Origin of the sequence: Mesorhizobium dulcispinae (assembly GCF_033977345.1) — a bacterium.
In the GTDB taxonomy this organism is placed as follows: domain Bacteria; phylum Pseudomonadota; class Alphaproteobacteria; order Rhizobiales; family Rhizobiaceae; genus Mesorhizobium; species Mesorhizobium dulcispinae.
The window spans coordinates 1-57671 of sequence record NZ_JAVIIY010000021.1 but is presented as its reverse complement, the minus strand read 5'-3'; the positions used below and the strand labels follow the sequence as shown (position 1 = coordinate 57671).

Below are 57671 nucleotides of genomic sequence, written 5' to 3'. Positions count from 1 at the left end.
GAATGTGCTCTCCGACCTGCGCCGCGCCATGTTCGGTCATCTGCAGCGGGTCTCGCTGAGCTTCATGGACAAGACCGAGGTCGGCCGGCTGATGTCGCGCCTGCAGGGTGACGTCAATTCGATGCAGGAATTCCTCGAAACATCGGTCATGTCTGTCGGCGACATCGTGCTTTTGTTCGGCATCGTGAGCGTGCTCTTGTGGCTCGATTTCCGGCTCGGGCTGCTGACGCTCTCGACCATGCCGATGCTGTTCATCGTTCGCCTGTTCTGGCTGCCGCGCGCCAAGGTCGCCTTCATGGCCGCGCATGAGACCAACTCGATCGCCAACGGGGCTTTAGCCGAAGGCATTCACGGCGTGCGCACCGTGCAAAGCCTGGAGCGCCAGCACGTCAATTTCGAGCTCTATGACGAGAAGGTGCTGGCCAATCTCAATGCGCATCTGAGGTCCGCCAAATACGCGCAGGTGATGGTGCCGATCGTCGACACGCTGACCGGTATCGCCATGGCCACAGTCATCGTCGTCGGCGGTTCGATGGTGCTGTCGCACGGCCTCGATGTCGGCGTCATGGTGGCATTCCTGTTCTACATCCAGCGCTTCTTCGACCCCATCCGCTCGCTCACCATGCAGTACAGCGTCATGCAGCGCGCCATGGCTTCGGGCCAGCGTATCTCCGAAGTGCTCGACGTGCCGGTGGACGTCGCCGACAGGCAAGGCGCGGTGGCGCTGTCGCGCGACATGGATGGCTCGGTCGAGTTCAGGAACGTCACCTTCGGCTACCGGCGGAACCAGCCGGTGCTGAAGAATGTCAGCTTCCGCGTCAATCCAGGCGAAACGGTAGCGCTTGTCGGTCCGACCGGCTCGGGCAAGTCGAGCTCCATGGCGCTGGCGCATCGCTTCTACGACGTGTGGTCGGGTCAGGTGCTGGTCGGCGGACACGACGTGCGCGACCTGACGCAGGATTCGCTCGGCGAACAGATGGCGATGGTCCTGCAGGAACCGTTTCTGTTTTCCGGAACGGTGCTGGAGAACATCCGCTACCACAAGACCGGCGCAACCCGCGAGGAGGTGGTCCGCGCAGCTAAGGCCGTCGGCGCGCACGACTTCATAGAGCAGTTACCTGACGGCTACGACACCGAGCTCGAGCAGCGCGGCGGCAATCTCTCGCTCGGCCAGCGGCAGTTGATCAGCTTCGCGCGGGCGCTGGTTGCCGACGCCAAGATCCTTGTGCTCGACGAAGCCACGGCCAGCATCGATTCCTACACCGAGATGCTGATCCAGAAGGCGCTGGTAAAACTGCTGGAAGGCCGCACCGGCCTCGTCATCGCCCACCGGCTGGCCACCATCCGCGGCGCCGACCGCATCGTCGTGCTGCAGAACGGCGAGATCGTCGAAAGCGGCAACCACGGGCAACTGATGGAACGAAAGGGCCTCTACGCCCGCCTCTACAACATGAACTACGCCTCGTTCGACGACATTTCCGAGGAGGAGATGGGAATGGACGCAGTGGCCGGCAAAGCGACGTGACGTCGGAAATAGGTGGTACCGTTGGCTGGGCTCGAACCAGCGACCCCCAGATCCACAATCTGGTGCTCTAACCAACTGAGCTACAACGGCACATCCGCCTGAGCGCAATCCGAGGAGAAATCATTCTCCGCGTCCGCTCCGTCATCGGCGATGCGTCCAATACGGGCTATCGGAGTCTAATTCAAGGCCTTTGATTAGGCAAAGATCTGATGAAGAAACCCGCCCGGTCCTGAATGGACAAAAGAAAAGGCCGGCGGGAGGAGGTGCCGGCCTTTTCCTGTTCCGAGCCAGCGGGAGGAGGAGCTGGCTGGTCACCCCGGAGAGCAAAGGGAGGAGGTTTCACCCCCCGGGTATTCATCTGCTCAACTATCGCATTTCTATTTGTCTGACAAAATGCGACGTTTTGATGCAGCATCGTGATTGCGCCTATCAGGCAGCCTTGATGTCCTTGAACGCCTTTTCGAAAGCGGTCTTCGCCGGCTTCGAGACGTCCTCGACAGCCTTGGAAGCAACGGCCTGAAAGTCCTTGGCCTGCTCGACGGCCATCTCGGCGCGCTTGCGCAGGAAAGCGGTCTGCAGCTCGACGACCTCGGAGAGCGTCTTGGCGCCGACCAGGGCTTCGAGATGCGAGAAGCTTGCCTCGGCATTGGCGCGCAGGATGGAGATGGTCTTGAGCGACAGGTCGCCGGAAACGGTCTTGGCGGTCTCGTAGGTCGACTCCAGAACCTTCTGGGTCTCCTCGGCGCCGTTCTTCAGCTTGGCATAGGCCTCTTTCGACTGCTCAACGCCCTTCTCGGCGAAGGCGCGGATCTGGTCGGTGGCCTTGGAAGCGTCGAAGCTCGGGAATTCAACGTTCTCGATGGTCTCAGCGGTCTTCGTGGTCGTCTTGGACATTTTTTCCAACCTTTCAGGGGCAGCGGCTTTGACAGAAAGCCGTCTCGTTCATGTATGATGGCAATATAAAGGCAAATTTTGTGCATTGCAACATCTTTGTTGCAGCGCACCATAAAATCACCCGACCGTTAACCACGAGCCCAGAGATTTCGGCCGATGCACGGCATGGCTTGTGGACCTTCGCCCCGTACGCTTTTATTAACAAAGCGTTAACCGAAAGGCCCGCTTCCGAAGGGTTCGCCAGCGCATGCCGCCTGAAAACTACTCCTTCCTCGACGTTGCCGTGCTCGACGCGGTGCGCCAGCGCTTCGCCGCCGGCGACGCGCTTGCCATATTGTCGGCCGACCTCGAGCAGGTGATCTGGGCCAACGGGCCAGGTGCAGCGGTGTTCGGCTATCCGGATATCGAGACCATCATCGGCGCCTCGGCGCGGCTGCCGCTGATCGCCAGGCGGCAGATCATGGCGACCAGCGGCTTTCCGGATATCGGCAGCGACCGCGCCATCACCATCAGGCTGGCGACCGGCATGGTCAGCCGCGCCGTCGGCTTGCTCGCCAGCACGGTGACGATGCCGGACGGCGAAAAGGCGATCATGCTGGCGATGCCCGCGGCGCAGACCGGCTCGCGCAGCGCCGCCGAAATCGCCGGCCGCGCCATTGGCGGTTTCACCGAGGCCGGACATTTCATCGCCTTCGTCGATGCCCAAGGCCATGTCGAGGCGGCTTCGGAGGGCTTTGCGGCGCTCGGCATCAGGCCGGAGACCCTGGCTGCCCTGGTCGCGGATGTGGCAAGCGCGGGAGACCGCATCGTCAAGCGGCTTGTTCCCGGCGCCAGCACCACCTACCCGGCCGGCCTGGCACGGTTGACCGACACGCGCCATCTCCTGGTGGTGATCGACGAGGACCAACTCGACAGCCTGCAGGACGACCAACCTGACGGCGATCGAGCGGCAGCGGCGGAAAGCGCGCCCACCCAGCCCCCGGCCGCGGCGACGGGCGAAAAGGCGGACACGGTCCCGGCGGTGGCGGCGGATAGCGCCCAGCCAACGGAAAAGACCGTGGCCAAGGCCGACCATGCACCGGATACTGCCGCAGCAGGCAGGCAGGCTGCTGACGGCGGTTCCGCACAGCATGATCATTGGTATTTCAACGCTGGCGGCGACGATGGGAGAGGGCCGGAGGCGCCGGCACGGGTCGAACCGAGAGACGCCGCCGCCGGAAGCCGGCAGGACACCACCGAAACGGCGACGGCAGAGCCGCCCGCGGCCCGCAGCATAGACCGTTCGACGCCGCCGCTGCGTTTCGTCTGGCGCACCGACGCCGAAGGCAAGTTCAGCGCGCTCTCGCCGGAATTCGCCGACATTGTCGGCAAGCCGGCCGCCGATGTGATCGGCCGCCGCTTCAGGGACGTCGCCACGACTTTCGGTCTCGACGCATCGGGCGAGATCGCCGCGCTGCTCGAGCGGCGCGATACCTGGTCCGGGCGCTCGGTGCTTTGGCCGGTGGCCGGCACGGACCTGAAGATTCCCGTCGATCTTGCGGCGTTGCCGGTCTATGGCCGCAGCCGGGCCTTCGAAGGTTTTCGCGGCTTCGGCGTCGCGCGCGGCGCTGACGCCGTTATCGACCCGGAAGCGCTCGGCATGGCGCTTGTGCCGAATGGCACCGCGCCGGCCAGACCGGAGCCGACCGCCGAGCCTCCGAAGCCCGCCGACCCGTTCCAGGGCGAGGTGCCGGCGCTGACCATCGTGCCGAAACCGGAACGGCGCTATGCCGACAAGGTGATCCGGCTGGCCGAGCACAGGCAGCCGGCCAACGACAAGCATCCTGGAAATGACAGGCAGCCGGGAAGCGACAGGCCGGCGAGCGAGAAGGGTCTGTCGATCCTCGAGCGCAGCGCCTTTCGCGAGATCGGCGAGCGGCTGCGGAAGGACAGCGCCGGCCCGGCCGAGCCGCCGAGCGGCGAAACCGCAGGCGCTGAAAAGCAGCCTGATGCGACTTCAGCCGCCGACAAGGCCGGTCTCGCGGCCGAACAACCGAAGACGGGTGAGAGGAAGACCGACGAATCCGATCTGACAGCGCCGCGCGCGATCTTGCATGAGCCCGCCACGCAGGAGGATGACGAAGCCTTTGAAACGGCGGAGGCACAGACCGAGGCGGAAGATCAGAAGGACCTGGCTCGGCTCGACGGCACCGACGATGCTTCCGCGGCGGCCGCCGGAGAGGACGAAACGCCACCCGCCTCCGGTTCGCTGCTCAGCTATGCGGGGCCCGAGAAAGCCGACGAAGCGGGCCCCGAGGCTCGCCAAACCGCAGCGACCGAAAAGGGGGCCGAACCGAAGGCCGAACGGCCGGGCGAGGCGCCTGCCCCAGAGGCAGGCGCTGACGACGACAGCATGACCACCGACGATTTTCGCGACGCGGAAGACAGCGAGGACTGGGCCGGCTCTGACATGGAAGGCGCCCTGCCCCCGGCTGAACAACCTGGCGAAGCGAAAGCGGCGCTGCCGGAACGGCCGCGCCTCGCGGTGCCGCGGCTCAAGTTCGAGAGCTTCGTGCCGTCGGCTTTCTCCACCGGGGAGGAAGGCAGGGCTCCCGATACGTCCATCCTCGCCAGGCTGCCTGTGCCGCTGCTCATCCATTCCGGCGATGTGCTGCATTACGCCAACGAGGCGTTCCTCGAGCTCACCGGCTATGACGCGCTGGACGACCTTACCGATGCCGGCGGGCTCGGCGCGCTGTTTGCCGACCATTATGCCGACGATGGCGAGGCCGACGAAAGCGACCGTTCCTTGAAGCTCACGACCCGCCAGGGCCAGGAATTCCCGATCGACGCGCTCTTGCGCTCCGTGCCGTGGCGCGGCGGCAAGGCGCTGATGCTGGTGGTGCGCCGCTCGGGCGAGGACGAGGCGCCGGCGTCGCATCTCAGCGCGGCGAATGACGAGCCGAGCCAGCAGCCGGATGTTTCGGAACTGAAGTCCCGTATCGCCGAAATGCGCACCATCATCGACACCGCCACCGACGGCGTGGTGCTGATCGGCCGCGACGGCAACATCCGTTCGATCAGCCGGCCGGCGGAGGCGCTGTTCGGCTTCGACAGCGACGAGATCGCCGGCAAGCCCTTCGCCTCGCTGTTCGCCATCGAGAGCCAGCGCGCGGCGCGCGACTATCTCGCCGGCCTTTCCGAACCTGGCGTGGCGAGCGTCCTCAACGACGGGCGCGAGGTCATCGGTCGCGAGGCGCAGGGGCGTTTCATCCCGCTGTTCATGACCATCGGCAGCCTGCCCAACGACAGCGGCTTCTGTGCCGTGGTGCGCGACATCACGCAGTGGAAGCGGGCCGAGGAGGACCTCACCCAGGCGCGCGCCGTGGCCGAGCGTGCCTCCTCGCAGAAGACGGATTTCCTCGCCCGCATCAGCCACGAGATCCGCACGCCGCTCAACGCCATCATCGGCTTTTCCGAACTGATGGTGGACGAGAAGTTCGGTCCGGTCGCCAACGACCGCTACCGCGACTATCTGCGCGACATCAACCGTTCGGGCAATCACGTGCTCGACCTCGTCAACGACCTCTTGGATATCTCCAAGATCGAGGCCGGCCAGCAGGAGATGGCCTATGAGGCGGTGTCGCTCAACGACACGCTGGCCGAAACGGTGGCCATGATGCAGCCGCAAGCCAATCGCGAGCGCGTCATCATCCGCTCGAGCTTCGCCTCGCGGCTGCCGGAAGTGGTGGCGGACTTGAGAAGCGTGCGCCAGATCGCGCTCAACATCCTGTCCAATGCCATCCGCTACACGCAGGCAGGCGGACAGGTGATCGTGTCGACCGCCTACGAGGCCTCCGGCGATGTCGTCATGCGCGTGCGCGACACCGGCATCGGCATGACCGCAGCCGAAATCGAGCAGGCGCTGAAACCGTTCAAGCAGATCAATGCGCTGAAACGCGGCCGCGGCGACGGCACCGGCCTCGGGCTGCCGCTGACCAAGGCGATGGTGGAGGCCAACCGCGCCCGCTTCGCCATCACCTCGACGCCCGGCGAAGGCACACTGGTCGAGGTCGCCTTCCCCTCGACGCGCGTGCTGGCCGAATAACCGGGCAAAGGCTTCAGAAAAGAAAAAAGGCGTCCAATGGACGCCTTGAAAGATGGGATTGCTGTCACAACGGGGGCTTGAGCGAATCTGATCCTCAGGGGAAGAGGAACGGGATTTCTCCCTCAAGTTACACGCGACTATCGACGCCGTCCCTTAACAAGTCCTTACCGGCGGCCGAAAAAATTTACGAATGTGTACCACTCGTGAAATCTAGGTAAATTCGGCTGACACTATTCCTTAACCATACCAAGGAGACCTAATCGGCAAGCTGTGGCAGGTTCCTGAACAGCTCCAGAGCCTCCGGATTGGCCAGCGCCTCCTTGTTCTTGATGGCGCGGCCGTGCACCACATCGCGCACGGCAAGCTCGGTGATCTTGCCGGATTTGGTCCGTGGAATGTCGGTGACGGCGACGATCTTGGCCGGCACGTGGCGGGGGCTCGCGCCGCTTCTGATCCTGGCGCGGATGCGCTTTTCCAGGTCCTCGTCGAGGCTCACCCCGGCGGCCAGCCGCACGAACAAGACGACGCGCACGTCATTGTCGAAATCCTGACCGATGCAGAGCGCCTCCAGGATCTCCGGCATCTGCTCGACCTGGTTGTAGATCTCGGCCGTGCCGATCCTCACCCCGCCAGGATTGAGCGTGGCGTCGGAACGGCCATGGATGATCATGCCGCCATGGGCCGTCCATTCGGCGAAGTCGCCATGGCACCAGATATTGTCGAAACGCTCGAAATAGGCCGCGTGGTACTTCTTGCCGCCGGGATCGTTCCAGAAGCCGATCGGCATCGCCGGGAAGGCTTTGGTGCAGACGAGCTCGCCCTTTTCCTGCCGCACCGGCTTGCCGTCATCGTCCCAGACGTCGACGGCCAGGCCGAGACCGGCTCCCTGGATCTCGCCGGTCCAGACCGGCTCGATCGGAACCCCCAGCACGAAGCAGGAAACGATGTCGGTGCCGCCGGAGATCGAGGCCAGATGCACGTCCTTCTTGATGCCGTCATAGACAAAGCGGAAATCCTCCGGTGACAAGGGCGAACCGGTGGAAGAGATGGTGCGCACGCTTGCAAGGTCGTGGCTGCTGATCGGCCTCAGCCCTGCCTTGCGCACGGAATCGATGAATTTCGCCGAGGTGCCGAAATAGGTCATCTTCTCGGCATCGGCGAAATCGAACAGCGCGTTGCCGTCGGGATAGAAGGGCGAGCCGTCGTAAAGCAGAAGCGTCGCTCCCGAGGCGAGGCCCGAAACCAGCCAGTTCCACATCATCCAGCCGCAGGTGGTGAAATAGAAGAAGCGGTCGCCGTCGAGCAGGCCGGCATGCAGGCGCTGTTCCTTCACGTGCTGGATCAGCGTGCCGCCCGCCGAATGCACGATGCATTTCGGGATGCCGGTCGTGCCGGAGGAGAACAGGATGTAGAGCGGGTACGAAAACGGCAGCCGCTCGAAACTCAGCGCCTTGGCGGCGAAGGGCGAGAGCGCTTCTTCCAGCGCCGCTGCCTTGTCGATGGTGGCGGCGACGTCGGCGGACGTGCCGAGATAGTCGACGATCAGCACCTTGCGCACGGTCGCCAGCTTCTCGGCAACCGCCCGGACCTTGTCGGCGACCTCGATCGCCTTGCCGTTGTACCAATAGCCGTCGGGCGCGATGAAGACGACCGGCTCGATCTGGCCGAAACGGTCGAGCACGCCCTGCTCGCCGAAATCGGGCGAGCAGGAGGACCAGACCGCGCCGATCGAGCTTGCTGCCAGCATGGCGGCGACCGTCTCAGGCATATTGGGCATCATGGCGGCAATGCGGTCGCCCCGCTTGACGCCGAGCGACAGGAAGAGCTGCTGCAGCCGCGAGGTGAGCGCATGAAGCTCGTTCCAGGAGAGCCGGCGCTCGACCTTGTCCTCGCCGCGAAAGACGATGGCCAGGCCGCCGCCGGTCTTCTTCAGCAAGTTCTCGGCGAAATTGAGCTTTGCGTCGGGGAAGAAGGCCCCGCCCGGCATCTTCTCGCCATCGATCAGAGCCCGCTCACCCTTGTCGCCGACAAGCCCGCAAAAATCCCAGACCAGGCTCCAGAACGCCTCGCGGTCGTCGATCGACCAGCGATGCAATTCGCCATAGGTGGAGAGAGCTTCGCCTGACTTCGCTGCGGCAGCCTTCATGAAGGCGGTCATGGGCGCGGAGGCGATCCGGTCCTGCGTCGGCGTCCACAAGGGGGTGTCGGCGGCCATGATCGTTCCTCCCAAAGCGCGTGGCGATTGCGGCAGTTAAGCCTGATGTCGCCTGCGTCGTTGTCCCAAAACCGGCGTGGCGTTTGCGGGCCGGACGGGTTTATCGCTTATGCATACCGCAGCGCAGCAGAGCAAGATTTTGTTGGAATGGCCGGCCAGGACGCGGCGCAAATGCCATCGCAGGGCCATAAAGACTTGAAAAGCGTCGGCGCTCGGTTACACCCGTCGGGCGATTTGTCGGCAATGGAAGCATAACGGGGCGCAATGCCATCATCTTTGATCCGGCGCGGGGTATGGGTGATCGGCGTTGCGGTGCTGATCATCGCGCTCGCCGTCGCCGCCCTGCCGCTGATTGCCTCGACGCGCATCGTGCGCGATCGCATCGCATGGGAATTGAGCGCCTGGAGCGGTTTTCGCGTGACGATCGACGGCTCGCCGCGCATCGAGGTGTGGCCGAAGTTCCGGGCGATCCTCAGCGACGTGACGCTGTCGCAATGGACCGAAACCGACGCGCCGCCGGTGATCGAAGCCGAGCGTGTCGAAGTCGACCTCTCCGCCATGGCCGCCTTGCAGGGCGACGTCCAATTCTCGACCGCAAGGCTGGTGCGGCCGACCATCAGGGTCGAGCGCACCGCGAGCGGCCTCTATCTGCCGCCGCTGCCCAGCGGCGGACGCATCACGCGCTCGATCGACACGGCGCGCGGCGTGGTCACCGCGAACCCGCAGAAGCCTGACCTCGGCAGGCTGCCTTCCGATCCGTTCGGCACCGTCGAGTTCCGCGACGGCCGCGTCGTGACCTCGGCGGGCGGCAAGGACACCGAGATCCTGAGCAGCCTGAGCGGCCAGGTGAACTGGGCGGCGATGAACAGCGACGCCACGCTGACGGCGACCGGGATATGGCGCGGCGAGAGCGTCCAGATCGATTTTTCCTCGGCGAGGCCGCTGGTTCTGTTTGCCGGAGGGGTCGCGCCTGTCACGCTTGCCTTCAAGGCGGCGCCGGCCACGCTCTCCTTCGAGGGCGTCGCCTCGATGTCGGAGAACGCCTATCTGGACGGGCAGGCCAAATTCGCCGCCCCGTCGCTGCGGCGCCTGCTTGAATGGTCGCAGGCCGGCATCGCGCCAAGTGCTGCGATCGGCTCCGTCTCGGTCGCGAGCAAGGTAACGGCGTCTGCGGGACGAGCAAAATTCGAGAACACGACGGTGGCGCTGGACAACAATCCCGGCATGGGAGCGCTTGACCTTTCGTTCGGCGAGGCCCTGCCCGTCATTTCCGGCACGCTTGCCTTCGACACGCTTGATCTTCGATCGTTCCTGTCCGCTTTCACGCCGATCGCTCCTGTCGGCGAAGCCGGCCCCGGCGAGATCGACACCAGCTTTGCCGACAAGATCAACCTCGACCTCCGACTGTCGGCGGCGCGCGCCACCGCCGGCCCGATTCAGCTTGCCGACGTCGCCGCGACCGCGCAGGTCAAGAATGGGCTTGCCGTCTTCGACATCTCCGACGCGTCTGCCTTCAACGGCAACATCCAGAGCAGCCTGCGTTTCGACCGCAAGCCGGACGGCACTCAGGTCGAGATGCGGCTTTTGGCGTCGGACGTCGACACCGGCGCCTTCGCCACCGCTGCGGGGATGACGCGGCTTGTGCCGGCCGGTACGGGAACCGTCTCGGTCATCCTCAAGGGGCCGGGTAAGGCCTGGGACTCGATCTTCGAGAATGCCGACGGATCCTTCTCGGCGACTTTCGGGCCGGGCTCGCTCAACGGGCTCAACCTGCCCGCCTTCCTCAAGCGCAACGAACAGGGCGGCTTCTTTGCCCTCGACGACGTCGCCGACGGTTCGCTGCCGATCGACGGCGCCGAGATCAAGGCGAGCATCTCGAAAGGCGTGGCGCGGCTGGACAAGGCCGAGGTCAATGCACAGAAGTACAAGATCTGGCTTTCGGGCATCGCCTCCTATAGCGGGCGCGGGCTGGCGCTGTCAGGAGGCATCATCCCGAACGGGCAGCCTGCGCAACCACAGCCTGCACAGCAGCAGCCGGCGCAGCAACCAGCCGCTAGCGGTCAGGCGGCCGTGCAGGCACCACCGCCCCCAAAGCAGTCGCTGTTCTTCGTCGGCGGCAACTGGAGCACACCGTTCATCTCGCCGATCAGCCGGGGCGTTTCAGGCCAATAATTCTGGAAAGGCGCGAAAGCGAGCCAGGAAGGACAAGGCGCAAGTCGCGCCCGTCCCCTATTCCTCCTCAACCGCGCTGGGCAGCCTGCTCGTCGCGCTGGCGCTGGACCTCGCGGCGCTTGTTGGCGATCGAGGCTATGATGACGCCGACGGCCACGACGGCGATCAGGATGGTGCAGGCGGCGTTGATCTCCGGCGTAACGCCGAGGCGCACCTGGCTGTAGATCTTCATCGGCAGGGTCGTAGCGCCCGGGCCCGAGGTGAAGGAGGCGATCACCAAGTCGTCGAGCGAGAGCGTGAAGGCTAGCATCCAGCCCGAAATGATCGCCGGCAGGATGACCGGCAGCGTGATCTGGAAGAAGGTCTTCACCGGCGGCGCGCCAAGGTCCATGGCAGCCTCCTCGAGCGAGCGGTCGAAGGAGACCAGACGCGACTGCACGACGACGGCCACGAAGCACATGGTGAAGGTGATGTGGGCGAGCGTGACCGTGAAGAAGCCGCGGTCGAGCCCGACGGCAACGAAAAGCAGCAGCAGCGACAGGCCGGTGATGACTTCCGGCATGACCAGCGGCGCAAAGACCATGCCGGAAAACAGCACCCGCCCCTTGAAGCGTGTGTAACGGGTCAAGGTGATCGCCGCCAGCGTGCCGAGCACAGTCGCGACGGTCGCCGAGATAACGCCGACGCGCGCCGTCACCCAGGTGGCGTCCATCAGGCCCTGGTTGTGGAACAGCGACACGTACCACTTGGTCGAGAAGCCGCCCCAGACGGTGACGAGCTTCGATTCGTTGAAGGAAAAGACGATGAGAAGCACGATCGGCAGATAGAGGAAGGCAAAGCCGAGCACGATCGAGGTGATGTTGAAGCGGCTCCAGGTAGCGTTCATTTGCCTTGCTCCTGGGCTTTCGCCTGGGCCTGCTGGAAGAACATGATCGGAACGGTCAGTACCAGGAGCAGGATGACCGCCACCGCCGACGAGACCGGCCAGTCGCGGTTGGCGAAGAACTCGTTCCACAGCGTCTTGCCGATCATCAGCGTCTGCGAGCCGCCGAGAAGGTCTGGGATGACGAACTCGCCGACCGCCGGGATGAAGACCAGCAGGCAGCCGGCGATGACGCCGGGCAGCGACAGCGGGAAGGTGATCTTCCAGAAGGCGCCGATCGGCGGGCAGCCGAGGTCCTGCGCCGCCTCGATCAGCGAATAGTCCATCTTCTCCAGCGACGAATAGAGCGGCAGCACCATGAAGGGCAGATAGGAATAGACGATGCCTATGAAGATCGCGGTGTAGGTGTTGAGGATGACCAGCGGCTGGCTGATGAGATGCAGCGACAACAGCACCTGGTTGAGCAGCCCTTCCGGCTTGAGGATGCCGATCCAGGCATAGACGCGGATCAGGAACGAGGTCCAGAACGGCAGGATCACCAGCATCAGCAGGGTCGGCCGGATCGTCGCCGGCGCGCGCGCCATGCCATAGGCTATCGGATAGCCGACGATCAGCGTCAGCACCGTCGAGATGGCGGCGATGATCAGGCTGGTCACGTAGGCGTTGAAGTAGAGCGCGTCCTGGGTCAGCCAGGTGTAGTTGTCGAAGTTGAGCTCGCGGAAGCCTGCGAAGAAGCCGGAAATGCCGTCTGTGAAATCAAGCACGGGGGTGTAGGGCGGCATCGAGATCGCCGTCGCCGACAGCGATATCTTGAAGACGATAATGAACGGGACGAGGAAGAAGAACAGCAGCCAAAGATAGGGAATGATGATGACGAGGCGGTCGACGAAACCCTTCGCCAGTCGGGTCGGCAATGCAGCGGCTTCGGCTGATGGAGCAGCGGCGGCGGCGATGTTGGTCATGGCCCGCTCCTACCTGGTCAGCACGACGCCGGCGTCCGGCCGGAAGGAAACCCAGGCGCGGTCGTTCCAGGTCAGCGGGTCCTCGGTGACGCGCGCGGCGTTCAACGCGCTGGCCCGCACCATCTGACCGTCGTCGAGCCTGATGTGGTAGACGGTCATGTCGCCGAGATAGGCGACATCGTAGACCTCGCCCTCCAGCGCATTGACGGCGTCGACCGGCTTTTTCGACGAGACCCTGATCTTTTCCGGCCGGATCGCGAAGATGATATCCGCGCCATTAGCGGTTTCGGCGGCATTCTCGACGACGATCTGCGCACCGGTCGCGCCGGTGATGCGCGTCCTGTTCGCCGCCCGCTCGGCAACCTTGCCCTCGAACATGTTCACATTGCCGACGAAATGCGCCACGAAGCGCGAGGTCGGCGCCTCGTAGATTTCCGCCGGCGTCGCGACCTGCATCACCTCGCCCTTGTCCATGATGGCGATGCGGTCGGCCATGGTCATGGCCTCTTCCTGATCGTGGGTGACGACGACGAAGGTCAGGCCGAGTTCCTGCTGCAGGTCCATCAGCTCGAACTGCGTCTCCTCGCGCAGTTTCTTGTCGAGCGCGCCGAGCGGCTCGTCCAAAAGAAGGACCTTCGGCCGCTTGGCGACCGAGCGGGCAAGCGCCACACGCTGGCGCTGGCCGCCGGACAGCTGATGCGGCTTGCGCTTGGCGAACTGCTCAAGCTTGACCAGCCGCAGCATCTCGGCGACGCGTTTTTCGATATCGGCGGCAGGCATGCCTTCCTGCTTGAGGCCGAAGGCGATGTTCTTCTCCACCGTCATATGCGGGAACAGCGCGTAGGACTGGAACATCATGTTCACCGGTCGCTTGTAGGGCGGGATGCCGCGTAGGTCCTGGCCGTCGAGCAGAATGCGCCCCGCGGTCGGCTCCTCGAAGCCGGCGAGCATCCTGAGCAAGGTCGACTTGCCGCAGCCCGAGGCGCCAAGCAGCGCGAAGAACTCGCGTTCGAAGATGGCCAGCGACAGATTGTTGACGGCGGTGAAGTCGCCGAACCTCTTGGTCACCTTGTCGAACTGGATATATGGCTTGGCGCTCGGATCATTCCACGGCGCGAAATCCCTGCGGATGCTGCCAAGCGATTTCATAGTCCCCACTCCGTTCTGTTCTTGGTGCGGTTCGTCGTTTCAAGGAAACGCAGAACCGTTCTGTCTCTTTAGTTTTGACGCAATTCCGGACGGAAAACCGCTTCACACTTTTCCCGGAATTGCTCTGTCTCTCTGTTTTTACGCAATTCCGGACGGAAAACCGCTTCGCACTTTTCCTGGAATTGCTCCAAGAAAGCGACCCCGGCAGTGGCTGCCAGGGTCGCGTCTTAATGCTTATTGGCCGGTGACGATCTTGGTCCAGGTGCGCGTGATGACACGCTGTGTCTTGGGATCGTATGGCTGCACCGTGTAAAGCTTCTTGGTCGTCTCCTCGTCCGGATAGACCGAGGTGTCGTCCAGCAGGGCCTTGTCGACGAACTGCTGCGAAGCCTTGTTGCCGTTGGCGTAGAGCACGTAGTTAGACGACTTGGCGATGACTTCCGGCGTCATCATGTAGTTGATGAACTCAAGCGCCTCGGCGACATGCGGCGCATCGGCAGGGACAGCCATCTGATCGAACCACATCTGGGCGCCTTCCTTCGGCACCGAATAGCCGATCTCGACACCCTGCTTGGCCTCCTCGGCGCGGCTGCGCGCCTGGAACACGTCGCCCGACCAGCCGATCGCCAGGCAGATGTCGCCGTTGGCCAAAGCATTGATGTATTCCGACGAATGGAACTTGCGGATATAGGGCCGGACCTTGAGCAATGCTTCCTCGGCCTTGGCGATATCGTCGGGCGAGGTGCTGTTCGGGTCGAGGCCCAGATATTTCAACGCGGCCGGAATGATGTCTGCGGGCGAATCCAGCACGTAGACGCCGCAATCCTTGAGCTTGGCGAGGCTGTCCGGATTGAAGAACACGTCCCAGCTATCGATCTTGTCGGTGCCGAGTGCTGCCTGCACCTTCTTGACATTGTAGCCGAGGCCGACCGTGCCCCACATATAGTTGACCGAATACTCATTGCCCGGATCATACTTGGCGGTGCGATCCGCAATGACATCCCACATGTTGGAGATGTTGGGCAGCTTCGACTTGTCGAGCTTCTGGAACACGCCGGCCTGGATCTGGCGCGCCAGGAAGTTGGCGCTGGGCACGACAACGTCGTAGCCGCTGCCACCGGCCAAAAGCTTCGTCTCCAGGATCTCGTTGGAATCGAAGGTATCGTAGACGACCTTGATGCCGGTCTTCTTGGTGAAATCGTCGATGATCGAGCTGTCGATATAATCCGACCAGTTGTAGACGTTGACGACGCGATCGTCGGCATGGCCGCCTACGGTAAAGAGCGTCAGAAAGGCCGAGGTCGCCGAAAGCAAAAGCGCTTTGCGGATCATGATGTTCTCCTTTGGTGAGTGTTCCCGTGCCGTCCTGTCGCGGCGTGAACGCGGGGCGGCTTTTGGTTCAGATTGTTGAGCTTTCCGGAGGGCGATAAGCGCGACCCGCTGGGATCGCGCCGGATTGTTAAGTAGCGGTTGCGGCCCTTGCACCCCCTCCGGGAGGGTATCAGAGCGGCGTCAGCGGCGTTCGCCGCGGCGTAAGCAGAGATATAACGATGCGGTCCGGCCCCGATGAGGCCGGCGGAGTCACTTGGCAAGATACGCCTGTCTTGTTGTTGCCGTAATCGCAGCCTGCCCGCCCGGCAGCGGAGTTGTCAATGGGGAAGACTCTCGAGCGTCAATTAGGAGACGGCAGCCCGGTGATGCCCGGCCGCTCGGGCCGGGTCTGCCGCTTGAACTCGAATCCGATATGAACAAGCAACGCCGTGACCACGACCGCGCCGCCGATGATCGTGCGCACCGACGGCACCTCGGAATGAACGAGCCAGACCCAGATCGGACCGAGGATCGGCTCGAACGTGCCGAGCAGCGCCGCGATGGCCGCCGGCACCAGCCGCGCGCCCATGGCAAAAAAAGCAAGGCCGACGCCGAGATTGATGACGCCGAAGGCAAAGAGAAAGCCCATGTCGCGCGCCGAGACGGCAAACTCCGTGGCCTGCGAGGCGGCAAAAGCACCGGCAAGCAGCGCGCCGAGGCAAGTGGCCGGCACCATGCGCACATGGGCAAAGCGCCGGGTGATCACGGTCGCGAACGAAAACATCACCGCGATCAGCAGCGCCAACCCGTCGCCGATCGGCGAGACGGCTCCGCCTAACGACTCGGAGACCATGATGGCCACGCCGGTGATGACGGCGGCGATTGCCGCCCAGGTCCCCGGGCTCACACGTTCGCGAAACAACACCCAGGCGAGCAAGGCCGCCAGAAGCGGCACGCCGGCCTGCATCAACAAGATGTTCGCGACCGTCGTGTAGGCGAGCGCGACGATGAAGCTCGTCGAGGCGGTGGCGAAGCAGAGGGCTACGCCGAGCCCCGGCAAGCCCATGTCGCGGAACAGTTTCCAGGTGCCGCGCCAGCCGTCGCGCCAGGCCATGAAGGCGATGAGGAAGGCCACCGCCCAAAGCGAGCGCCAGAACACTACGGTCCAGCTGTCGCCGACATGGATGAAGCGGGCGATGGTGCCGCCAAAACTCCACATCAGCGCCGACAGGAAGACCAGCAGCATGCCGATCCGCTCCTCGCGCGGCGAGACGGCAGGCAATGCGACGCGATGCGAGGCGGTATCGGTCATGGACGGGACTGTCAGCGATTTGCGAGCGGCACGATCCACCACGGACGACCAGACTGTATCTTATTCGCGTAGCGCAAATGCCGGAGCAAGGCGTGATCCAGCATCCGCTGAAATGTAGGACAAGCCGGCTTACGCTCCCTCGAGATTGCCGCAAGATTTGGCGGCAAGCACTATCCCTGGAAGTCGAAGGCGCTGAGGCCCGTCACCATCTCGTCGAGGCCGAGCGGCCGCGTCACCGGCGGCTCGGCGCGCGCCAGGCAGCCGACGCGCTCGCAGAGCCTGCAGGCCGGGCCGACCGGGGTTGCGAATGCCGTGCCTTGCGCGGCCTTGCCGGCGGACGGTCCGGGCAGCGCCGCACCGTAGACAACCTCGTCGCGAAAGCCGATATCGCAGCCAAGCAGAAGCGCCGTGCGCCGCGGCCGCTCGGAGAAGGCGCCTTGCGGCCCTTCGAGCGTGCGGGCGATGCAGAGAAACTCGGCACCGTCCGGCATTTCCACCGCCTCGACCAGAATCCGGCCCGGCTGGGAAAAGGCCGCATGGACGGGAAGCTTCGGGCAGGCGCCGCCGAAACGACTTTGCGGATAGCCGAGGCTGCCCGCCTTGCGGAAGCGGTTGCCGGCATTGTCGACCTCCAGCATGAAGAACGGCACGCCCGCCGCGCCGGGCCGCTGCAGCATGGTCAGGCGATTCGCCGCCTGCTCGAAGGACACGCCGAAACGGGAACGCAGGACGTCGATATCGTAGCGGGCGCGGATCGCTGCCGCATGAAAGGCCTGATAGGGCATCATCAACGCATGCGCGGCATAGCGGCCGAGCTCGAAGCGGGCGAGCCGGCGCGCCTCGTCGGTGCCGAGCTTCAACGCCCGGATCTCGCTCGCCACGGCCACCGTCATGCGCATCAGGCTCGCCTCCATGGCGACCTCGCGCAGCTGATCGAAAGGGGACAGCCGCTCGGACAGGAACAGGCGTTGCGAATGGCGATCGTAGCGCCTGCGCCAGTTCGGCATGGTGGCGACCGGCAGCACCTTGACCACTATGCCATGCTCTCGCCTCAGCCACGCCTTCAGCGCGCCGAACAGATCGTCTCCGGGATCGAGCAGCGAAATGAAGGCTTCAGCTTCCTCCTCCAGCGCCGCGAAGTGGTTCGGCCGACGCTCGAAGGTCTCGTGCACTTCATCGACAGGCAGGCGGGTGCCGGACAATGCGGTCGCCCTGCCCTCCTGCGCCAGAAGCTCATTGAGATCCGACAGCCGCTCGGCCTGCTCGCGATAGGCGCGAAACAGCTTCACCATCGCGGCGGAAGCGTTCGGCGCGATCTCGGCGAGATCGATGAGCTCCTGGTCGCCCGGCAGTTCGCCGGCCAGGAGCGGATCGCCGAACACTTCCTTCAGCGCCGCGATCGACCCTTTGGTCTCGCCCTGCAATTCATGCGGGTCGATCTTGTAGACCGACGCCAGCTTGAGGATCAGCTGCACCGTCAGCGGCCGCTGGTTGCGCTCGATGAGGTTGAGGTAGGACGGCGAGATGCCCAGCCCTTCGGCCATCGCCGTCTGGGTCAGGCCCTTGGCGTTGCGAAGCCTGCGGATACGGGGCCCGGCGAAGATCTTCTGGTCGGCCAATCAGACTATCCTTGACAAGATTTTACAGGAAATGGCGCGATCTGCGGCCAGCCATCTTTTACAATCGTGACAAATTTACAGCGCCAGCCTGTCAAACGCAATACAGGTTTTCCCTTATTTTCCTCGGAAAACTCTGGTTTCTCTGGCGATTTTTGCGTCGCAATGTAAACGATGTCACACGTCAGCGGCGCCGAAAACAGTCTCTACGAACGCGCCATCCGAACAAGCAGAACCGATCTGGAGCAACCGATGACTGATTTTTACAACCTCGTCCCGTCCGCGCCGGAAGGCCGTTTCGACGGCATCGAAAGGCCCTACTCGCCCGAGGATGTGAAGCGGCTGCGCGGCTCGGTCCAGATCCGCCAAACGCTTGCCGAAAATGGTGCGAATAGGCTGTGGACGCTCATTCATGAAGAAGACTTCGTCAATGCGCTCGGCGCCATGTCGGGCAATCAGGCCATGCAACAGGTCAGGGCGGGCTTGAAAGCGATCTATCTGTCGGGCTGGCAGGTCGCGGCCGACGCCAACACCGCGTCCGCCATGTATCCGGACCAGTCGCTCTATCCGGCCAATGCGGCGCCGGAGCTGGTGAAGCGCATCAACCGCACGCTGCAGCGCGCCGACCAGATCGAGACGTCCGAGGGCAAGGGGCTTTCGGTCGAGACCTGGTTCGCGCCGATCGTCGCCGACGCCGAAGCGGGCTTCGGCGGACCGCTCAACGCGTTCGAGATCATGAAGGCCTTCATCGAGGCCGGCGCGGCGGGCGTCCACTACGAGGACCAGCTGGCTTCGGAGAAGAAGTGCGGCCATCTCGGCGGCAAGGTGCTGATCCCGACGGCGGCACATATCCGCAATCTCAACGCGGCCCGCCTTGCGGCGGACGTGATGGGCACGCCGACGCTGGTGGTGGCGCGCACCGACGCGGAGGCGGCAAAGCTGCTCACCTCCGACATCGACGAGCGCGACCGGCCTTTCGTTGACTATGACGCCGGCCGCACGGTCGAGGGCTTCTACCATGTCAGGAATGGCATCGAGCCCTGCATCGCGCGCGCCGTCGCCTACGCGCCGCATGCGGATCTGATCTGGTGCGAGACCTCGAAGCCGGATCTTGAGCAGGCCAAGAAGTTCGCCGAAGGGGTGCGCAAGCATCATCCGGGCAAGCTGCTCGCCTACAACTGCTCGCCCTCGTTCAACTGGAAGAAGAACCTGGACGACGCGACCATCGTCAAGTTCCAGAAGGAGCTCGGCGCCATGGGCTACAAGTTCCAGTTCATCACGCTGGCCGGCTTCCACCAGCTGAACTTCGGCATGTTCGAGCTGGCCCGCGGCTACAAGGATCGCCAGATGGCGGCCTATTCGGAACTGCAGGAGGCCGAGTTCGCGGCGGAGGCTCATGGCTATACCGCGACCAAGCACCAGCGCGAGGTCGGCACCGGCTATTTCGATGCCGTGTCGATGGCGATAACCGGCGGCCAGTCTTCGACCACCGCCATGCATGAATCGACCGAGCACGCCCAGTTCAGGCCGGCGGCCGAGTGAGGATAACCCCAGAGGAAACGCCCAAAGGGCACTTACATCGAGGAGAACAGCAATGGCATCGATAAGCCGCGTCAAGGAACGAGCCGAAGAACAGTCGAGCGCAATGAGCGTCGACCAGCAGGCGACGATCCGCATGCTTGCCAACGACCTGCACAGGCTCAACCAGTCGGTGATGAAGGCGGTCGAGGCAGGCGTGTCCGTGGAACTGGTGCGATCCGCCAGGCACCATGGCGGAGACGGCAACTGGGGTGATCTTCTGATCCCAGTGATCGTCACCCACCAGAACCACGGTTGACGCAACGTCAACAATCACCCGCGAGTGTCTCCCGTGCGCTATACGTTCGGGAGACTTTCGGGGTTTTTCGAATTGCGCTTGCGGCAATGCGGAGGACTTGCGCCGAATTTTAGCAATTCTTGTTATATTATCATTTTCCACTATTTCTGCTTGACACCGCTGGCGATCTCACGCCAAGTGCGCTCTGGTTTCAACCCTGCATTGAATCAGAGCGCCCGCCTGCATGTGTCCCGCCGATCGCGACGACCCCCGAAAACCAATAAAACCGGCGGAGCGCGGCGCGGCGGCCCGGCCGGAGGCGGATTTTTCCAAGGTGCTTGTGGTCGGCAAATCGTCGATCAACCGGGTCGTGGTGTCGAAGATCGTGGAGAAGTCCGGGCTGAAGCCGATTTCGGAGTCGCCCGAGACCGCCGAGAAAGCCCTGGCCAGCATGGTCCCCGGCGTCGTGATCCTGGACGGCGGACCCGACGACAAGGACTGCGACAGGCTGTTGTCCGGCATCGACGCGCTGCGGCGTGCTTCCGGCAGGGCGCTGCCCTCCGTGATCCTGCTCTCAACCAGGAATGGCACGCCGGACAGCCTCGGCCTGTCGAGCGTCGTGGATACTGTGGTTGCCAAGCCGATCACGCCTGAAAGACTGCAACCGGTGATCGATCGCCTGGTTGGCCGCGGCTAGACAGAGGCGACGCTTAACCAACCTTTGCAATCGCCTCGACTAGGGTCGGCAGCTCGCCAAGGTCGGCAATCTGGCGGAAACGCGGCGCCGCGACAGGCGCCTCGGCATGTTCGATCGCCCAGGTCAATTCGTGCGGCACATGGATGCCCCAGCCGCCGGCCTCGATGGCGGGGACCACGTCGGACTTGAGCGAATTGCCGACCATCATGCTGTTCTGCGGACCGTCGCCATGGCGGCTGAAGATGCGGGCATAGGTGGCGGCGCTCTTGTCGCTGACGATCTCGACGGCATCGAAGAGATCGCCCATTCCCGACTGCGCCAGCTTGCGCTCCTGGTCGAATAGGTCGCCCTTGGTGATCAGCACCAGATGGTAGGAGCCCGCCAGCTTTTCGACCGTCTCGCGCGCATGCGGCAGCGGCTCGATCGGATGGCTGAGCATCTCGCGGCCGGCAGCCAGGATTTCGCCAATCACCGAACCGGGCACCTCGCCGTTTGTGATCGCGACGGCAGTCTCGATCATCGACAGGGTAAAGCCCTTGATGCCGAAGCCATAGAGGGCGAGGTTGCGCCTTTCCGCATCGAGCAGCCTTGCCGCGATGTGCTCATGGTCGCCGTGCTCGGCCAGCAAGTCGGCAAAGCGCTTCTCGGTCATGCGGAAGAACTGCTCGTTCTGCCACAGCGTATCGTCTGCATCGAAGCCGATGGTGGTCAAACGTCGAGCGGACATGGGCGACCCTTTGCTTACAGGCTCATCTAAACCTTGTTGCGCCGTGCCGCCAGCGAGAAGACCGACCCGACGCCTCCCCTTCCCTTCCCCTGCGGCGCCCGGCTATACTTCGAAATCCGCAACACAATCTGGTGAATGATGCCGCCTGAAAAAAAGGAAGTCCGTCCGTCGAACCGGGGGGGACGCGCCCGCACGCCTGCCTTCTTGAAAAACGAACGCGGTGTGAAGAACTGGAAGGAAGCCAGCGCATGGCTGGAATGGCGCGGCATCGAGGACATAGAATGCATCACGCCGGACCAGGCCGGCGTCGCCCGCGGCAAGATGATGCCGTCGAAGAAATTCACCTCCAACACCTCGCTGGCGCTGCCTTCGGCGGTGTTCATGACGACGATCTCCGGCGGCTACCCGGAAGACGGCAACGGCTTCCACTATCCGGAGGACGACGGCGACCTCAAGCTTTTGCCCGATCTCTCGACGCTGACCGTCGTGCCCTGGGAGGAAGACCCGACGGCGGCTGTGATCTGCGACCTCGTCCACCAGGACGGCCGCTCCGTCGAATTCACGCCGCGCAATGTGCTGAAGCGCGTGCTGGCCGCCTATGACGATCGTGGCCTGAGGCCGGTAGTGGCGCCCGAGATCGAATTCTACCTGGTGCGCAAGAACCCCGATCCGGACTATCCGCTGACGCCGCCCGTCGGGCGCTCGGGGCGGCCGATCGGCGGCGGCGCCGGCTATTCGATCGCCGGCGTCAACGAGTTCGACGAGCTGATCGACGACATCTACCATTTCTCGGAGCGGCAAGGCCTGGAGATCGACACGTTGATCCACGAGGAGGGCGCAGGCCAACTCGAAATCAACCTGCGCCACGGCAATCCGATCGAGCTCGCCGACCAGGTGTTCATGTTCAAGCGCACGATCCGCGAGGCGGCGCTGAAGCACGAGATCTACGCCACCTTCATGGCCAAACCGATCCAGGGGCAGCCCGGCTCGGCCATGCATATCCACCAGTCGGTGCTCGACAAGAAAACCGGCAAAAACATCTTCTCGGCCGAGGACGGCTCGGAGACGGATGCCTTCTTCCATTTCATCGGCGGCATGCAGAAGCATGTGCCGAACGCACTGGTGATGCTTGCGCCCTACGTCAATTCCTACCGCCGGCTGACGCAGGCGGCGTCGGCGCCGGTCAACAACAAATGGGGCTACGACAACCGCACGACGGCCTTTCGCGTGCCGCGCTCCGATCCCGCGGCGCGGCGCGTCGAGAACCGCATTCCGTCCTCGGACGCCAATCCCTATCTGGCGCTGGCCGCCTCGCTGGCGTGCGGACTGATCGGCATGAACAACAAAGTCAAGGCGGAGCCGCCGGTGCTGACCACAGCCAATGCCGATGAGATCGATCTGCCGCGCAGCTTGCTGGAAGCGGTCGACCTGTTCGAGGCCGACAAGGAGCTCGCCACTATCCTCGGCACATCATTCGCCGCCACCTACGCCGCGATCAAGCGCGCCGAGTTCGAGACCTTCATGGAAGTGATCAGCCCGTGGGAGCGGGAGTATTTGTTGCTGAATGTTTAGGGCACTGATCTTGCCCTACCAATCTCCGATTTCTCCAGGCCGTTCCTGGTACGAAGACACAGCGGGACCGCGTCCTGAATATCCTGCGCTCGACGGCGATCGCCAGTGCGATGTTGTCATCATCGGCGGCGGCTTCACCGGCCTGTCGGCTGCGACACATCTCGCCAAGGCCGGCACGAATGTCGTGCTCATCGATGCCTACCGCTTTGGCGACGGCGCATCAGGGCGCAATGGCGGCCAGCTCGGTACCGGCCAGCGGGCCTGGGCCGAGGAATTGGAGGCCGAGTACGGCTTCTCGCGAGCCAAGGCGCTGTTCGATCTCGCGGAGGAAGCCAAGACGCATCTTCTCGATTTCGCGGCCGCCAACCAGATCGACATCGACTACATGCCCGGCCAATTGTCGGTGGCGCATAAGCGGCGTTATGTCGACGACTACAAGCGCCATGCCGAGATCATGGCGAACCGCTTCGGCTATCCGCATGTCAGCTTCATGGATGCAGCGGAAACGGCGGAACGGCTGGGCTCGACGCGCTATTTCGGCGGCACGCGCGACACCGGCACCGGGCATATCCACCCGCTGAAGCTGGTGATCGGCACGGCAAAGGTGGCAGCCGCAGCTGGCGCGCATCTGTTCGAGCGGACGCCCTCGACCGGCATTGTTTCCACTGGCGGCAAGGTGAAGGTCACGACGCCAAAGGGCACCATCTCAGCCGAGAAATGCCTGATCGCGGTCAACGCCTATGGCGGCAATCTGGAGCCGGTGAGCGCATCACATATCATGCCGATCGGCTCCTTCATCGGCGCGACTGTCCCGCTCGGCGCCGAGTCCAAGGTGTTGCCAGGCGGCGAGTCGGTGGACGATTCCCGCTTCGTCGTGCGCTACTTCCGCAAGTCGAAGGACGGGCGGCTGCTGTTCGGTGGCCGCGAGGTCTATGCCGTCAATGATCCGAAGGACATCCATATCCACATCCGCCGGCAGATCGCCGAGCTCTATCCGGCGCTGAAGGACGTCGAGATCACCCACGGCTGGGGCGGCTATGTCGGCATCACCGTGCCGAGGAAGCCTTTCGTGCGCGAGGTGATGCCGAAAGTGATTTCGATAGGTGGCTATTCCGGCCATGGCGTCATGCTGTCCAACTTCTTCGGCAAGCTCTATGCCGAGACGGTCGCCGGCAACCGCGACCGACTGAAGCTGATCGAGGATCTGAAGATTCCAGCTTTCCCGGGCGGCCGCCGTTTTCGCGCCCCGCTGCTGTTTCTGGCGCTCAACTGGTTCGCGCTGCGCGACCGGATCTGAAGCCGGACATGTGCAGAAGCTGTCGATTCGACAAGTGCGCTTCCCTAACGGCACGTTGCAGAATCCTTAACGAACGCGCAGAATTTCGCAAAAAGGCGCACTGATGCCATAATCGGCGGCAAAAGATGCCGGTTCTGGGCGATAATATGGGGATTTGCGCGGGCCTGCCCGCTTAAATTTTCGGGACCGATGCCGATCGGCCGCTAGCTGTGCGGCAAGATCGAAAGAACGTCGGCCCGGTTGTTGGAGGTGGTCTAAGTGAACGAGCCCTTCAGTTTCGGCGCGCCGGAACGACGGCGCTTTGCAGTGCAGTTCGGCTATGACATGCGGCCCTCGTTCTGGCAGGGTCTGCAGTCGAACGCGCATCTGGTGATAGCGGCTGTCGGTACCGCAGCGCTGCTCGGCGTCGCTGCGGTAGCGCTTTGGCTGGCCCTGCCGGCCAATGAACGACAGGCGATCGCAAGCGCGGAGCAGAGCGTGCCCGCAGTACCTGTCAAGACGACGAAGATCGCTCCGGCCGCGGCGAGCGCCGTCAGTGTCGCCGCCGCGCCGCAGGCGGCGCGCAAGGCCGATGCAGTTTCGCCCGTGACCGCAGCCCGAGAAGCCACCATCCCGGCGCTGGCATCCAACAACCCCCGCTGGAGCGGCGCGGGTGGTGAGCCTGCGCCTGCTGTAGCTGAGACCTCGCCAGCCTCACCCGCTCAGGCCGCCGAGAAGCCGGCAACGCAGAACGACAAGCCAACCGCTGCCGCCTTTGCCGAATCCATGTCGGGGAACGATGCTTCGGCCGCCTTGGCTGAGGTCGCGGCTCCCCCTGCGGCGGCTGGCCAGTCGGCAGATGCGAAAAAGCCCGACGACAAGATGGATGGCGCTCAGACCGCCGCCATACCGGCAACAAAGCCGCAGGCTCTCGACGATCAGACGGCAGCAACCGAGGACCAGGCCAAGCCTGACCCTGAAAAAATAGGCGCGGTCGCAAACGGACGTATCCTGCGGGCAGTGACAATGCGAGCAGGTCCAAAACAGAAAGCGGCCGCCATGCTCACCGTGCCCGCTAAAACTTCGGTGCAAGTGCTCAGCTGCAAGAAATGGTGCGAGATCATTTATAACGGCAAGCGCGGCTGGATCTACAAGAGCTACGTCAAGACCGGCGCCTGATCCGCTTCCCGGCCGAAGCCGGCCGCAAAGTGCTGAGCTGCCAAACCGTTTCGTGGAGCGGCAGCTCAGATGCAGCGCCCGCCATCGACCTCCAGCGCCACGCCGGTGATGAAGGCGGCTTCGTCCGAGGCCAGCCAAAGCGCCGCATTGGCGATGTCGAGCGGCGTCGATAGCCGGCCGAGCGGGATCGAGGCGCGGAACTTTTCCCGGATCTCCGGCGTGTCGGCGCCCATGAATTTCTCCAGCATGCCGGTCTCGCCCGCGACCGGACAGAGGCAATTGACGCGGATGTTCTTCGGCGCGAGCTCGACCGCCATCGACTTGGTGGCGGTGATCGCCCATCCCTTGGAGGCGTTGTACCAGGTGAGGCCCGGCCGCGGCCTGATGCCGGCCGTCGAGGCCGTGGTGAGGATGACGCCGCCGCCCTGCCGGTCCATGATCGGCACCACGGCAAGGGCGGCATGATAGATCGCCTTCATGTTGACGGCGGTGATCAGGTCGAAGGTTTCCTCGTCGACGCCCAGCATGTCGCCGTTGCGATGGGTATAGCCGGCGTTGTTGATCATGATGTCGATGCGACCGAAGGCGCTCTTGGCGGCGTAGACCATCTCGTCGAATTCGGAGCGCTGAGAGACGTCGGTCTGGGTCCAGATCGCGCTCTCGCCGATTTCCTCCGCCACGCGCTCCGCGCCCTTGGCGTTGAGGTCGGCGACGACGACACGTGCGCCCTCTTCCGCGAAGCGCTTAGCCATGCCCTCGCCGAAGCCCGACGCCGCGCCGGTGATGATGGCAACCTTGTTTTCCAGACGCATGGGTTTTCCGCTCATTCCAGATCATCCGCAAATTCGCATCGGGAGGCTCAATGATTTCTCCCTTAGCTTTCGTCACATTCACGATCTATGCTGCAGTCGCGAACGCTGCCGGAAGACATCGCTTGCCGACAAGCCTTCCGGCAGCACCAGTGTCAAGCGCCAGTATCAGGGGCACGTCTAGACCCAATCATACTCTAGCGATTGGCCCCCTTGATGTGACACCATGGCACTGGACGATTTAAATCGATTAGAATATATCAGCCCCGCTACCGGCGAGCGGCATCAAACCGGACTGACCATGACCAGCCAGATCATCCCCGTCGACCCATTCGACTTCATCATCTTCGGCGGCACCGGCGACTTGTCGGAACGCAAGCTTCTGCCCTCGCTCTACTATCGCCAGTGCGACCACCAGTTCTCCGAGCCGACGCGCATCATCGGCACGTCGCGCGCGAAGATGACCGACGCCGAGTTCCAGACCTTCGCCAAGCAGGCGATATCGCGGCATGTGAAGCCGGCCGATATCAACGCCAAGGAGCTGGACACGTTTCTTGCCCGCCTATCCTACGTTTCGGCCGATGCGACCAGCGGCACCGGTTTCGACAAGCTCAAGAAGGCGATCGGCGACAGCGACCGCATCCGTGCCTTCTACCTGGCAGTGGCGCCGGCGCTGTTCGGCGACATCTCGCACCAGCTCAAAGAACACAAGCTGATCACGCCGAACTCGCGCATCGTGCTGGAGAAGCCGATCGGGCGGGATCTCACCTCGGCGCGGGCGCTCAACGACGCGGTGGGCGATGATTTCCACGAAAGCCAGATCTTCCGCATCGATCACTATCTCGGCAAGGAAACGGTGCAGAACCTGATGGCGCTGCGCTTTGCCAACGCGCTCTACGAGCCGTTGTGGAACTCCGCCCATATCGACCATGTGCAGATAACGGTGGCCGAGACCGTGGGTCTCGAGGACCGCGTCACCTATTACGACAAGGCCGGCGCGCTGCGCGACATGGTGCAGAATCACATTCTGCAGCTGCTTTGCCTGGTCGCCATGGAAACGCCGTCGTCGATGGACGCGGACGCCGTGCGCGACGAGAAGCTGAAGGTGCTGAGGGCGCTCAAGCGCATCAACGGCAACGACGCGCCGAAGCAAACCGTGCGCGGGCAGTATCGCGCCGGCGCCTCGGCCGGCGGAGCCGTCAAAGGCTATGTCGAGGAACTCGGCAAGGCCAGCAACACCGAGACCTTCGTCGCCGTAAAGGCTGAGATCGGCAACTGGCGCTGGGCCGGCGTTCCCTTCTATCTCAGGACCGGCAAGCGGCTGGCGACCCGCGTTTCGGAGATCGTCATCGAGTTCAAGCCGATCCCCTATTCCATCTTCGGCGACAGCGCGGGTCCGATCTTCGCCAATCAGCTGGTGATCCGGCTGCAGCCGGACGAAGGCGTCAAGCAGTACATCATGATCAAGGATCCGGGGCCGGGCGGCATGCGGTTGCGCCAGATCTCGCTCGACATGAGCTTCGCGCAGTCGTTCCAGGGCCGGGCGCCGGACGCCTATGAGCGGCTGATCATGGATGTGGTGCGCGGCAACCAGACGCTGTTCATGCGCCGCGACGAGGTCGAGGCGGCGTGGAAGTGGATCGACCCGATCCAGAACGCCTGGGAAAGCGCCAGGCAGGAAGCGCAGGGCTACACGGCCGGCACCTGGGGGCCCTCGGCCTCGATCGCGCTCATCGAACGTGACGGACGGACATGGCACGAGAGCAATTGAGCGGCGCCGCCTACGCCTGGAACGGCTTTGCCGACCGCCAGCAGCTGGCGGCGGCGCTCGCGGGCCATGTCGCCGCGCGGTTGACCAAAGCGATCGACGAGCGCGGCACGGCGCTGCTCGCTGTATCCGGCGGGACGACGCCGGCGAAGTTCCTCGCAGCGCTGTCCGCCATACCGATCGCCTGGGACAAGGTCACGGTGACGCTGGTCGATGAACGTTTCGTGCCGCCCACCTCGCCGCGCTCGAATGCCGGGCTGGTGGCGGCCAACCTGCTCCAGAACAACGCCGCGGCAGCGCGCTTCGTGCCGCTCTATCATGAGGCGGTGAGCATCGAGGACGCAGCCGCTTCGGACAGCGTGGCCCTGCAATCATTGGCCTGGCCGCTCGATGTCGTGGTGCTCGGCATGGGCGGCGACGGCCACACGGCCTCGTTCTTTCCCGATGCCGGCAACCTCGCTGAATTGCTCGACCCGTCCTCGCGGCGGATCGTCCTGCCGGTGCACGCGCCGAGCGGCGGCGAGCCGCGGCTGACGCTGTCGATGGCGCGGATCGTTGCCGCCGGCTTCATCGCGCTCCACATCGAAGGTGAGGACAAGCGCACCGCCTTCGACGGCGCGATGGGAGCAGGCCTGAAAAAGCCCATCCGCAAGGTGCTCGAGGCCGCGCCGATACCGGTAGAGGTGTTCTGGGCACCGTGATTTCATAGAGGAGCAGTCCCGGAGGCTGTGGGAGGACGTTTTCCGGGGCTCGAAAGGACCAGCCATGACAGCCAGACGCGACATCGAAGCCATCACGGAACGCATCCGCCACCGCTCGAAAGCCGGCCGAGAGGCCTATCTCGGCCGCATTGCGGAGGCATCCGGCCACACCGCCAACCGCGCGGTGCTGTCCTGCGGCAACCTCGCCCACGGCTTTGCCGTCTGCAGCCCGTCAGAGAAGGTCGCGCTCGGCGGCGACAGGGTGCCGAACCTCGGCATCATCACCTCCTACAACGACATGCTGTCAGCGCATCAGCCGTTCGAGACCTTTCCAGCGCTGATCAAGGACGCGGCGCGCGAGGCCGGCGGCATCGCCCAGGTCGCCGGCGGCGTGCCGGCGATGTGCGACGGCGTGACCCAGGGCCAGCCCGGCATGGAACTGTCGCTATTCTCGCGCGACGTGATCGCGATGGCGGCTGCGATCGGCCTCTCGCACAACATGTTCGATGCCGCGGTCTTCCTCGGCGTCTGCGACAAGATCGTGCCGGGGCTGGTGATCGCGGCGCTCACCTTCGGCCACCTGCCGGCCGTCTTCATCCCGGCCGGACCGATGACGTCGGGCCTGCCGAACGACGAGAAGGCCAAGGTGCGCCAGCTCTATGCCGAGGGCAAGGCGGGTCGCGCCGAGCTGCTCGAGGCCGAGTCCAAATCCTATCACGGGCCGGGTACCTGCACCTTCTACGGCACCGCCAACTCCAACCAGATGCTGATGGAGATCATGGGCCTGCACACGCCCGGCGCCTCCTTCGTCAACCCGGGCACGCCGCTGCGCGACGCGCTGACCAAGGAAGCGGCGAAGCGCGCGCTGGCGATCACCGCGCTCGGCAATGCCTATACGCCGGTCGGGCGCATGATCGACGAGCGCTCGATCGTCAACGGCGTGGTCGGCCTGCACGCCACCGGCGGCTCGACCAACCACACCATCCATCTGATCGCGATGGCCGCGGCAGCCGGCATCGCGCTGACCTGGCAGGACATTTCCGACCTGTCGGAGGCGGTGCCGCTGCTCGCACGCGTCTATCCGAACGGACTTGCCGACGTGAACCATTTCCATGCCGCCGGCGGGCTCGGCTTCCTGATCCGCGAGCTGCTCGACGAAGGCATCCTGCATGAGGACGTGCAGACCGTCTGGGGCGAAGGCCTGCGGCCCTATGCGGTGGAGGCCAGGCTCGGCGCCGACGGCAGCGTCGTGCGTGAAGCGGCACCGCCGGAGAGCGGCGACGAGAAGGTGCTGGCGCCATTCAAGAAGGCGTTCCAGCCGACCGGCGGCCTGAAGGTGCTTGCCGGCAATCTCGGCCATGCCGTCATCAAAACGTCCGCGGTGAAGCCAGAGAGGCGCGTCATCGAGGCACCGGCAAGGGTGTTCGACAGCCAGCAGGGGCTGAACGATGCTTTCAAGGCCGGAACGCTTACGGGCGATTTCGTCGCCGTCATCCGCTTCCAGGGGCCGAGGGCCAACGGCATGCCGGAGCTGCACAAGCTGACCACCGTGCTCGGCATCCTGCAGGACCGCGGCCAGCGCGTCGCGCTGGTCACCGACGGACGCATGTCCGGCGCCTCCGGCAAGGTGCCGGCGGCGATCCATGTGACGCCGGAAGCGGTGGAGGACGGGCCGATCGCCAGGATCCATGACGGCGACATCATCCGCCTCGACGCCGATGCCGGCACGCTGGAGGTGCTGGTGCCGGGAACGGAATTCGCGCTGCGCCGCACGGCGGACGCCGACCTCATCGGCAACGAGTACGGCTTCGGCCGCGAGCTGTTTGCCGGCTTCCGCCAACTGGTCGGCCGTGCCGACCATGGCGCCGCCGCCTTCGCAAACGCCTGAGGTCTGCCCCAACTTGCTACAAAAAAGGGCGGCTCGGAACCGCCCTTTTCCATGCAACGACTGGAATGCCTACTGAACGGTGATCTCGGTCCGCTCGCCGGCCTTGATCGTCACCGGCATTTCCTTGTCCTGGCCCTGGTCGGAGGCGTGACGCACGACGACATAGTCGCCGGCGGGGATCGTCTGCTGCCAGCTGTCGCCGTAGCTCAAGCCCAGCGACTTGCGCTTGCCTTCGATATCCTTCTTCGACGAGAACACCTCGATCGAATAGGCGCCGGGCGCCGACATCGCCAGCACGCCGGCATCGAGCGCCACCTTCACGTCTTGATTGTCGCCGGCCTTGATGCTGAAGGGCTGCTCGACAACGGCAAGATCGAGCGTGGTGAGCGCGACATAGTCGTCGGGCGGCAGCCAGAACTTGCTATCAGGTCCGTAGGAATGCTCGACGCTCTCGCGCGAGCCGTCGATCTTCTTCTTCGCCTTGACGATCTCGAAGCCGATGCCGGAATTGTCAGCCTTGTCGCCGCCGGCGGTGTAATAGGCGTTGAGCACGGCGTGGCCGACGCCGACGACGACGTCCTTCTCCACGGTTTGTCCGGCGGCAAGCTGGACGGTCTCGGTCACGGTGCCGGCGCCGATCTGCACGGTGATCTTCTGCTCGCCGGCGGGGACGGTCGCCTTGGCGTCGCCATAGTGGGTGGTGCTGCCGCCCGGATAGGCGAAGTCGACGCGCGCCTCGCCGCTGATCTCCGAGCCCTGGCTCGCATGCGGATGGATGACCAGCGTGCCGCTGTTCAGCGTGAACAGCGGATTGTAGGTCTTGCCGGCCTCTATTTTGATCTTCTGGTCGCTCCTTGCCTCGTCGTCGCGTCCGACAACGATATAGTCGCCCGGCTCGAGATTGGTCTTGAGCGCGCCATACTCGGTCATGACCTGATCGCCACGTGTGCCGTCGGCCGCGGCTTTGTAGATCTCCCAGGCATTGCCATCGGTGATCGGATCGCCGCCTTCGGCCATGACCACGCTCGGCGTGAAATTGAATTCAGGCTTGGCGGGTTCGGGCGCAGGGTCCGGGGCGGGGGCCGGCGCGGGCTCAGGCGCGGGAGCCGGCGCCGCCACGGTCTCGACGAGGGCTTGCTGCAGCGCCTTCTCGTCGGAGGCCTGGATGTATTTGCCGCCGGTGTTTTCGGCGAGGCAGGCGATCTGCTTGCCTTCATCGGCGGTCAGGCCGAAGCCGACCACGTCGGCGGTGAAGTCGACGCCGGTTTCCTTCAGCTCCTTGCCGAGCGCGCAAGGATCGCCGCCGCAGGTCTCGAGCCCGTCGGTGATGAGGACGACGGTGGCTTTGTCCTCGGTGTATTTCAGCGCCTCGGCCGCCTGCTTGACGGCCGCCGTCAGCGGCGTCTTGCCGAGGAATTTCATGCTGTCGGCTGCCGCCGAGATCGCGCTCGCCGAACCCGCCTGCGGCGGCACGATCAGCTCGATATCCTCGCAGCTGCCCTTCTGGCGGTGGCCATAGGCCATGAAGCCGATCTCGTCGTCGGCCGGCACCGACTGCAGCACGGTGCGCAGCGATTCGCGCGCGATCTCGAGCTTCGGCTTGCCGTCGATCTGGGCCCACATGGAGCCCGATGCGTCGAGAATGATGATGACCTTGTTGGCGGCAAAGCCAAACGTGGTCGTCGACAAAAGGAGGATCGCCGCAGCGACGCTCCGTGCCAGTCCCGCCATGAAAATCTCCTGAGTGAGCCCCCTGTCCGCGCCGGGAAAGCTATTTGAGGCGGGCCTTGGAGACAAGTCCGATGGCAGCAAAGCCGTTCAGTAGGTGGTGCGGCGCTCTTCCGAGGGCGGGCGGCCGAATTGCAGCCGGTAGCTTTGCGCGAAATAGGAATGCGAAGTGAAGCCAGTGGCGATCGCGACATCGAGGATCGGCATGTTGGTCTGGCGCAGCAGTTCGCGCGCCCGCTCGAGCCTCAGCCGCATGTAGTAGCGGCCGGGCGTGACATTGAGGTGGCGCAGGAACAGGCGCTCGACCTGGCGCACCGACAGGCCTGCCGACTTGGCGAGCTGCACCGCCGACAGCGGCTCATCGAGATGGTCGGCCATCAGCTCGACGATGCGCCTGAGCTTCTCGGATTTGCCGGTGAGATCCCGCTCGGGACCGACGCGCTGGCGGTCGCCAGCCGAGCGGATGCGCTCATGCTGGAACTGGTTGGCGACGCCATTGGCGAGGTTGGAACCGAAATCGCCGCGCACGATCTCCAGCATCAGGTCGATCGAGGTGGTGCCGCCGGCGCAGGTGTAGCGCTTGCGGTCGATCTCGAAGACGTTGCCGGTGCAGTTGATGTCGGGAAAGCGCTCCATGAAGCCGGCGCGGTTCTCCCAATGGATGGTGCAGCGATAGCCGTCGAGCTGGCCAGCTTCGGCGAGCAGATAGGAGCCGACCGACAGCGCGCCGAGCGCATTGCCGCGCCGTCCCCAGGCGCGCAGCGCCGCCAGCACCTTGCTCTTGCCGGGGAATTCAGTGGTCAGCCCGACCGACACGAACAGGATGTCGACCGGCGGCATGTCGGCGACGGAATAGTCGATCTTGAGCGGCAGGCCGTTGGAGGCCATGACCGCGTCGCCATCCGCAGATATCGTCGTCCAGCCGTAATAGTCGCGGCCGAGCAGACGATTGGCCGAGCGGAAGCAGTCGATCGCCGCGGCCAGCGAGAACATCGAGAATTTGTCGACCAGCAGGAAGCCGAACTGCCGACCGCCCTGAACGGGATCGTTCGTGACCGGCCGTTCGACAGGGGCAATCAGGTTCGGCAAGGATGCTGCTTTCCGATCAGAAGGACGGCCGCTTCAATCCGGCCGCGAGGTAGGCGGAAGCTACAGTGTTGGCCATCAGCATGGCAATGGTCATCGGTCCGACGCCGCCGGGGACCGGCGTGATGGCGCCGGCGACCTTGGCCGCCTCGGCATAGGCGACATCGCCAACCAGCCGCGACTTGCCTTCGCCCTTCTCCGGAGCGGGAATGCGGTTGATGCCGACATCGATGACGGTGGCGCCGGGCTTCACCCAATCGCCCTTGACCATTTCCGGGCGGCCGACGGCAGCGACCAGGATGTCGGCGGTGCGCGCCAGCGCCGGCAGGTCTTTCGTGCGGCTATGGGCGACGGTGACGGTGCAGTTGGCGGCGAGCAGCAGGTTGGCCATCGGCTTGCCGACGATGTTGGAGCGGCCGACGACGACAGCATTGAGACCGGAAAGGTCCTTGCCGCGCACGCGCTCTATCAAGAGCATCGATCCGGCCGGCGTGCAGGGCACGAAGGCCGTCTCGAGCTCGCCGGTGCCGAGCTTGCCGACATTGATGAAGTGGAAGCCGTCGACATCCTTCTCCGGCGCGATCGTCTGGATGACCTTGCCGGAATCGATATGGCCCGGAAGCGGCAGCTGCACCAGGATGCCGTGAACCGACGGATCGGCGTTGAGGTCGCCGATGATCTTCAGCAAGTCTCCCTCGGTCGTTTCGGCCGGCAGCGTGTGCTGGACCGAGTGGAAGCCGCATTCCTTGGCGGTGCGCGACTTGGAGGCGACATAGACCTGGCTCGCCGGATCCTCGCCGACGATCACCACGGCAAGGCCTGGCCTCGTCGCGCCCTTGGCCGACAGCTCGGCGGTCAGCGCCTTGACCTTGTTGACCACGTCTTCGGCGACATTCTTCCCGTCGATCACTTCGGCCATCATTCACCTTCAATACTGTTCCGCGGTCGCGCTCACGCGCCGCCCTGATCCTCAATCCAGCAGTCGGCTCGCTAGCGCCGGGCGCAAGCGGTCAAATGCCGCGCGGCATTTTCACGAAAATTCGACGGGGCAATCCCGTCAAAACGTCGTCGGATGCCGTAAACCCGAAACCGGCCGCTTTTATCTAAGGCAGGGCGTTTTAGAAATAGCGGCGGCGCGAGCGGCTTTCGGTCAGGTCGCGCACCGCCTCGCGAAACTCGCGCAGGCTGGCCCGGAGCTCGTCGACCTGGCTCTGCTGGTCGGCTGAGGGATCGAGCATCCCGGCGACCGGCGGCTGCAAATGGGAAGAAGCGCTCGACGAGGAATACGCATCGTCGGATGATCCGGCAGGCAGCGGGCTGTCCGGCCGATGGGAATAGGAATGGCCTTGCGCGGGCGATGCCTCGAGGCCGCGCTCCAATACCGGCGCGTTCCGGGTGCCTGCCGACTGGCTCGGGCCAGCGTCGATCGGCTCGTCCGACCTGCGCAGCATGAAGCTGCGCAGCGACGAAGCCAGCGAGCCGAAGAACCCCGACCTGCCGGCATCACCGGCGCCGGCAGCCGATGGGGTGAACGGTGCAACGGGCGGGGGCGCGGGCGGCGGAGGGCTCGGCGGCGCTGCCCGATATGCCTTGTCCTCGAAGGCCGGTGCGCGCTCTACGGGCCTGCGGCGTGAGCGGGTGTCCGCCGTCTCGCGCAGGCTGGCATAGGCGCCGCGCAGCGCGCCAATGCCGATGCCGGCGAAGAAGCCGGCAAGCAGGCCGGCCAGCGCCGTCACGGCGCGCGACGGCCCTTTGGCTTCGAGCGGCGGATAGGCCTCCGAAATCAAGCTGATGTTGGCGGTGTTGATGTCCTTCTGCTCGCCGGTTTCCTTGGCGCGCAGCAGGAACTGCTCGTAGACCGAGCGCTTGGCGGCGGCCTCGCGCTCGAGCTCGCGCAGCGAAACGAGGTTGTTGTTGACGTCGCCGCTCTGCACCTTGGCCTGCGCCAGGCGCGACGCAAGGTCCTGCTCGAGCTGGACGGAGCGCTTCAGATCGACCTGCAGAGAGGACGCGATGCGCTGCAATTCGGCGCCGATGCGCTCGCGCGCGCCGGCAAGCTGGGCGTTGAGCGCCTGCAGCTCCGGATGCCGCGGCCCGAACTTGATCGCGGCCCGATCGGCTTCCTGCTTCAGCGCCGCATATTGCGAGCGCAGCTCGCCCATCGTGTTGGAGTTGATCTCTTCCGGCAAGGTGCCGTTGAGAACCGCGTTGACGTTCAGCGCGCGCGCCGAGGCGGCGCGGGCGTTGAGTTCCAGCGTGTGGGCGCGGGCGACGGAGAGCTGCTCGTTGAGCTTCAGCATCTGGTCATCGCTGATCAGATGACCCTGCGCATCGACGAGGTCATGGGTGGCCCTGAAATCCTCGACCTTGCGCTCGGCCGCCTCGACGCCCTTGCGCAATTCGTCGAGCCTGGCGGTGAGTTCGTCAGTGGCGCGACCCGCCGTGTTGGACTGGATTTCGCTGGATATCTGCTGGAACGCCGTCCTCATGGTGTTGGCGATCAGGGCCGATTTATCGGGATTCTGGGTCGTGGCGGTAATCGAGACGACGAAGGTCTTGCCGCTGCGCTCGACGTCCAGGCTCTCTGCCAGATTGCCGACCGCCAGCGCGCGCCGGCGCGCCTCGTCGGCCGCCCCTTGCGCATCCTGCCGCGACAGGATCGAGCGGAGCATCGACATCAGGCCGATGCCGCCCTTTCCTTGGCCGTTGAATTCGGGATCATTGGTGAGGTTGAGGTCCGTGACGACCTTGTTTAGCACCGTGCCCGAAGTGAGAATGCGGACCTGGTTCTCGACGATGGCGAGCGTCGCATCAGAGGCGATCACGTTCTGCGTCAGATCGCGATCGGTGAGCTTGAGGTCGCGCGGGTCGACGATGACCTCGGTGGTGGCCTCATATTTCTTCGGCGTCGACAGCGCGATGGCAACGCCGAGCGCAGCGCCCAGGATCGTCGTCGAGAGGATCAGCGCCTTGGAGCGGGTGATGCCGCGAACGACCTGCATCGGGTCGATCAGCGGCTTCCATTCCTGTGCGTCGGGATCGTTGGCCTGCAGCGGCCGGCTTGCATAGCGAGGTTCGGCATGGCGCGGTTCGAACGCTGCCTGCGGAGAATGGGCCAGCGAGGAATAGTCCTGCGAAGAACGGTCGGCGGAACGGCTCTCTTCGCGCTGTCCGATCTGCGGATAGGCTTCGCGCTCGGCCCGGTCGTCCTCAGCCTCAATAGTCTGTGAAATTGGAGCGACCTGAGGTTGACCGGGTTCATCTATGTTCGCGGACTGCGGGTTTGGCCGCCCTTCGCGCTCGAAACGCGCGGCGCGGTGGCGTGCCGCAGCATCCTCGCGCCAGGACGGGTTGGCCTTGTCGCCGATGGAAACCAGCGAGGCGTCCGGGCTGTCCTCGCCGCGCACAGCCTGGCCGAGCGCAAGCAAAGAGCGCTCGCGTCGCCAATCTTCACGGTTATCCCTGTCGACCATGTCCTGGAACTTACTCTCTGGCGGCTTGGGAGCGGCGGGCGGCCAATCGTTAAGTCACGCTAAACAGGCATGGGAAATAAAAGGTTAATTTTTGCGCCTGGCAAATACAGTTTCTCGCTTTGGTTGCAGCCTTTCCCGGCCCGCCAGACTGCCCCAGAACGCCACGTTAAGCTTTCCAACTTACGCTTTGACGGAGACATGACCCAGACCAGCGACATACCGCAAAGGCGGACGCTCGCGCGGATCGGCCACTTCGTGGCCGTGCGCCGGAAGCTGGTTTTCGACTATTTCTCGGCGATCAGCGGCGCCGGCGGGCGGCTGGTGTTCTCGCTTGCCTATTTCGTGGCTTTGGCCAACACGCTGTCGATCGCCGAATTCGGCATGTTCGCCACGGCCTCGGCGGCAGGCGTCATGCTGTCGCGCGTGCTTGCCTTCGGCTTCATCTCGGCACTCTACCGCACGGCGACGATCCGCCCCAATTTGATCGGCACCTTTACCGCCGGCTTCCTGTTCCTCGGCGTGATCTCGCTGCCGGTCCTCGCCGCCGCTTCCTACGCTGTCTACCTCATCTTCTTCGCCAGAACGGTGCCGCTGTCGGTCTTTGCGGCGGTCGTCTTCGCCGAAGCGCTTTTGTGGCGGCCGGTCGAGGTGGTGCTGATCGTCAACAACGGCCTTGGCAAGTTCGGCCGCGCCGCCGTGCTCGCAATCCTGGCGACGGCGCTCAGGGCAGTCGGTGCGGTGCTGTTCATGCTTGCCGCGCAACGAACCATCGGCGTCTGGTCGTGGTTCTATATCGGCGCCAACGCCGCTTCGCTGATCGTCGCGTTCGCCTTCTTCTACCCGCGCCAGCGGCTCAGGCTGCGAACCGAGCTCTATTTCCGACGGCTCGCCGATTCCATCTATGTGGCGGGATCGGAGGTGCTGTTCTATCTGCAGATGGAGTTCGACAAGCTACTGGTGCTGTCGATCGGCGGACCGCATCTCGCCGGCATCTACGCCATCATCATGCGGCTGGTCGATCTCACGGCAATCCCGATCCGCACCTTCTCGATGATGCTGGTGCAGCGCATGATGCGCGCGCCCGAGCTGCTTTCGCGGCTGGCGGTGAAGAGCGGCATCGAAGGCGGCGTGTTCGTGGTCTCGACGCTGGCGCTCCTGTCGCTCGGCATCGTGCTGCACTTTTTCCCGAATGCGCTGGGCAGGAACGTTGCCGAAGCGGCGCCCCTGGTGGCGCTGGCGGTCTGCGTGCCGGGCCTGCGCAATCTCGTCGAATATCAGGCCGAGCTTCTGTTCGCGCGCGGCCAGACCGCAGTGCGGGCGATCAATCTGGGGCTGCTCGCCGGCTTGAAGGCGGTCTTGCTTAACTACGTGCTGACGACGATCCCCGACACACCCGATCTGGTGCTGTCGTTCAACATCGTCTTCCTGCTGCTCTATCTCGCCTCGATGCTGCTGACCTATTCGGCGATGCGCCGGCCAGCCAAAGCGATCTAGATTCAGGTGAGGTCGGCCTGACCTGAATCTCAGCTCAGCCTATGCGAGCCCGATCAGACGGCGGATGCGGCCGACATCGGTGCCGATGAAGGACTGCATGCCGATCGCCACCTGTTCCGGCGCCATGGCATCGACAAAGCGGCGGAATTCTTCGTCCGACAGCGCCTCGCCATTCCAGTGGACACGGCAGAATTCCACCGAGTCATGGAAGTGCCCGGCGCCGCCGAGCACGTCGTCGACATAGCGGCCATAGATCATGCATTCGGAGAATTTGCGCGCCGAGCCGACGACGGTGACCCAATCGCGCCCGTGCATCTTCTCGATCCGCTCGCACATCGCGTTGACCGTCTCGCGGCGCCAGGCAATCAGCGTCGAGATATAGTCGTGAGGCGAGACTTTCCCCGGGTCGATGCCGAGCACTGAGCCGGCATTGCGGGACCAGATGCGATGCTCGTCATGGCCGGCATCGCCCAGCACGCCGTCGCGCCGGAACAGCCGCGCCTTGCCGTCACGCCAAAAAGCGCTCGCGTCGAACGGCTTGAGGAAGGCAACGTCGGAATCGCAAAAGACGAGCACGTCCTCCCCGGCATGCGCGGCAATGGCGATGCGGCGCAGCTGCTGCACGTGCCAGCCGCGCAGCGGCTGGGTCCTGAAACTCAACCAGACGCGGCGGCGGAACAGGCTGAGCGGATCGTCGAAAACGCGCAGCCAGCGCGGCAAAAGATCCCTCTCGTCGACGATCGTGCGACGGCCGCCCTCGAGCTGACGAAACAGCGCCACGTCACGGCGCTCGACGAGGATGTAGTGCCGCGCGACGCCGGTCACATGGCGGTCCATCGTCTCGCATAGCAGCCGGCAGCGCTCGAAGTCCGGCGCGTAGCTCGCCGTCACGACCGCGGCCGATGGCATGCGCGGCAGCGGCTCGATGCTTGTGGCGGCGTCGGGCACGAAACGGCTGTTCACCGACGCGCCTCCGCAGGCCGCGGTCCAAGCGCCAATTTCTGCTTGAGGACGCGCCATAGGAAGAGCGGGTTGCCGACCACGTAGCGGCGCCACAGGCGGCCGGGTTCGATCCACAGGCGATAGAGCCATTCGAGCCTGAGGCGACGCATCCAGAGCGGGGCGCGCGGCACGGTGCCGCTCAGAAAATCGAGCAGCGCGCCGACCGCGATCGGCAGCATGCAATGGCGGGCATCGATATGGCGCGCGATCCACAATTCCTGGCGCGGCACACCCATGGCGACCAGCAGCACGTCCGGCCGCAATCTGGCGATGCGCTCGACGATCGCCGGCTCCTCGGCGGGAGAGAAGTAGCCGTCATGGATGACGACGAATTTGTGCTGCACGGCGAGCGCCGAAAGCTTGAGGGACGCCGCCTCGGCATTGACCCGCGTCGCGCCGAGCAACGCAACGGTCAACGGCTGCGTCGATGCCTGAAGGAAAGCCGGGACGAAATCAGTACCGTTGAGATTGTCGGGGAAAGGCGCGCCGTAAAGCAGCTTTGCGGCGATATCGACGCCGACACCGTCCGGCAGCACGAGAAAGTCGTCGAGCGCTTCGGCAAACACCGGATCGCGGTAGGCGAGATTGGCATTGTGGGCGTTGAGAAAGCTCACCTTGGTGAAGCGCCGCTCGGCGATCAGCCGCGAAAGCAGCGCTATCGCCTCGTCCCAGCGGATGGCAAGCACCGAGATGCCGAGGATCCTCCTCAGCGTGTCGAAGCCGAAGGCGGCGCGGGCGGCATGCATGTTCATGCAGCGACCTCCTGCCTGACGTCCAGCTTCTCCAGCCCAAGCCCGATCGCGGCATCGAGCGCCCTCACCTGCCGGCCATGGAAGGCGCTACCGTCGACATCCCTCACGTCGGCCGCCGCCGCTTCGAGCGCGGAGGCGAAGGCGACAGGGTCGTCGGTCACGACACAGTTTTGCGGCTGATAACCGATACCGCGCAACGAGCGGCCGGTGGCGACAGAAGGCAGGCCAAGCTCGAAGGTCTCGATGGTCTTCAGCTGCACACCGCTGCCGGCGGTGCTGATCAGCGGAATGACGGCGCCGCCGCGCACGAAGGCCTGGGCATCCGGAACCCTGCCGACGAACTGGACGCCGGGATGCGCCGAGGCCACGCCAGACGGCATGTTGCCAGCGATCCTGATGCGGAAATCCGGCCTGAGATGCGGGACGACCTTGGTCAAGAACCAATCGAGGCCGATGCGGTTGGGCTGCCAGGTCCAGGTGCCGATCAGCGCGGCGTCGCAGTCGATGCGGCGCGGACCCTTCTTCGTCGGCGCTTCGGCGCGGGTCACCAGCGGCAGCACTGCCGAGCGGTCGTCGGAGGCAACGCCAAGTGCCGCGCGGTCCTCTTCGGCCAGCGTGAAGACGAAGCGCGCGGCGCGGCACAGACGCTCTTCCATGACTTCAAGCAGCCTGGCCTCGCGGCGAAACAGCCAGCGTTGAAGGGCACTGCCGGCCGCCGCGGCGTTCTCCTCGGCCGAGCGATGCTCGACATTGTGCGCGACGAAGATCGAAGGCCGGTCGCCGAAGAGGCCTTCAAAGGCGCCGGCAAATTGCACGGAATTCAGGACATAGCCGTCGAACGGGCCGGCGCGTTCGATCGCGGCGCGCACGTCCGCATCGGAAACGACGCGCAGCTTGACCGAGGCGAAGGTGAGACCGGTCAGCATCGCCTTGGCCACCCAGGCCAGCTTCTGCCGTGGCGAGGCGCTTTCGGTGCGCACATCGATCGCGCCGAGGACGATGGTGTTTTCAGGATCGACGGCAGGCTTTCCCGGCCAGTTGAAGCCGATCACCGTCACACGCACGCCGGCGCGCCGCAGCGCATCTATGATCGCGGCGTTGGCAATCTCGTAGCCCGAAGCGAGAGCGCCATCGGGCACGATCGATGTGGCGAACAGCAGATGCATTTCACCTATCCATTGGTGCAGCCGGTAGCAAAGTGCGGTGAAGCCTTGATTAAATGGCACCGTCAAAGGCCAAAAGCCCCGGTTTTGCGGGGCCTGCCCATGAAGGTGATTAACGAAACGTTATCATCGGGCTGCTATCGAGGGCTGGACCCACACGGCTGGAAACGGATGCTCGCTTTGCCATCGGACGCTTTGGTATCGATCGCGGGGGTATCGATCGCGGGGCGGTCTCCGGGACTTGCCGCCGAGACCGTCGAGGCGGTCGTCACGCTGCCGACCTTCAAGCGGCCCCAACTGCTCCTGGAAACGCTGGCATCGCTCAGGTCCCAGAAAACCGCGCGCCGCTTTGCCGTCATCGTCATGGAAAACGAGGCCGAGGCGCGCGAGGGCGCCAAGGCGGCACTGCCCCTGTTCGAGCGCGGCGGAATGCCAGGCCTGGTGATCATCGCGCATGAGCGCGGCAATTGCAGCGCCTATAATGCGGGCTGGCAGACGGCGGTCCTGCACTTCCCCAACTTCAAGCATCTGCTGGTGATCGACGACGACGAGATCGCCGAGCCCGACTGGCTGGAACGCATGTGCAAGGCCGCCGAGACGCTTCGAGCCGACATCGTCGGCGGGCCGCAGGTGCCGATCTTTGCCGATCCCTCCCATGCGAGATGGGCCGACCATCCCGTTTTCGCGCCGCCATACCGTGAAACGGGCCGCGTGCCGGCGCTCTATTCGTCCGGCAATCTGCTGGTCGGGCGCAACGTCCTTGCGGCGATGGGACCGCCCTTCCTCGATCTGAGGTTCAACTTCATGGGCGGCGGCGATTCCGATTTTCTGAGCCGCGCGGCGCAGAAGGGTTTCGCGCTCGGCTGGTGCGCCGAGGCAAGGGTCAGGGAAACGGTCCCTGCCCGTCGCGTCGAGGCCGACTGGATCCGCGCCCGCAGCCTGCGCAACGGCGTCATCTCGACCCTGGTGGAAAAGAAGAAGCGCGCGGACACGCCATTCGCCGGCACCAAGGTTTTATTGAAGAGCCTGGCGCTGCTTGCCGCTTCGCCGCTGCGCGGCACTATCAGGCTGGCGCGCACCGGGTCGCTGGCGACAGGCCTCTATCCCGTCTATGTCGCGCTCGGCCGGGTGCTTGCCGAATTCGGATATGCCAATGAGCAGTACCGGCAGCCTGAGAAGAACTGAGCGCGCGCCGCTCAGCGCCGCTTTCACGCGCGAGGGCGTCTCGACGGCGATCGCTGCGCTGCTCTTTGCCACCATCATCGTCTCGTTCCGGCCCTTCCAACCTGCCGGCGCCGAACTCACCGGCGACGGCGGCGACATCGTCAACCAGCTCGGCTTCGGCTCGCTCGGCGCGATCTCGATCTTCTCGCTGCTCGCCTTCGCCGATCCGCGCGTGGTGCGCTCGCTCGTCAGCCCGTCCTGGGCGCTGATGCTGGGCTTCTTCTTCCTGTCGGTGGTCCTGGCGACCGATCCGCCGTCGGCGATGCGCGCGGCCTCCTTCACCATGATCGGCATCATCACCATGGCGACGATCCTGGTGCTGCCGCGCGATGCGGACTCCTTCGCCAGGGTCATCATCTTCACCGCGGTCGTGGTGATGGGGCTCTCTTATGTCGGCCTCATCGTCTTTCCGCACGAAGCGCTCCACACGGCCGACTCGCAGGAGCCCGAGCATGCGGGCTTGTGGCGCGGCGTCTTCACCCACAAGAACATCGCGGGACCGGTGATGGCCTGCTTCAGCTTCGCCGGACTCTATCTCTGGCGGCGTGGGCAACGCTGGTGGGGTATCGGCATCTTCTCAGCGGCGATGATCTTCATGCTGCATACCGGCTCGAAGACGACCGTCGGACTGGTGCCGTTTTCCATCCTGATCGTGGTGCTGCCCAGCCTCATCGGCATGCGGCTCGGCACCCCGATCTTGTTCCTGTCCGCGATCATCGCGACGGCGCTCGGCACGCTGGGCATCGTCTTCATCCCGCCGGTGAAGCACCTGGCGGCGATCTATTTCCCCGATCTCACCTATACCGGCCGCACGACGCTGTGGGAGTTTGCCGGCGAGATGCTGGCGAAGACGCCCTGGACCGGCTACGGCTATGAAAGCTTCTGGGGAACGCCTTTGCTGCTCAACCAGGACCAGCCCTTCGACCGGCCGTGGGACATCCGCACCATCGTGCACGGTCATGACGGCTATCTCGACATCGCGGTGCTGATGGGCATCCCCGCGCTCTGCGTCGCGGTCTATACGTTTTTGATCGCGCCCCTGCGCGACTACATGCGCATTCCGCCGCGCAAGGAGAACATCTTCCTCGGCGACTTCTTCATGATGGTGGTGCTGTTCGCGGCCCTGAACGGATTTCTCGAAAGCTTCTTTTTCCGACGCGCGGACCCCGTCTGGCTGCTCTTCGTGCTCAGCTTGCTTGGCCTGCGGCAAGTGTCGCTGCGACCTCTCCCGGTTCGCCGCCCCAACTGACCTGGCCGATCGATCTCTCGCAGACTGGACTTTTCCGTAGCCGCGCAAGCGTTTAAGGAGAGCCGTCCTTGCGGAGGTTTCGATGACGATCAGGCTCGTTCTCGCCGGTTGCGGCAATATGGGTTACGCCATGCTCTCCGGCTGGCTGAAGTCCGGCAAGCTCGAGCCATCGGCGGTGTTCGTGGTCGAGCCCAATGCAGAACTGCGCAAGCGCGCCGAAGCGCTGGGCTGCGGCGCCGGGGCCGACGCATCCGCCATTCCCGCCGATGCCGTACCGGATCTCGTCGTCATCGCCGTGAAGCCGCAGGTCATCCGCGATGTGACGGCAAGCTACAAGCGATTCGGCGACGGCAGGACCACCTTCGTCAGCATCGCCGCAGGCACACCGGTCGCGACCTTCGAGGAGGTTCTCGGCGAACTCGCGCCGATCGTACGGTGCATGCCGAACACGCCGGCGGCGATCGGCAAGGGCATGATGGTGGTGTTTTCCAACCCGCTCGTCTTGGACGACGTCAGGCGTTTCGTCGCCGAGCTGCTCTCGGCGAGCGGTGTCGTGACGACGATCGAGGACGAGAGCCTTATGGACGCGGTAACCGCCGTCTCCGGTTCCGGCCCTGCCTATATCTTCCATTTCATCGAGGCGTTGACGGTTGCCGCCGAGAAGGCCGGCCTGCCGGCCGAGACCGCCAAGCTGCTTGCCATGCAGACCGTCTATGGCGCCGCCTCGCTTGCCGCCGAAAGCGACGAGGAGCCGGGCGTTCTGCGCCAGCAGGTGACCAGCCCCAACGGCACGACTGCGGCCGCGCTTGCCGTGCTGATGGGCGAAGACCGGCTGACGAAGCTTTTGACCGACGCGGTAGAAGCGGCGAGGCTCAGGTCGATAGAGCTGGGGAAGTAGCGCGCGAAAGTCAGGAATGTCCCCACATTTCGTCGATCTCGTTCTGGTCCATACATCGACCCTGCATTGCTGCCTTGGTGCTCAAATCGTGGGCGATTTGAGCGAGCCGCTCGGCGAGTGGCTTGCGGCTGATCTCGCGTTGCAATTCGGATTCCAACGCTTCAATGACCGGCTTTGTCAGCGAAATCTTGCGGCTGTCCGCAAGATATCTCGCCAGCTCGCGGGCACGTGGATTTTTGATGTGGAGAGCCATCTGGTTCCTCGACGCGTTGATTTTGGGAGAATGGTCACCTGAGCAGCAGCGCCTCGACGTCTTCGTTAAGGGGTCTCCAGGAACGAAGCAAATCGTCGACTTAGAGATTAGCCGAGGCGCCCGAAATTCGTCATCCACGGGCGGAGCGGGAGCGAAGCGGACGCGGAGACCCGAGGATCCATGCCGTGACCGCGCGCGAAGGGCGCAGCGGAACAGAATTCTGCACCGTTGCGGCTCTCGAGAGTCACGGAATGGATCCTATGGTCTGCGCCGCGTCGCTTCGCTCCTTGCTTCGCCATAGGATGACGAAGCGATCGGTTGGCGCTCGCCAGATGGATGGGGCCTCAGCTCCCGTACAGCATCTCGTCCTGCAGCTTGCGCAGCGCATAAAGCCTGGTCGTCGTATCGGGCACAGCGTTGTCGCTGGTCAGCAGCTCGCCCTTCCTGACCGGCTTCAGCACCTTGCCGCCTTCGAGCAACCCGACCGGCACGGCGCGGCTGGCGCGCGCCTCGGCGACCGTCATGGTCCAGGAGCGGTAGCAGGTCTCGCCGATGGCATCGAAGGTCTCGCCTGCGACGAGATCGCGCTTGGCGACCGCGCAGACCTCGGCCACCGGCTTCGGCAGCGGCACCATGTCGGGCTTGCCGTAGAGCATGATGCGGGCGGCGGTCAGCGGCACTTCAAGCGACGTCAGGTGATAGGGCCTGAAGAAGCTGTAATAAGGGCCATGGCCGACATGGAGATCGTCCATGCGCTCGACGACGCGCGGATGCGTCGCCTCGACGATGACGAAGACGCCGGGCGCCACGCCCTTGCCGATCGTGTAGTCGACGACGCCCTTCTTCGACAGGATGCCGCCGTCCTCGCGCGGGATCAGCACCTTGGCGAGCTGGTCGCGGTCGGCCTTCGGGCCATGCATGCCGGGAACATCGGGCACCAGGCCGGTGGCGTTGGCGATGGCGCACATCTCGACCATGGTCTTCGAACCGTCGACGAACTCGACCAGCATGCGCGGGTTCATGTTGCGGCGCAGTGCCTCTTCCCGATAATCGTCGGGAACGGCGTCATGGTTGAGTGGGTTGTTCTTGCCCTTGCCGGCCGAGACGATGGTGTAGCCGAGCGCCGAGGCGAACTCGATCAGCTCCATGCAGCTCGACGGCTCGTCGCCGGCCCCGACCGAATAGACAACGCCCAAACGGTCGGCCTGCTGCTTCAGATAACAGCCGATGGTCACGTCGGCCTCGACATTCATCATCACCAGGTGCTTGCCGTGCTCCATCGCCATCAGGTCGAAATCGGCGGCGACGCCGGGTTTGCCCGTGGCATCGATGACGACGTCGATCAGCGGATTGGTGACCAGCATCTCGTTCGAGGTGATGGCGATTCTGCCGCTTTCGATCGCCTGGCTGACCCTGGAGGCAGTCTCGGCCTCGGCGGCCATTGCATCGTCGCCATAAGCGATGCGGATCGCGTCGCGAGCCGTGTGCGGGCGGCGCGTGGAGATGGCTGCCACCGAAATGCCCGGCATCAGCATGCCCTGCGTCACCAGGTCGGTACCCATCTCGCCGGAGCCGATGACGCCGATGCGCACGGGGCGGCCCTCGGCGGCGCGCCGGGCGAGATCGCGGGCAAGCCCGGTCAGGGCGACATTTGTCATACAAGAACGTCCATGCTTTGCTTCAGCCCGCAATACAGGCAACGATCCCCGTTTGCCAACAAAACCAGCCAAGCATGGCAATTTCCAGCGCACGCCTAGCAGACCCGGAGCAGATTTTTCGCAGCGATCCACATCCTCCAGGTGTTCGCAGCGCGACCATGTCCGGAGGGGCGGATGCCGCAGTTCACGCCGGGAATCGATCTGACCGCCAAGCTCGGTGTCGGTTAGCGACGCCTCGGGCGATTCCTTTGTGCGCATTGCTATTTATTTAAGGAAAAATAGTGATCGCGGTCGGTTTCAACTGAATGGCACCCCGGCCGGGCATCGTTTCTGTGCCATTTTTGCTACAACCGCCAGCTGGAATCCTCGCTTTTGGAGTCCCCTAAATCAATAAGTGCTCACATCTGCGAAAAATCTGATAGATACTCATCGCAAGCTCCGGTGGCAGGCTTGGGCAAATAAGCGCCGACAAAAACAAAAAAGGCGCGGGGATAGTCACGGGGTAGAAATGACCAGGACGGGTAAAGTGACCGTCGGCTGGCGCCTTGCGCTTGCCATGACGGTGTCGATGCTGGCTTGCGGAAGCGCCGGCGCACTCACACTCAAGGAAGCAGTAGCGGTCGCCGTCGAATCCAATCCTGAGATTGGGCAGGCGATCGAAAACCGCGAAGCCATCGAATTCGAGCTGCGCCAGGCGAAAGGCCTCTATCTTCCGAGCGTCGATCTCGAAGCGTCAACCGGCGTCCGGCGTCTGGATAACCAATCCCGGCGTGCGCTCGACGAGGATAACGACGCTCTCTATCCGAACGAGGCCGACCTCACCGTCACGCAGACGCTTTATGATAGCGGCGCAAGACGGGCCGAATTGAACCGCCAGGCCTCGCGCGTCGACGGAGCTTCCTTCAGGGTGCTGGAACGGTCCGAATTCATCGGGCTTGCCGTCGTCCAGGACTATCTCGAATATATGCTGCAGGCGTCGATCGTCGCCGAAGCGAAGAAGAACCTCGCCTTCCATCAGTCTATACTCGGCGACATCAAGCAAGGCATCGCGGGCGGCGCGCTCAACGATGCCGACCGGCAGCAGGCCGAGGAGCGGCTTTACGCCGCCAAGGCGCGGATGCAGGAGGCCACGGAAGAGCTAGAGGCGGCCAAGATCCGCTTCTTCAAGAATGTCGGCAAGCCGCTGACCAATCCGTCGCGGCCGGCCGATGTGGCCGGCGCGCTGCCGCGCTCGCTCGATGACGCGATCGGGCTTGCCAGGCAGAACAATCCTCGTGTCCATATGGCCAACAGCGACATCGACGCGGCGGCTTCGCTCGTCGACGCGGCGCGGGCAAAATACGGTCCCACAATTACCGCCGAGGGCGTCGCCAGGGGCGGATATGACATCGACGGCGACGACGGCGACACTAGCGACCTGCAGGCTCGGGTCGTGCTGCGCTGGAATCTCTATCGCGGCGGCATCGACAAAGCCAACGAGCAGGAGCAGATCCGCCGCACCAGCGAGCAGCGCCTTGCGCTGCATCAGGTGCTGCGTGAAATCGAGGAAGCCGTCCGCACATCGTGGGACCGTCGCTTCCGCCAGGCGGAACTTGCGCAGACGCTGCGGCTGCAGGCAGCCACCAACGAAAAGCTCGTCGCGTCCTACCGCGAGCAGTTCAAGGTCGGACAGCGCTCGCTGCTCGACGTGCTCGATGCGCAGAACACGCGCTTCAACACCGCGACGCTGGCCGACACCTCGTCCTATGCGTCGCTGTTTGCCGAGTACCGGCTGCTGGCCGCGACCGGAGAGTTGCTGAAGACGCTGAACATCCAGCCGGCCAAGCAAGCCGCGGCCTATGCGCGTACGGAATTCGGCGTGCCGGCAACGGCCGATACCGAAACCTATGCACGCACGCCGTCGGAGCAGAAGAACGATCTGCCGTTCGACATCCTCGCGCCGGTCAGGAAAAAGCAGCCGATGTAAGCATCGATCTCTGGTCCTTCGGGGCGGATCGTGAATCAGCAGCCCAACATCATCTCGCCCAAGGAGGCTTTCAAGGCCTGCTTCTCGGCGATTGCGGCCTATCTCGGCCGGCCGAGCGCGGAGACCGTGCTGTTTGCCGGGGTGCCGATTTCGGACACGCGCATCGAGCCGGACGACATCAGGCACCTGGCCGAACGCATCGGCCTCGAGGTCCAGTCGTTCGGCCATCGCGATTTCGTGCGTGGCCGCGTCGATCTTCCGGCCATCGTCTTCCGCGCCAGCCAGCTGCCGGTCGCGCTGCTCGCCGAGACCGAGACCGGACAATATCTGACGGCGCCGCAGGAAAACGGCCGCACCACGATCGGCAAGTCGGAGCTCGCCGAGAGCTATATCAGCGGCGGCGCCTCGTTCTCGATAACCTATGCCAACACCGCCGAGGAGATGACGGTCGGCACCGCGCCGAGGATCGAAAGGCGCCATTGGCTGACCGGAACGATGGGAGCGTTCTGGCGCACCTATTCGAAGGTCGTGCTGTCGGCCGTCTTCATCAACATCCTGGCGATCGCCTCGCCGATCTTCACCATGAACGTCTACGACCGCATCCTGCCGAACAAGGCGATGTCGACGCTCTGGGTGCTGGCGCTCGGGATCGGCGCGGCCATCCTGTTCGATCTGTTGCTGAAAACCGCCCGTGCCTCGCTCATCGACTATGCCGGGCGCAAGGCGGATCTGAGGATTTCCTATCTGCTGTTCGAGAAGGTGCTCAACTCGTCGCTTTCGGCGCGGCCGGGGGCGACCGGCGAATACGCGAACCGCGTCACGCAGTATGAGTTCGTGCGCGAGTTCTTCACCTCGAACACCATCAGCGTCTTCATCGACACGGTCTTCGTCTTTGTCTTCCTGCTGGTCATCTATGCCATTGGCGGCTGGCTGGTGATCATACCGGCCCTGGCCTTCGTGATCGCCGTCATTGTCGGACTGGTGACGCAGCGGCGCATCGGCAAGCGGGTCGCCGCCTCGATGAACGAATCGGCCCAGCGCCAAGCCCTCCTGGTCGAATCCATTTCCACGCTGGAGACGATCAAGTCGCTGCGCGCCGAGGCCTATCTGCTTCGCAAATGGGGCGAGCACTCGAAGAACGCCGCCAACACGTCGGAGAAGATCAAGGAGCTTTCGGCCGCCGCCGGCAACATCACCGGCGCCATCCAGCAATTCGTGACCGTCGCGCTGGTGGTTGCCGGCGCCTACGCCTTCTCGGAAGGCGAGGTCTCGACAGGCGCGATCATCGGCACCGTCATGCTGGCGAGCCGTACGGTGGCGCCGCTCGGCCAGATCGCCATCACCCTGTCGCGCTTCCGGCAGGCCATGCTGTCGCTCAGGATCGTCAACGCGATCATGTCGCAGCCGGAGGACCGGCCCGACACGGTCGGCTTCGTCAACCGGCCGATCCGCAGCGGCGCGATGCTCTTCAAGAATGTCGGCTTCGCCTATCCGGGCACCGAGAACGAGGTTCTGAACGGGCTCAACATCGCAATCCGGCCCGGCGAGCGTGTCGGCATTATCGGCCGCATCGGCTCCGGCAAGACCACAATGGGCCGCCTGATCGGCCGGCTCTTCCTGCCGACGTCCGGGGAGCTGCTCATCGACGGCATCGACATCCGCCAATACCACCCGTCGGAAGTCCGGGCCGCGGTCGGCATCGTCGCGCAGGCCGGCGACCTGTTTTCGGGCACCATCAAGGAAAATCTTCTGATGGCCGCTCCGGAAGCGACCGACGAGGAGATCATCGATGCCGCGAAGGCCGCCGGCGTCGATGACTTCGTCTCGCGGCACCCGCGCGGCTACGACATGAATGTCGGCGAGCGGGGCACCAATCTGTCGGGGGGCCAAAGGCAGGCGGTGGCGATCGCGCGGCTGCTTCTGACCAAGCCGAAAATCGTCTTCCTGGACGAGCCGTCGGGTTCGATGGATCTCGCCTCGGAACGGCAGTTGATCAAGCAGCTCAGAGTGGCATTCGACCGCAACACGACGCTGATCGTGTCAACCCATCGCTACAGCATGCTGGAGCTGGTCGACCGCCTCATCGTCATCGAGCAGGGCCGCGTGGTCGCGGACGGAGCAAAGGAACAAGTCATACAGGCATTGCAAAAGGCGAATGCCTGACTGGGGCACGTTGGGGAATGTTTGCAAGAGAAGACCGGCCGCCGCTTTTCGCATCGGCGTCCGTCTACATCATAGGGGCGCTGTTCGTCGCCTTCACCGCCTGGGCATCCTTTGCCGAGGTCGATGAGATTGCGCGCGGCGACGGCAAGGTCATTCCTGCTTCCAAGACCCAGATCATCCAGGCGAGTGAAGCCGGCGTCGTCCAGGAAATCGCGGTCAAGATCGGCCAGACCGTCAGGAAGAACGACCTGATCATCCGCCTCGACAACACCGGCAACACTTCGAGCCTGGGCGAGGAACAGGCCAAGGCACGGGCGCTGCAGGCGCGCATCGCAAGGCTCAAATACGAGCAGGCCGGCAATCTGGAGGGCGCGTTCCCCTGTCCGTCAGACATCCAGAAGATCGCGCCGGAAATCTGCGATAACGAACAGAAGCTGCTCGTTGCCCGCCGCGACAACTTCCAAGTGAAGCTGTCGGTGCTGAAGTCGCGCCTTGATCAGCGCGAGAAGGAGTTGGACGAAGCGACCGCCAATTCCGACCGCCTGTCCAAGAGCCTCGCCGTCAGCGACCAGGAAACGGCTCTCGTCGAACCGATGGTCAAGAAAGGTCTGATGGCCAAGACCGAGCAGATCCGCGTCGAGCGGGAGCAGACCGATCTTCGCGGGCAGCTCAACCTTGCCGGAGAGACCATCAAGAAGAGCAAGGCGGCCATCACCGAGGCGCAGCTTCAAGTCGACGAGCTCGGCCTGCAATTGCAGCAGGAAGCGTTGAGCGACTTGACACAGGCGCTGGCGGACCTCTCGGTGGTGGACGAAACCATCCGCGGCGCCACCGACAAGGTGGCGCGGACCGATATCCGCTCTCCCGTCGACGGCATCGTCAACACGCTCGACGTCAACACGCTCGGCGCCTTCGTGCAGCCGGGCGCGGTCGTGGCCGGTATCGTGCCGACCTCGGAGACGCTGCTGGTCGAGGCGCGGGTCTCGCCACGCGACGTCGCCTTCATCCAGCCGGACCAGGACGCGCTGATCAAGGTCACGGCCTACGATTTTTCGATCTTCGGCGGCATCGAGGGTAAGGTTTCCAACATCACCGCCGACAGCCTGGTCGACCAGAAGACGGGCGAACCCTACTACCAGGTGCGCGTCGCGACCGAGAAATCCACGCTGCAAAGGAACGGCAAGACCTATTCGATCATCCCCGGCATGATCTGCTCGGTCGATATCAAGACCGGGCGCAAGACGATCCTCAATTATCTTTTGAAGCCCATCAACAAGGCGCGTCAGGAGGCGATGAGTGAGCGATAGCGCCGCACGCCCCGACACTCCGCGCGACCGGCTGCTGCCCTCGCTCGCGGCCGAGGATTTCGGCCCGGAGTTCCGCGTCGTGGCGCGCGGCGGCGTGCGCCGCGGCATCCGGCTGGAGCGCGCCTTCTGGGTATCGCTGAAGCAGATGGCCGAAAGCCGCAAATGCACGATCGGCATGCTGGTCGAGGAGATCGCCGAAAGTCATCCCGACCAGGGCAATCTGACATCGGCGATCCGGGTCGCGTGCATGCGCGGCCTTGCCGAGGAAAGCATGGAGTTGCGTAAGCTCGCCTCGATCCGGACCATCACCGCGATCCTGGTCGCCTGCCCCTCGCCCGCCTTCGCGCTGTCGTCGTCGAAGAAGATCCTGACGTTCAACGCGCCGTTCCAGCAATTGGTCAGGCGCCAATTGCCGAACGCGCCGGGCGACGACGGCAGGCAGGACCTCAAGCTGGCGCTGGACCTCAACGTCATCGACGTTTTTGCCCGGCTCGACGCCAATGGCGAGACACCCGTCACCACCGGCTTCGTCATCGGCGCCGGCGAGCGCCGCTACCGGGGCCAGCTCAGTGCCGTGCGCGCGCCGGTCACCGAGCCGGAACTGTTGATGGCATTCGTCTTCAACGGCTAGTGCGTTTCGCCGTTTCACGGAAACGGCGAAACGCCCTATCTCTTTGTTTTTGCGCAATTCCGGACGGAAAACCGCTCACACTTTTCCTGGAATTGCTCTAGGCGGACGGTCTATCTCGCACCCAAACCAGATGTTGCGGGCGTCGCCGCCGTGTCAGGCGAAGAGCCTTCGCCGGGCGCCACCGTCGCGAAGCCGCCGGTGATATCGGCGATCTGGGAACCGGATTTCGACCCGTGGATCCAGGCGCGATCGGTGCTGAAGGAATAGAGCGGGACGTAGTCGGGAAGATCGCTGTCCATCGCCACATTGTTGCTGAGGCTGTCCAGGATGAAGGCGCCGCTTCCGGTGCTCACGGACAGGACAGCGTGGAAAAACTTCCGGCGGCGGTCCTGCAGCACGACGAGCGACATGCTCTGCGCCGGGATGCCGGCGCGCAACAGCGCCGCCATCTTCAATATGGCAAAGTCCTCGCAGTCACCGGCGCGATGCTCGAGGATTTCCGACGGCTTCGCCCAGTAGTCGAGCTTGCCGTAGACGACGCTGTCCTTGCGATAGGCGATCAGGCGGTTGATGCTGCTGTTGACGAAGGCCAGCTTGTCGCGGAAGCCCTTGTTGCTGGCGATATCGATGATCCCGGCAAAGGCGGCGTTCTCGCGATCGCAGGCGCTGCCCGGCGTGCAGTCGAGGATCGCCTTATAGACAGGGGCCCAGCGCGCGGCGACCGGGAAGTTGTGCATGGACAAGGCGACCGACCCGAACACGCCCGGAATGATCGCTGCCGTCTGGATCGGGTCGATACCGGGGACGACCTCTTCACTCGAAGAACCTGCCGCCAGATTGACTTCGAGGGGCGCATAGGCGCCGACGACACTGCTGATCCGGTAGGCGGCAACAGGTTGCCAGGGCAGCAATCTGGCCAGCGAAACACCGCCGAGATCGGCCGGTGCAGGCACCGTTTGAGAGGCGGAATTTCCGACGGAGATCGCGCTGGCGGATGACGCATTCGGCAGACCGGCGAGGCCGATTGCCAGCAGCAGAACCTTGATCCCCGACACTGCCGGGACAGCTTTTTGTATTTTCATAGCGCCCACCTTTGACTGTGGACGCTACCGATCTTGTCTCAAATTATCGGAAAGGAAGGTGGGTAAATTTCCGCGAATCAATCTGTTCTTCTTTTCTTCAAATTTTATTCAAATTTATACTTTGATTTACCGAGCTGAAGCCGCGTTTCCCAACCAGCCGAGCGGCGCCTGCGAGAATACATAACTGGGTATATCATGACGATTTACCAAGTGTAAAAAATGCAAATCCATACATATTCAAGTATATGAAAAAGATTGAGAGTGTGTTGCAAAGTTCGAGGCTCGCATGTCTCTTTCCGGGAAATGCCGAAGGGGGCTTGAGCTATGACGACCAGTATCGAACTCGACGCCGTTTCCAATTCCTGGGACGAGCACTCGACTGTTGGCGAACATCCGATCTCGACGGGCGTGCAAGTCGCCCAGGCCGCCAGCGGCCAGGCCGCGAGTGAGCCGGTACCGGTCGATGTGGGGAGCGGCGCGCCGGCGCAGGGCGCGGCCAACACACAGAACGCACAAGGGGCAGACAAGCCGGCGGTCGACGCCAACGCTCCCGCCGCTAACGCTCCTGCCGGAAACGCGCCGGCGGCGAATGCCGCGGCCTCGAACGTCCCGCATGAATATCACGCCGAGGCCGGCAATGTCGTGAAGCTTCCGGCCAATGTCTCGATCGACAACATCAAGGTCGAGGGGCACAATCTGGTGCTGGTGCAGCCCGACGGATCCGAAATCGTCATCAAGGACGGCGCGCTGAACGTGCCGACCTTCATCATCGGCGACGTCGAGGTGCCGCGCGTTGCCCTGATCGCGGCGCTTGAATCCAGCCATGTCGATGTCGCCTTCGGCGCCGACGGCTCAATCTCGGCCGGCGGAAACGGCGCGCCGGGCAGCGCCGGCGGAAACTTCTCGGTTCCTCCGGGCGGGATCGGCGACGGCTTCGGCCTGACGGCGCTTTTGCCGCCGACCGCATTGCAGTTCGGGCAGCCGGAACATCGCGAGCTGTTCCCCTCCGTAGCCCCCGACAACGGCGTTTCCGTCGTGGCCGTGTCGCTGCTCAGCCCGGATGAGGCGGCCAGCGAGACCGGCTTGAACGGCGGGCCCTCACAATCGCCGGGTAGCGACGCGCCGAGCAACGCGGAAACGTCAAGCATAGGAACGATCACCATCGACGCGCCGGACGGCATCGGATCGATCGTCATCAACGGCGTCACCGTCACCGGCACCGGCCAGCAGATCCAGGGCCAGTTCGGTTACCTGACCATCGTCTCCTTCGACCCGAACACCGGCGCTATCGAATACAATTACACGGTGACCGAGTCGGTCACCCATCCCGAACACACGAACGGATACGATCCGAACGATACGGTTCCGGACAATTTCAGCATCACCGTCACGGATTCCGACGGTGATACCGCCAGCACCACTTTTGCCGTCGCCATCATCGACGACGTGCCGACGGCGATCGCCGACACCGACAGCGTGGCGGCCGGCCAGATCGGCCCGGCGACGGGCAATGTGCTGGTTGGCGGCACCGATGCGGGCGATGCCAACACGACGGATGGCGTCGCCGACGTCCAGGGCGCAGACGGCGCGAAGGTGGTTGGCGTCGCCAAGGGCACGACCAATGCCGATCTGGATGACGCGAGCACGCTCGATGTGCAGGTTCAGGGCGCCTACGGCAAGCTGACGCTGCACGCCGACGGCAGCTACACCTATGTGCGCGACGCCAATACGCCCGGCGGCGTCAACGACGTCTTCACCTATACGATCAAAGACGGCGACGGCGACACCTCGCACACCACGCTGACGATCTCGATCGGCAACTCGACTCCAGAGATCACCGACCTGACGCCGGAGGCCAACGGCGGCGACGTCATCGTCAACGAGGACGACCTTTTGGCAAGCCGTGGCCCCGGCGAGTCGGACGGCTCCGACGCATCGAAGGAAAGCACCACCCAGGGCGGCACCTTCACCATCCACTCGCCCGACGGCATCGCCTCGCTGAACATCGGCGGACACGACTTCATCACCAATGGCGTGTTCACCGCCGGTTCCATCACGACGCCACTCGGCAACACGCTGACAGTGACGGCCTACAATGCCGCCACCGGTGAGGTCACCTACACCTACACACTCGTCGACAATGAAGCGCATGCCACTGCTCAGGGTACCAACAGCCTGTTCGAGAATTTCGACGTCACGTTGACCGACCTGGACGGCCAGAGCGCCGACAGCACACTCTCAGTCAATATCGTCGACGACGTGCCGACGGCTTCGACCGAGGCCCCGCAGAACGTCGCCGAAGGCGCGACGATCACCGGCACGCTGGACTTCGTCGCCGGCGCCGACGGCGCCACGGTGACGCATATCAACGGCACGCTGCTGGTCTTCGGCCAGGACGGCTACTCGCAGTCGATCGACATCGGCGACGGCTTCATCAAGGTCAAGGCCGACGGCAGCTACTCCTTCACCGCCGACAATCCGGTGATCGGCACGGGCGCGGCTTCGGCGACTTATACGGTGACCGACAGCGACGGCGACACGTCGACGGCCGGCATGAGCTTCGTCGTGACGGACGCCAACCACCCGACCACCGGCACGGCCGCGGCCGCGGTCGACGACGACGGGCTTGCCGGCGGCAATCCCGCAAGCACGACGGGCGACATCAACGCCAATGTCGGCGACGCGGATGGTCCGGCCAGCAGCGAGGTAAGCTTCTCCGGCACGCTCGGCGGCAGCGTCGGCGGCGACGGCGCGGGCGCCAACGGCTTCTCGTTCGCCGGATTGAACGGTACGACCGGCACGGTCGGCCTGGAAAACGTGTCCTACAGTTGGGATGCCGGCACCAACACGCTGACGGCGACCACCACCAGCGGCGACCGCATCGGCACCGCCCTGTTCACGGTCCATGTGACGGATCCGGCAACTGGCGCCTACACCGTGACGCTGCTCGACAACGTGCTGCATGCGGGCGGCCCGAACGATGAGAACGCGATCGATCCGACAACCAGCCTGACCTACACCATCACCGATGCCGACAACTCGTCCACGACCGGCACGCTGACCATCACCTTCGACGACGACGCGCCGACGGCTTCGACCGAGGCCCCGCAGAACGTCGCCGAAGGCGGCACGATCACCGGCACACTGGACTTCGTCGCCGGCGCCGACGGCGCCACGGTGACACATATCAACGGCACGCTGCTGGTCTTCGGCCAGGACGGCTACTCGCAGTCGATCGACATTGGCGACGGCTCGATCAAGGTCAAGGCCGACGGCAGCTACTCGTTTACAGCCGACAGCTCGGTTGCCGGCACGGGTGCCGCATCCGCGACCTACACGGTGACGGACGGCGACGGCGACACGGCGACGGCCGGCATCAGTTTCGTGGTGACGGACGCCAATACTCCGACGAGCGGCTCGGCCGCAGCCACGGTCGACGACGACGGGCTTGCCGGCGGCAATCCCGCAAGCACGACGGGCGACATCAACGCCAATGTCGGCGACGCGGATGGTCCGGCCAGCAGCGAGGCAAGCTTCTCTGGCACGCTCGGCGGCAGCCTCGGCGGCGACGGCGCCGGCGCCAACGGCTTCTCCTTCGCCACCCTTAACGGCACCTCTGGCACGGTTGGCCAGGAGAATGTGACCTATAGCTGGGATGCCGGCACCAACACGCTGACGGCGACCACCACCAGCGGCGACCGCATCGGCACCGCCCTGTTCACTGTCCATGTGACCGACCCGGCGACCGGCACCTACACGGTGACGCTGCTGGACAACGTGCTTCACACAGGCGGTCCGAACAACGAGAACAACGCGACGGTCAATCTCGGCTATGTGATCACCGATGCGGACGGTTCGACGGCACCGGGCACGCTGACCATCACCTTCAATGACGATGCACCGACAGTGGCGGTCGGCACGGTCAACGACAGCGCCATCACGCTGGTGACGCAGGACGCCCAGACGATCGGCGCCAACTCCGA

41 protein-coding genes and 1 tRNA gene (1 of these 42 running past the window's edge) are annotated in these 57671 nt (G+C 64.2%); 21 read left to right on the top strand and 21 right to left on the bottom strand.

What is annotated here, in order from left to right; translation table 11 throughout:
* A protein-coding gene (locus RFN30_RS28700; protein ID WP_320265432.1) for an ABC transporter ATP-binding protein crosses the window boundary here: on the top strand, positions 1-1525 show its 3' portion. 368 nt of this gene lie to the left of the window's left edge; only the last 1525 of its 1893 coding nucleotides appear in the window; its start codon lies off the left edge, out of view; the stop codon is at positions 1523-1525.
* 13 nt (positions 1526-1538) lie between these two features.
* Here RFN30_RS28700 and RFN30_RS28695 read toward each other — a convergent pair.
* Positions 1539-1615, bottom strand: a tRNA-His gene (locus RFN30_RS28695).
* A gap of 339 nt (positions 1616-1954) precedes the next feature.
* Positions 1955-2419, bottom strand: a complete 465-nt coding sequence (locus RFN30_RS28690; RefSeq protein ID WP_320265431.1) for a phasin — start codon at positions 2417-2419, stop codon at positions 1955-1957.
* A 247-nt stretch (positions 2420-2666) separates the two neighbouring features.
* Between RFN30_RS28690 and RFN30_RS28685 the strand changes: the two genes are divergently transcribed.
* The gene (locus RFN30_RS28685) at positions 2667-6506 is read left to right on the top strand and encodes a PAS domain S-box protein (RefSeq protein ID WP_320265430.1); all 3840 of its coding nucleotides are present in this window, start codon (positions 2667-2669) and stop codon (positions 6504-6506) included.
* Between the two features lie 256 nt (positions 6507-6762).
* On the opposite strand, the gene RFN30_RS28680 is transcribed toward RFN30_RS28685, so the two are convergent.
* On the bottom strand, positions 6763-8721 hold the full coding sequence (locus RFN30_RS28680; RefSeq protein WP_320265429.1) for an acetoacetate--CoA ligase: 1959 nt from the start codon (positions 8719-8721) through the stop codon (positions 6763-6765).
* 264 nt (positions 8722-8985) lie between these two features.
* Here RFN30_RS28680 and RFN30_RS28675 point away from each other — a divergent pair, with 264 nt between their 5' ends.
* Positions 8986-10893, top strand: coding sequence for an AsmA family protein (locus RFN30_RS28675; protein WP_320265428.1), 1908 nt, complete (start codon positions 8986-8988; stop codon positions 10891-10893).
* Between the two features lie 67 nt (positions 10894-10960).
* On the opposite strand, the gene RFN30_RS28670 is transcribed toward RFN30_RS28675, so the two are convergent.
* The 6 genes from RFN30_RS28670 to RFN30_RS28645 all read right to left on the bottom strand — a co-directional run bounded on the left by RFN30_RS28670 (position 10961) and on the right by RFN30_RS28645 (position 18129).
* The gene (locus RFN30_RS28670; RefSeq protein WP_278075354.1) at positions 10961-11779 is read right to left on the bottom strand and encodes an ABC transporter permease; all 819 of its coding nucleotides are present in this window, start codon (positions 11777-11779) and stop codon (positions 10961-10963) included.
* On the bottom strand, positions 11776-12738 hold the full coding sequence (locus tag RFN30_RS28665) for an ABC transporter permease subunit (protein WP_320265427.1): 963 nt from the start codon (positions 12736-12738) through the stop codon (positions 11776-11778). The genes RFN30_RS28670 and RFN30_RS28665 overlap by 4 nt, the downstream gene beginning before the upstream one ends.
* 9 nt (positions 12739-12747) lie before the next feature.
* Complete coding sequence (locus RFN30_RS28660; protein ID WP_320265426.1) at positions 12748-13887, bottom strand: ABC transporter ATP-binding protein; 1140 nt, start codon at positions 13885-13887, stop codon at positions 12748-12750.
* A gap of 234 nt (positions 13888-14121) precedes the next feature.
* On the bottom strand, positions 14122-15219 hold the full coding sequence (locus RFN30_RS28655) for a polyamine ABC transporter substrate-binding protein (protein ID WP_320265425.1): 1098 nt from the start codon (positions 15217-15219) through the stop codon (positions 14122-14124).
* 340 nt (positions 15220-15559) lie between these two features.
* Positions 15560-16510: a DMT family transporter gene (locus RFN30_RS28650; protein ID WP_320265424.1), complete on the bottom strand. Its 951-nt coding sequence runs from the start codon at positions 16508-16510 to the stop codon at positions 15560-15562.
* 170 nt (positions 16511-16680) lie between these two features.
* Positions 16681-18129, bottom strand: coding sequence for a helix-turn-helix domain-containing protein (locus RFN30_RS28645; RefSeq protein WP_320265423.1), 1449 nt, complete (start codon positions 18127-18129; stop codon positions 16681-16683).
* Positions 18130-18378: 249 nt separating this feature from the next.
* On the opposite strand from RFN30_RS28645, the gene aceA reads away from it, so the two are divergent.
* From aceA to RFN30_RS28630, 3 genes are all read left to right on the top strand, one after another.
* The gene (gene aceA / locus RFN30_RS28640) at positions 18379-19668 is read left to right on the top strand and encodes an isocitrate lyase (protein WP_320265422.1); all 1290 of its coding nucleotides are present in this window, start codon (positions 18379-18381) and stop codon (positions 19666-19668) included.
* Between the two features lie 52 nt (positions 19669-19720).
* On the top strand, positions 19721-19963 hold the full coding sequence (locus RFN30_RS28635) for an SMc00767 family acetate metabolism repressor (RefSeq protein ID WP_059186117.1): 243 nt from the start codon (positions 19721-19723) through the stop codon (positions 19961-19963).
* Between the two features lie 223 nt (positions 19964-20186).
* Entirely contained in the window at positions 20187-20639 is a 453-nt protein-coding gene (locus tag RFN30_RS28630; RefSeq protein WP_320265421.1) for a response regulator, read from the top strand.
* 13 nt (positions 20640-20652) lie between these two features.
* Here the strand turns inward: RFN30_RS28630 and RFN30_RS28625 are convergent, their stop codons facing one another.
* Positions 20653-21366, bottom strand: coding sequence for an HAD family hydrolase (locus RFN30_RS28625; protein WP_320265420.1), 714 nt, complete (start codon positions 21364-21366; stop codon positions 20653-20655).
* A 135-nt stretch (positions 21367-21501) separates the two neighbouring features.
* Between RFN30_RS28625 and RFN30_RS28620 the strand changes: the two genes are divergently transcribed.
* From RFN30_RS28620 to RFN30_RS28610, 3 genes are all read left to right on the top strand, one after another.
* The gene (locus RFN30_RS28620; RefSeq protein ID WP_320265419.1) at positions 21502-22938 is read left to right on the top strand and encodes a glutamine synthetase family protein; all 1437 of its coding nucleotides are present in this window, start codon (positions 21502-21504) and stop codon (positions 22936-22938) included.
* A gap of 10 nt (positions 22939-22948) precedes the next feature.
* Positions 22949-24235, top strand: a complete 1287-nt coding sequence (locus RFN30_RS28615; RefSeq protein WP_320265418.1) for an NAD(P)/FAD-dependent oxidoreductase — start codon at positions 22949-22951, stop codon at positions 24233-24235.
* A 258-nt stretch (positions 24236-24493) separates the two neighbouring features.
* Positions 24494-25393, top strand: coding sequence for an SH3 domain-containing protein (locus RFN30_RS28610; protein ID WP_320265417.1), 900 nt, complete (start codon positions 24494-24496; stop codon positions 25391-25393).
* Positions 25394-25458: 65 nt separating this feature from the next.
* Here the strand turns inward: RFN30_RS28610 and RFN30_RS28605 are convergent, their stop codons facing one another.
* Complete coding sequence (locus RFN30_RS28605) at positions 25459-26205, bottom strand: SDR family oxidoreductase (RefSeq protein WP_320265444.1); 747 nt, start codon at positions 26203-26205, stop codon at positions 25459-25461.
* A 298-nt stretch (positions 26206-26503) separates the two neighbouring features.
* Between RFN30_RS28605 and zwf the strand changes: the two genes are divergently transcribed.
* From zwf to edd, 3 genes are all read left to right on the top strand, one after another.
* The gene (gene zwf / locus RFN30_RS28600; protein ID WP_320265416.1) at positions 26504-27973 is read left to right on the top strand and encodes a glucose-6-phosphate dehydrogenase; all 1470 of its coding nucleotides are present in this window, start codon (positions 26504-26506) and stop codon (positions 27971-27973) included.
* Entirely contained in the window at positions 27955-28671 is a 717-nt protein-coding gene (gene pgl / locus RFN30_RS28595) for a 6-phosphogluconolactonase (protein WP_320265415.1), read from the top strand. Before zwf ends, pgl begins: the two co-directional genes overlap by 19 nt.
* 64 nt (positions 28672-28735) lie before the next feature.
* The gene (gene edd, locus RFN30_RS28590) at positions 28736-30559 is read left to right on the top strand and encodes a phosphogluconate dehydratase (RefSeq protein WP_320265414.1); all 1824 of its coding nucleotides are present in this window, start codon (positions 28736-28738) and stop codon (positions 30557-30559) included.
* 69 nt (positions 30560-30628) lie between these two features.
* Here the strand turns inward: edd and RFN30_RS28585 are convergent, their stop codons facing one another.
* The 4 genes from RFN30_RS28585 to RFN30_RS28570 all read right to left on the bottom strand — a co-directional run bounded on the left by RFN30_RS28585 (position 30629) and on the right by RFN30_RS28570 (position 36846).
* Complete coding sequence (locus tag RFN30_RS28585) at positions 30629-32290, bottom strand: vWA domain-containing protein (RefSeq protein WP_320265413.1); 1662 nt, start codon at positions 32288-32290, stop codon at positions 30629-30631.
* 87 nt (positions 32291-32377) lie between these two features.
* Positions 32378-33376 carry a GlxA family transcriptional regulator gene (locus tag RFN30_RS28580; protein ID WP_320265412.1) on the bottom strand — a complete coding sequence of 333 codons (999 nt, stop codon included), beginning with the start codon at positions 33374-33376 and terminating at the stop codon, positions 32378-32380.
* Between the two features lie 16 nt (positions 33377-33392).
* Complete coding sequence (folD, locus tag RFN30_RS28575) at positions 33393-34292, bottom strand: bifunctional methylenetetrahydrofolate dehydrogenase/methenyltetrahydrofolate cyclohydrolase FolD (RefSeq protein WP_320265411.1); 900 nt, start codon at positions 34290-34292, stop codon at positions 33393-33395.
* A gap of 199 nt (positions 34293-34491) precedes the next feature.
* A complete protein-coding gene (locus RFN30_RS28570; RefSeq protein WP_320265410.1) occupies positions 34492-36846 on the bottom strand; it encodes a GumC family protein in 2355 nt (784 codons plus the stop codon).
* Positions 36847-37044: 198 nt separating this feature from the next.
* Here RFN30_RS28570 and RFN30_RS28565 point away from each other — a divergent pair, with 198 nt between their 5' ends.
* The gene (locus RFN30_RS28565) at positions 37045-38340 is read left to right on the top strand and encodes a lipopolysaccharide biosynthesis protein (protein ID WP_320265409.1); all 1296 of its coding nucleotides are present in this window, start codon (positions 37045-37047) and stop codon (positions 38338-38340) included.
* 39 nt (positions 38341-38379) lie between these two features.
* Here RFN30_RS28565 and RFN30_RS28560 read toward each other — a convergent pair whose 3' ends face one another.
* From RFN30_RS28560 to RFN30_RS28550, 3 genes are read right to left on the bottom strand one after another with little or no spacing between them, the layout of a single operon-like run.
* Positions 38380-39303, bottom strand: coding sequence for a DUF6492 family protein (locus tag RFN30_RS28560; RefSeq protein ID WP_320265408.1), 924 nt, complete (start codon positions 39301-39303; stop codon positions 38380-38382).
* A complete protein-coding gene (locus RFN30_RS28555; RefSeq protein WP_320265407.1) occupies positions 39300-40094 on the bottom strand; it encodes a WecB/TagA/CpsF family glycosyltransferase in 795 nt (264 codons plus the stop codon). The genes RFN30_RS28560 and RFN30_RS28555 overlap by 4 nt, the downstream gene beginning before the upstream one ends.
* Entirely contained in the window at positions 40091-41260 is a 1170-nt protein-coding gene (locus RFN30_RS28550; RefSeq protein ID WP_320265406.1) for a glycosyltransferase, read from the bottom strand. The genes RFN30_RS28555 and RFN30_RS28550 overlap by 4 nt, the downstream gene beginning before the upstream one ends.
* Positions 41261-41428: 168 nt before the next feature.
* On the opposite strand from RFN30_RS28550, the gene RFN30_RS28545 reads away from it, so the two are divergent.
* From RFN30_RS28545 to proC, 3 genes are all read left to right on the top strand, one after another.
* Entirely contained in the window at positions 41429-42442 is a 1014-nt protein-coding gene (locus RFN30_RS28545) for a glycosyltransferase family 2 protein (RefSeq protein WP_320265405.1), read from the top strand.
* The gene (locus RFN30_RS28540) at positions 42411-43730 is read left to right on the top strand and encodes an O-antigen ligase family protein (RefSeq protein ID WP_320265404.1); all 1320 of its coding nucleotides are present in this window, start codon (positions 42411-42413) and stop codon (positions 43728-43730) included. The genes RFN30_RS28545 and RFN30_RS28540 overlap by 32 nt, the downstream gene beginning before the upstream one ends.
* A gap of 82 nt (positions 43731-43812) precedes the next feature.
* The gene (gene proC, locus RFN30_RS28535; protein WP_320265403.1) at positions 43813-44628 is read left to right on the top strand and encodes a pyrroline-5-carboxylate reductase; all 816 of its coding nucleotides are present in this window, start codon (positions 43813-43815) and stop codon (positions 44626-44628) included.
* A 10-nt stretch (positions 44629-44638) separates the two neighbouring features.
* Here proC and RFN30_RS28530 read toward each other — a convergent pair whose 3' ends face one another.
* Together RFN30_RS28530 and RFN30_RS28525 are read right to left on the bottom strand one after the other, a co-directional pair.
* A complete protein-coding gene (locus RFN30_RS28530; RefSeq protein ID WP_320265402.1) occupies positions 44639-44881 on the bottom strand; it encodes a type II toxin-antitoxin system VapB family antitoxin in 243 nt (80 codons plus the stop codon).
* A 344-nt stretch (positions 44882-45225) separates the two neighbouring features.
* Positions 45226-46539: an NAD(P)H-dependent oxidoreductase gene (locus RFN30_RS28525; protein ID WP_320265401.1), complete on the bottom strand. Its 1314-nt coding sequence runs from the start codon at positions 46537-46539 to the stop codon at positions 45226-45228.
* A gap of 508 nt (positions 46540-47047) precedes the next feature.
* On the opposite strand from RFN30_RS28525, the gene RFN30_RS28520 reads away from it, so the two are divergent.
* Genes RFN30_RS28520 through RFN30_RS28505 form a run of 4 tightly spaced genes read left to right on the top strand, consistent with a single transcriptional unit; the run spans position 47048 to position 52606 of the window.
* Positions 47048-48505 (top strand): TolC family protein, encoded by a 1458-nt coding sequence (locus tag RFN30_RS28520; RefSeq protein WP_320265400.1) that lies wholly within the window; start codon positions 47048-47050, stop codon positions 48503-48505.
* A 30-nt stretch (positions 48506-48535) separates the two neighbouring features.
* Positions 48536-50668: a type I secretion system permease/ATPase gene (locus RFN30_RS28515; protein ID WP_320265399.1), complete on the top strand. Its 2133-nt coding sequence runs from the start codon at positions 48536-48538 to the stop codon at positions 50666-50668.
* A gap of 17 nt (positions 50669-50685) precedes the next feature.
* A complete protein-coding gene (locus RFN30_RS28510; protein WP_320265398.1) occupies positions 50686-51975 on the top strand; it encodes an HlyD family type I secretion periplasmic adaptor subunit in 1290 nt (429 codons plus the stop codon).
* Entirely contained in the window at positions 51965-52606 is a 642-nt protein-coding gene (locus tag RFN30_RS28505) for a ribbon-helix-helix domain-containing protein (protein WP_320265397.1), read from the top strand. The genes RFN30_RS28510 and RFN30_RS28505 overlap by 11 nt, the downstream gene beginning before the upstream one ends.
* A 110-nt stretch (positions 52607-52716) precedes the next feature.
* Here the strand turns inward: RFN30_RS28505 and RFN30_RS28500 are convergent, their stop codons facing one another.
* The gene (locus RFN30_RS28500; RefSeq protein ID WP_320265396.1) at positions 52717-53688 is read right to left on the bottom strand and encodes a transglutaminase-like cysteine peptidase; all 972 of its coding nucleotides are present in this window, start codon (positions 53686-53688) and stop codon (positions 52717-52719) included.
* 324 nt (positions 53689-54012) lie between these two features.
* On the opposite strand from RFN30_RS28500, the gene RFN30_RS28495 reads away from it, so the two are divergent.
* Positions 54013-57671: beta strand repeat-containing protein (locus RFN30_RS28495; protein ID WP_320265395.1), on the top strand; the 3659-nt coding region annotated here is incomplete at its 3' end.

What these genes read in the sequence shown, in the direction of transcription:
- RFN30_RS28605 (WP_320265444.1), bottom strand. Translation starts at nt 26,205, where the DNA reads ATGCGTCTGGAAAACAAGGTTGCCATCATCACCGGCGCGGCGTCGGGC.
- RFN30_RS28530 (WP_320265402.1), bottom strand. Translation starts at nt 44,881, where the DNA reads ATGGCTCTCCACATCAAAAATCCACGTGCCCGCGAGCTGGCGAGATAT.
- proC (WP_320265403.1), top strand. Translation starts at nt 43,813, where the DNA reads ATGACGATCAGGCTCGTTCTCGCCGGTTGCGGCAATATGGGTTACGCC.
- zwf (WP_320265416.1), top strand. Translation starts at nt 26,504, where the DNA reads ATGACCAGCCAGATCATCCCCGTCGACCCATTCGACTTCATCATCTTC.
- RFN30_RS28555 (WP_320265407.1), bottom strand. Translation starts at nt 40,094, where the DNA reads ATGAACATGCATGCCGCCCGCGCCGCCTTCGGCTTCGACACGCTGAGG.
- pgl (WP_320265415.1), top strand. Translation starts at nt 27,955, where the DNA reads ATGGCACGAGAGCAATTGAGCGGCGCCGCCTACGCCTGGAACGGCTTT.
- RFN30_RS28625 (WP_320265420.1), bottom strand. Translation starts at nt 21,366, where the DNA reads ATGTCCGCTCGACGTTTGACCACCATCGGCTTCGATGCAGACGATACG.
- RFN30_RS28630 (WP_320265421.1), top strand. Translation starts at nt 20,187, where the DNA reads ATGTGTCCCGCCGATCGCGACGACCCCCGAAAACCAATAAAACCGGCG.
- RFN30_RS28680 (WP_320265429.1), bottom strand. Translation starts at nt 8,721, where the DNA reads ATGGCCGCCGACACCCCCTTGTGGACGCCGACGCAGGACCGGATCGCC.
- RFN30_RS28635 (WP_059186117.1), top strand. Translation starts at nt 19,721, where the DNA reads ATGGCATCGATAAGCCGCGTCAAGGAACGAGCCGAAGAACAGTCGAGC.
- aceA (WP_320265422.1), top strand. Translation starts at nt 18,379, where the DNA reads ATGACTGATTTTTACAACCTCGTCCCGTCCGCGCCGGAAGGCCGTTTC.
- RFN30_RS28565 (WP_320265409.1), top strand. Translation starts at nt 37,045, where the DNA reads ATGACCCAGACCAGCGACATACCGCAAAGGCGGACGCTCGCGCGGATC.
- RFN30_RS28550 (WP_320265406.1), bottom strand. Translation starts at nt 41,260, where the DNA reads ATGCATCTGCTGTTCGCCACATCGATCGTGCCCGATGGCGCTCTCGCT.
- RFN30_RS28650 (WP_320265424.1), bottom strand. Translation starts at nt 16,510, where the DNA reads ATGACCGATACCGCCTCGCATCGCGTCGCATTGCCTGCCGTCTCGCCG.
- RFN30_RS28675 (WP_320265428.1), top strand. Translation starts at nt 8,986, where the DNA reads ATGCCATCATCTTTGATCCGGCGCGGGGTATGGGTGATCGGCGTTGCG.
- edd (WP_320265414.1), top strand. Translation starts at nt 28,736, where the DNA reads ATGACAGCCAGACGCGACATCGAAGCCATCACGGAACGCATCCGCCAC.
- RFN30_RS28545 (WP_320265405.1), top strand. Translation starts at nt 41,429, where the DNA reads ATGCTCGCTTTGCCATCGGACGCTTTGGTATCGATCGCGGGGGTATCG.
- RFN30_RS28520 (WP_320265400.1), top strand. Translation starts at nt 47,048, where the DNA reads ATGACCAGGACGGGTAAAGTGACCGTCGGCTGGCGCCTTGCGCTTGCC.
- RFN30_RS28660 (WP_320265426.1), bottom strand. Translation starts at nt 13,887, where the DNA reads ATGAAATCGCTTGGCAGCATCCGCAGGGATTTCGCGCCGTGGAATGAT.
- RFN30_RS28665 (WP_320265427.1), bottom strand. Translation starts at nt 12,738, where the DNA reads ATGACCAACATCGCCGCCGCCGCTGCTCCATCAGCCGAAGCCGCTGCA.
- RFN30_RS28690 (WP_320265431.1), bottom strand. Translation starts at nt 2,419, where the DNA reads ATGTCCAAGACGACCACGAAGACCGCTGAGACCATCGAGAACGTTGAA.
- RFN30_RS28670 (WP_278075354.1), bottom strand. Translation starts at nt 11,779, where the DNA reads ATGAACGCTACCTGGAGCCGCTTCAACATCACCTCGATCGTGCTCGGC.
- RFN30_RS28510 (WP_320265398.1), top strand. Translation starts at nt 50,686, where the DNA reads ATGTTTGCAAGAGAAGACCGGCCGCCGCTTTTCGCATCGGCGTCCGTC.
- RFN30_RS28685 (WP_320265430.1), top strand. Translation starts at nt 2,667, where the DNA reads ATGCCGCCTGAAAACTACTCCTTCCTCGACGTTGCCGTGCTCGACGCG.
- RFN30_RS28620 (WP_320265419.1), top strand. Translation starts at nt 21,502, where the DNA reads ATGATGCCGCCTGAAAAAAAGGAAGTCCGTCCGTCGAACCGGGGGGGA.
- RFN30_RS28570 (WP_320265410.1), bottom strand. Translation starts at nt 36,846, where the DNA reads ATGGTCGACAGGGATAACCGTGAAGATTGGCGACGCGAGCGCTCTTTG.
- RFN30_RS28500 (WP_320265396.1), bottom strand. Translation starts at nt 53,688, where the DNA reads ATGAAAATACAAAAAGCTGTCCCGGCAGTGTCGGGGATCAAGGTTCTG.
- RFN30_RS28540 (WP_320265404.1), top strand. Translation starts at nt 42,411, where the DNA reads ATGAGCAGTACCGGCAGCCTGAGAAGAACTGAGCGCGCGCCGCTCAGC.
- RFN30_RS28525 (WP_320265401.1), bottom strand. Translation starts at nt 46,539, where the DNA reads ATGACAAATGTCGCCCTGACCGGGCTTGCCCGCGATCTCGCCCGGCGC.
- folD (WP_320265411.1), bottom strand. Translation starts at nt 34,292, where the DNA reads ATGGCCGAAGTGATCGACGGGAAGAATGTCGCCGAAGACGTGGTCAAC.
- RFN30_RS28585 (WP_320265413.1), bottom strand. Translation starts at nt 32,290, where the DNA reads ATGGCGGGACTGGCACGGAGCGTCGCTGCGGCGATCCTCCTTTTGTCG.
- RFN30_RS28655 (WP_320265425.1), bottom strand. Translation starts at nt 15,219, where the DNA reads ATGATCCGCAAAGCGCTTTTGCTTTCGGCGACCTCGGCCTTTCTGACG.